60 protein-coding genes, 1 other RNA gene and 1 pseudogene (2 of these 62 cut by a window edge) are annotated in these 54,252 nt (G+C 63.8%); 37 read left to right on the top strand and 25 right to left on the bottom strand.

Features of this window, described 5'->3' with window-relative positions; translation table 11 throughout:
- The 6 genes from IHE39_RS21785 to IHE39_RS30750 form a co-directional block, all read left to right on the top strand.
- Positions 1 to 252: the end of an outer membrane protein assembly factor BamD gene (locus tag IHE39_RS21785; RefSeq protein WP_184767145.1), read on the top strand. Its footprint begins 618 nt before the window's first position; the window shows 252 of its 870 coding nt (coding positions 619-870); its start codon lies off the left edge, out of view; its stop codon occupies positions 250 to 252.
- 10 nt (positions 253 to 262) lie between these two features.
- The gene (gene recN, locus IHE39_RS21780) at positions 263 to 1,939 is read left to right on the top strand and encodes a DNA repair protein RecN (RefSeq protein WP_192567934.1); all 1,677 of its coding nucleotides are present in this window, start codon (positions 263 to 265) and stop codon (positions 1,937 to 1,939) included.
- A 129-nt stretch (positions 1,940 to 2,068) separates the two neighbouring features.
- Positions 2,069 to 4,225, top strand: coding sequence for an NAD-dependent DNA ligase LigA (gene ligA / locus IHE39_RS21775; protein WP_192567933.1), 2,157 nt, complete (start codon positions 2,069 to 2,071; stop codon positions 4,223 to 4,225).
- 8 nt (positions 4,226 to 4,233) lie between these two features.
- The gene (locus tag IHE39_RS21770; RefSeq protein ID WP_184767148.1) at positions 4,234 to 4,842 is read left to right on the top strand and encodes a 3'-5' exonuclease; all 609 of its coding nucleotides are present in this window, start codon (positions 4,234 to 4,236) and stop codon (positions 4,840 to 4,842) included.
- 180 nt (positions 4,843 to 5,022) lie between these two features.
- Entirely contained in the window at positions 5,023 to 5,751 is a 729-nt protein-coding gene (locus IHE39_RS21765) for an AzlC family ABC transporter permease (protein ID WP_246470509.1), read from the top strand.
- Entirely contained in the window at positions 5,748 to 6,044 is a 297-nt protein-coding gene (locus tag IHE39_RS30750) for an AzlD family protein (RefSeq protein ID WP_184767150.1), read from the top strand. The genes IHE39_RS21765 and IHE39_RS30750 overlap by 4 nt, the downstream gene beginning before the upstream one ends.
- 45 nt (positions 6,045 to 6,089) lie before the next feature.
- Here IHE39_RS30750 and IHE39_RS21755 read toward each other — a convergent pair whose 3' ends face one another.
- The 4 genes from IHE39_RS21755 to IHE39_RS21740 form a co-directional block, all read right to left on the bottom strand.
- The gene (locus IHE39_RS21755; protein ID WP_192567932.1) at positions 6,090 to 7,919 is read right to left on the bottom strand and encodes an aminopeptidase P family protein; all 1,830 of its coding nucleotides are present in this window, start codon (positions 7,917 to 7,919) and stop codon (positions 6,090 to 6,092) included.
- Positions 7,920 to 8,001: 82 nt separating this feature from the next.
- Positions 8,002 to 8,874, bottom strand: a complete 873-nt coding sequence (locus IHE39_RS21750) for a 50S ribosomal protein L11 methyltransferase (RefSeq protein ID WP_192567931.1) — start codon at positions 8,872 to 8,874, stop codon at positions 8,002 to 8,004.
- 21 nt (positions 8,875 to 8,895) lie between these two features.
- The gene (locus IHE39_RS21745; protein WP_184767153.1) at positions 8,896 to 9,474 is read right to left on the bottom strand and encodes an SCO family protein; all 579 of its coding nucleotides are present in this window, start codon (positions 9,472 to 9,474) and stop codon (positions 8,896 to 8,898) included.
- 34 nt (positions 9,475 to 9,508) lie between these two features.
- Entirely contained in the window at positions 9,509 to 9,712 is a 204-nt protein-coding gene (locus tag IHE39_RS21740; RefSeq protein ID WP_184767903.1) for a hypothetical protein, read from the bottom strand.
- A gap of 118 nt (positions 9,713 to 9,830) precedes the next feature.
- On the opposite strand from IHE39_RS21740, the gene IHE39_RS21735 reads away from it, so the two are divergent.
- The 4 genes from IHE39_RS21735 (at position 9,831) to IHE39_RS21720 (ending at position 11,872) form a co-directional block, all read left to right on the top strand.
- On the top strand, positions 9,831 to 10,319 hold the full coding sequence (locus IHE39_RS21735) for a CreA family protein (RefSeq protein ID WP_184767154.1): 489 nt from the start codon (positions 9,831 to 9,833) through the stop codon (positions 10,317 to 10,319).
- A gap of 36 nt (positions 10,320 to 10,355) precedes the next feature.
- A complete protein-coding gene (locus IHE39_RS21730; RefSeq protein WP_192567930.1) occupies positions 10,356 to 10,997 on the top strand; it encodes a DapH/DapD/GlmU-related protein in 642 nt (213 codons plus the stop codon).
- A gap of 75 nt (positions 10,998 to 11,072) precedes the next feature.
- Positions 11,073 to 11,447: a low affinity iron permease family protein gene (locus IHE39_RS21725; RefSeq protein ID WP_192567929.1), complete on the top strand. Its 375-nt coding sequence runs from the start codon at positions 11,073 to 11,075 to the stop codon at positions 11,445 to 11,447.
- Between the two features lie 119 nt (positions 11,448 to 11,566).
- Complete coding sequence (locus tag IHE39_RS21720; RefSeq protein ID WP_184767157.1) at positions 11,567 to 11,872, top strand: hypothetical protein; 306 nt, start codon at positions 11,567 to 11,569, stop codon at positions 11,870 to 11,872.
- Between the two features lie 161 nt (positions 11,873 to 12,033).
- Here the strand turns inward: IHE39_RS21720 and IHE39_RS21715 are convergent, their stop codons facing one another.
- Both IHE39_RS21715 and IHE39_RS21710 read right to left on the bottom strand, forming a co-directional pair.
- Complete coding sequence (locus tag IHE39_RS21715) at positions 12,034 to 12,225, bottom strand: DUF1059 domain-containing protein (protein WP_184767158.1); 192 nt, start codon at positions 12,223 to 12,225, stop codon at positions 12,034 to 12,036.
- Between the two features lie 334 nt (positions 12,226 to 12,559).
- Positions 12,560 to 15,058 (bottom strand): ATP-dependent helicase, encoded by a 2,499-nt coding sequence (locus IHE39_RS21710; RefSeq protein WP_192567928.1) that lies wholly within the window; start codon positions 15,056 to 15,058, stop codon positions 12,560 to 12,562.
- A gap of 83 nt (positions 15,059 to 15,141) precedes the next feature.
- On the opposite strand from IHE39_RS21710, the gene IHE39_RS21705 reads away from it, so the two are divergent.
- The 3 genes from IHE39_RS21705 to IHE39_RS21695 all read left to right on the top strand — a co-directional run bounded on the left by IHE39_RS21705 (position 15,142) and on the right by IHE39_RS21695 (position 17,185).
- Positions 15,142 to 15,408: a TonB-dependent receptor gene (locus IHE39_RS21705; RefSeq protein ID WP_210327656.1), complete on the top strand. Its 267-nt coding sequence runs from the start codon at positions 15,142 to 15,144 to the stop codon at positions 15,406 to 15,408.
- 221 nt (positions 15,409 to 15,629) lie between these two features.
- The gene (locus IHE39_RS21700) at positions 15,630 to 16,172 is read left to right on the top strand and encodes a glyoxalase superfamily protein (protein ID WP_192567926.1); all 543 of its coding nucleotides are present in this window, start codon (positions 15,630 to 15,632) and stop codon (positions 16,170 to 16,172) included.
- A 131-nt stretch (positions 16,173 to 16,303) separates the two neighbouring features.
- Positions 16,304 to 17,185, top strand: coding sequence for a dienelactone hydrolase family protein (locus IHE39_RS21695; protein WP_246485594.1), 882 nt, complete (start codon positions 16,304 to 16,306; stop codon positions 17,183 to 17,185).
- A gap of 45 nt (positions 17,186 to 17,230) precedes the next feature.
- Here IHE39_RS21695 and IHE39_RS21690 read toward each other — a convergent pair whose 3' ends face one another.
- Together IHE39_RS21690 and IHE39_RS21685 are read right to left on the bottom strand one after the other, a co-directional pair.
- Positions 17,231 to 17,428 (bottom strand): hypothetical protein, encoded by a 198-nt coding sequence (locus IHE39_RS21690; protein WP_184767161.1) that lies wholly within the window; start codon positions 17,426 to 17,428, stop codon positions 17,231 to 17,233.
- 181 nt (positions 17,429 to 17,609) lie between these two features.
- Complete coding sequence (locus IHE39_RS21685) at positions 17,610 to 18,086, bottom strand: thioesterase family protein (RefSeq protein WP_246470511.1); 477 nt, start codon at positions 18,084 to 18,086, stop codon at positions 17,610 to 17,612.
- Positions 18,087 to 18,292: 206 nt separating this feature from the next.
- Between IHE39_RS21685 and IHE39_RS21680 the strand changes: the two genes are divergently transcribed.
- The 4 genes from IHE39_RS21680 to IHE39_RS21665 all read left to right on the top strand — a co-directional run bounded on the left by IHE39_RS21680 (position 18,293) and on the right by IHE39_RS21665 (position 25,269).
- A complete protein-coding gene (locus IHE39_RS21680; RefSeq protein WP_192567925.1) occupies positions 18,293 to 19,708 on the top strand; it encodes an FAD-binding oxidoreductase in 1,416 nt (471 codons plus the stop codon).
- A gap of 275 nt (positions 19,709 to 19,983) precedes the next feature.
- Complete coding sequence (locus IHE39_RS21675) at positions 19,984 to 20,436, top strand: GNAT family N-acetyltransferase (protein WP_192567924.1); 453 nt, start codon at positions 19,984 to 19,986, stop codon at positions 20,434 to 20,436.
- Between the two features lie 87 nt (positions 20,437 to 20,523).
- Positions 20,524 to 21,048, top strand: a complete 525-nt coding sequence (locus tag IHE39_RS21670; RefSeq protein WP_184767164.1) for a hypothetical protein — start codon at positions 20,524 to 20,526, stop codon at positions 21,046 to 21,048.
- 285 nt (positions 21,049 to 21,333) lie between these two features.
- Positions 21,334 to 25,269 carry an AsmA family protein gene (locus IHE39_RS21665; RefSeq protein ID WP_192567923.1) on the top strand — a complete coding sequence of 1,312 codons (3,936 nt, stop codon included), beginning with the start codon at positions 21,334 to 21,336 and terminating at the stop codon, positions 25,267 to 25,269.
- A gap of 57 nt (positions 25,270 to 25,326) precedes the next feature.
- On the opposite strand, the gene IHE39_RS21660 is transcribed toward IHE39_RS21665, so the two are convergent.
- From IHE39_RS21660 to IHE39_RS21640, 6 genes and pseudogenes are all read right to left on the bottom strand, one after another.
- Positions 25,327 to 25,425 (bottom strand): BrnA antitoxin family protein, encoded by a 99-nt coding sequence (locus tag IHE39_RS21660; RefSeq protein ID WP_434781330.1) that lies wholly within the window; start codon positions 25,423 to 25,425, stop codon positions 25,327 to 25,329.
- A gap of 23 nt (positions 25,426 to 25,448) precedes the next feature.
- Positions 25,449 to 25,532 (bottom strand): annotated as a pseudogene (locus IHE39_RS31275) (BrnT family toxin); the annotation flags it as partial.
- A gap of 32 nt (positions 25,533 to 25,564) precedes the next feature.
- Positions 25,565 to 25,798: a ribbon-helix-helix domain-containing protein gene (locus IHE39_RS21655; RefSeq protein WP_184767166.1), complete on the bottom strand. Its 234-nt coding sequence runs from the start codon at positions 25,796 to 25,798 to the stop codon at positions 25,565 to 25,567.
- Positions 25,795 to 25,992, bottom strand: a complete 198-nt coding sequence (locus IHE39_RS21650) for a DUF4169 family protein (protein WP_184767167.1) — start codon at positions 25,990 to 25,992, stop codon at positions 25,795 to 25,797. Before IHE39_RS21650 ends, IHE39_RS21655 begins: the two co-directional genes overlap by 4 nt.
- Positions 25,993 to 26,008: 16 nt before the next feature.
- The gene (locus tag IHE39_RS21645; protein WP_192567922.1) at positions 26,009 to 26,548 is read right to left on the bottom strand and encodes an SspB family protein; all 540 of its coding nucleotides are present in this window, start codon (positions 26,546 to 26,548) and stop codon (positions 26,009 to 26,011) included.
- Between the two features lie 152 nt (positions 26,549 to 26,700).
- A complete protein-coding gene (locus IHE39_RS21640; protein ID WP_192567921.1) occupies positions 26,701 to 27,354 on the bottom strand; it encodes a TetR/AcrR family transcriptional regulator in 654 nt (217 codons plus the stop codon).
- Positions 27,355 to 27,524: 170 nt separating this feature from the next.
- Here IHE39_RS21640 and IHE39_RS21635 point away from each other — a divergent pair, with 170 nt between their 5' ends.
- Together IHE39_RS21635 and IHE39_RS21630 are read left to right on the top strand one after the other, a co-directional pair.
- On the top strand, positions 27,525 to 28,733 hold the full coding sequence (locus tag IHE39_RS21635; protein ID WP_192567920.1) for a multidrug effflux MFS transporter: 1,209 nt from the start codon (positions 27,525 to 27,527) through the stop codon (positions 28,731 to 28,733).
- 186 nt (positions 28,734 to 28,919) lie between these two features.
- Positions 28,920 to 30,065: a GGDEF domain-containing protein gene (locus tag IHE39_RS21630; RefSeq protein ID WP_192567919.1), complete on the top strand. Its 1,146-nt coding sequence runs from the start codon at positions 28,920 to 28,922 to the stop codon at positions 30,063 to 30,065.
- 9 nt (positions 30,066 to 30,074) lie between these two features.
- Here the strand turns inward: IHE39_RS21630 and IHE39_RS21625 are convergent, their stop codons facing one another.
- Both IHE39_RS21625 and ssrA read right to left on the bottom strand, forming a co-directional pair.
- Entirely contained in the window at positions 30,075 to 30,626 is a 552-nt protein-coding gene (locus tag IHE39_RS21625; RefSeq protein WP_192567918.1) for an AAA family ATPase, read from the bottom strand.
- Between the two features lie 201 nt (positions 30,627 to 30,827).
- Positions 30,828 to 31,188, bottom strand: a transfer-messenger RNA (tmRNA) gene (gene ssrA / locus IHE39_RS21620).
- Positions 31,189 to 31,370: 182 nt separating this feature from the next.
- On the opposite strand from ssrA, the gene IHE39_RS21615 reads away from it, so the two are divergent.
- The 7 genes from IHE39_RS21615 (at position 31,371) to IHE39_RS21585 (ending at position 37,273) form a co-directional block, all read left to right on the top strand.
- Positions 31,371 to 31,682 (top strand): DUF2853 family protein, encoded by a 312-nt coding sequence (locus IHE39_RS21615; protein ID WP_192567917.1) that lies wholly within the window; start codon positions 31,371 to 31,373, stop codon positions 31,680 to 31,682.
- A gap of 159 nt (positions 31,683 to 31,841) precedes the next feature.
- Positions 31,842 to 32,636: a thymidylate synthase gene (locus IHE39_RS21610; RefSeq protein ID WP_192567916.1), complete on the top strand. Its 795-nt coding sequence runs from the start codon at positions 31,842 to 31,844 to the stop codon at positions 32,634 to 32,636.
- A 100-nt stretch (positions 32,637 to 32,736) separates the two neighbouring features.
- Positions 32,737 to 33,258, top strand: a complete 522-nt coding sequence (locus IHE39_RS21605) for a dihydrofolate reductase (RefSeq protein WP_192567915.1) — start codon at positions 32,737 to 32,739, stop codon at positions 33,256 to 33,258.
- Between the two features lie 149 nt (positions 33,259 to 33,407).
- Positions 33,408 to 34,511: an FtsH protease activity modulator HflK gene (gene hflK, locus IHE39_RS21600; protein ID WP_184767175.1), complete on the top strand. Its 1,104-nt coding sequence runs from the start codon at positions 33,408 to 33,410 to the stop codon at positions 34,509 to 34,511.
- Entirely contained in the window at positions 34,511 to 35,443 is a 933-nt protein-coding gene (gene hflC, locus IHE39_RS21595; RefSeq protein WP_192567914.1) for a protease modulator HflC, read from the top strand. Before hflK ends, hflC begins: the two co-directional genes overlap by 1 nt.
- Before the next feature lie 3 nt (positions 35,444 to 35,446).
- Positions 35,447 to 35,632, top strand: coding sequence for a DUF2065 family protein (locus tag IHE39_RS21590; protein ID WP_192567913.1), 186 nt, complete (start codon positions 35,447 to 35,449; stop codon positions 35,630 to 35,632).
- Positions 35,633 to 35,755: 123 nt separating this feature from the next.
- A complete protein-coding gene (locus IHE39_RS21585; protein WP_192567912.1) occupies positions 35,756 to 37,273 on the top strand; it encodes a DegQ family serine endoprotease in 1,518 nt (505 codons plus the stop codon).
- 44 nt (positions 37,274 to 37,317) lie between these two features.
- On the opposite strand, the gene IHE39_RS21580 is transcribed toward IHE39_RS21585, so the two are convergent.
- Both IHE39_RS21580 and serB read right to left on the bottom strand, forming a co-directional pair.
- Positions 37,318 to 37,887, bottom strand: a complete 570-nt coding sequence (locus IHE39_RS21580; RefSeq protein WP_192567911.1) for a GNAT family N-acetyltransferase — start codon at positions 37,885 to 37,887, stop codon at positions 37,318 to 37,320.
- The gene (gene serB, locus IHE39_RS21575) at positions 37,884 to 38,771 is read right to left on the bottom strand and encodes a phosphoserine phosphatase SerB (protein WP_192567910.1); all 888 of its coding nucleotides are present in this window, start codon (positions 38,769 to 38,771) and stop codon (positions 37,884 to 37,886) included. The genes IHE39_RS21580 and serB overlap by 4 nt, the downstream gene beginning before the upstream one ends.
- Between serB and miaA the strand changes: the two genes are divergently transcribed.
- On the top strand, positions 38,761 to 39,708 hold the full coding sequence (miaA, locus tag IHE39_RS21570; protein WP_192567980.1) for a tRNA (adenosine(37)-N6)-dimethylallyltransferase MiaA: 948 nt from the start codon (positions 38,761 to 38,763) through the stop codon (positions 39,706 to 39,708). The genes serB and miaA overlap by 11 nt on opposite strands.
- Positions 39,709 to 39,784: 76 nt before the next feature.
- Positions 39,785 to 40,576 carry a GGDEF domain-containing protein gene (locus tag IHE39_RS21565; protein ID WP_192567909.1) on the top strand — a complete coding sequence of 264 codons (792 nt, stop codon included), beginning with the start codon at positions 39,785 to 39,787 and terminating at the stop codon, positions 40,574 to 40,576.
- A 13-nt stretch (positions 40,577 to 40,589) separates the two neighbouring features.
- On the opposite strand, the gene IHE39_RS21560 is transcribed toward IHE39_RS21565, so the two are convergent.
- On the bottom strand, positions 40,590 to 41,405 hold the full coding sequence (locus IHE39_RS21560; protein ID WP_192567908.1) for an alpha/beta fold hydrolase: 816 nt from the start codon (positions 41,403 to 41,405) through the stop codon (positions 40,590 to 40,592).
- A 218-nt stretch (positions 41,406 to 41,623) separates the two neighbouring features.
- On the opposite strand from IHE39_RS21560, the gene IHE39_RS21555 reads away from it, so the two are divergent.
- Complete coding sequence (locus tag IHE39_RS21555; protein WP_184767183.1) at positions 41,624 to 41,935, top strand: hypothetical protein; 312 nt, start codon at positions 41,624 to 41,626, stop codon at positions 41,933 to 41,935.
- Positions 41,936 to 41,999: 64 nt separating this feature from the next.
- On the opposite strand, the gene IHE39_RS21550 is transcribed toward IHE39_RS21555, so the two are convergent.
- Complete coding sequence (locus tag IHE39_RS21550) at positions 42,000 to 43,832, bottom strand: ATP-binding protein (protein ID WP_184767184.1); 1,833 nt, start codon at positions 43,830 to 43,832, stop codon at positions 42,000 to 42,002.
- Positions 43,833 to 44,198: 366 nt separating this feature from the next.
- Between IHE39_RS21550 and IHE39_RS21545 the strand changes: the two genes are divergently transcribed.
- From IHE39_RS21545 to IHE39_RS21530, 4 genes are all read left to right on the top strand, one after another.
- Positions 44,199 to 45,983 carry an acetolactate synthase 3 large subunit gene (locus IHE39_RS21545; RefSeq protein WP_281397455.1) on the top strand — a complete coding sequence of 595 codons (1,785 nt, stop codon included), beginning with the start codon at positions 44,199 to 44,201 and terminating at the stop codon, positions 45,981 to 45,983.
- Between the two features lie 76 nt (positions 45,984 to 46,059).
- Positions 46,060 to 46,632 carry an acetolactate synthase small subunit gene (gene ilvN / locus IHE39_RS21540; protein ID WP_184767185.1) on the top strand — a complete coding sequence of 191 codons (573 nt, stop codon included), beginning with the start codon at positions 46,060 to 46,062 and terminating at the stop codon, positions 46,630 to 46,632.
- 137 nt (positions 46,633 to 46,769) lie between these two features.
- A complete protein-coding gene (locus IHE39_RS21535; protein ID WP_192567907.1) occupies positions 46,770 to 47,123 on the top strand; it encodes a glycine-rich domain-containing protein in 354 nt (117 codons plus the stop codon).
- 68 nt (positions 47,124 to 47,191) lie between these two features.
- Positions 47,192 to 47,788 carry a LysE family transporter gene (locus tag IHE39_RS21530; RefSeq protein ID WP_192567906.1) on the top strand — a complete coding sequence of 199 codons (597 nt, stop codon included), beginning with the start codon at positions 47,192 to 47,194 and terminating at the stop codon, positions 47,786 to 47,788.
- Here the strand turns inward: IHE39_RS21530 and IHE39_RS21525 are convergent, their stop codons facing one another.
- Both IHE39_RS21525 and IHE39_RS21520 read right to left on the bottom strand, forming a co-directional pair.
- Positions 47,789 to 48,262: a DUF2269 family protein gene (locus tag IHE39_RS21525; RefSeq protein WP_192567905.1), complete on the bottom strand. Its 474-nt coding sequence runs from the start codon at positions 48,260 to 48,262 to the stop codon at positions 47,789 to 47,791.
- 3 nt (positions 48,263 to 48,265) lie between these two features.
- On the bottom strand, positions 48,266 to 49,540 hold the full coding sequence (locus IHE39_RS21520; RefSeq protein WP_192567904.1) for an SDR family oxidoreductase: 1,275 nt from the start codon (positions 49,538 to 49,540) through the stop codon (positions 48,266 to 48,268).
- A gap of 99 nt (positions 49,541 to 49,639) precedes the next feature.
- On the opposite strand from IHE39_RS21520, the gene nthA reads away from it, so the two are divergent.
- Genes nthA through IHE39_RS21505 form a run of 3 tightly spaced genes read left to right on the top strand, consistent with a single transcriptional unit; the run spans position 49,640 to position 51,256 of the window.
- Complete coding sequence (gene nthA, locus IHE39_RS21515) at positions 49,640 to 50,254, top strand: nitrile hydratase subunit alpha (protein WP_192567903.1); 615 nt, start codon at positions 49,640 to 49,642, stop codon at positions 50,252 to 50,254.
- The gene (nthB, locus tag IHE39_RS21510; RefSeq protein WP_192567902.1) at positions 50,251 to 50,910 is read left to right on the top strand and encodes a nitrile hydratase subunit beta; all 660 of its coding nucleotides are present in this window, start codon (positions 50,251 to 50,253) and stop codon (positions 50,908 to 50,910) included. Before nthA ends, nthB begins: the two co-directional genes overlap by 4 nt.
- Entirely contained in the window at positions 50,897 to 51,256 is a 360-nt protein-coding gene (locus IHE39_RS21505; protein WP_192567901.1) for a nitrile hydratase accessory protein, read from the top strand. Before nthB ends, IHE39_RS21505 begins: the two co-directional genes overlap by 14 nt.
- 15 nt (positions 51,257 to 51,271) lie before the next feature.
- Here IHE39_RS21505 and IHE39_RS21500 read toward each other — a convergent pair whose 3' ends face one another.
- Both IHE39_RS21500 and IHE39_RS21495 read right to left on the bottom strand, forming a co-directional pair.
- Positions 51,272 to 51,775 (bottom strand): GNAT family N-acetyltransferase, encoded by a 504-nt coding sequence (locus IHE39_RS21500; RefSeq protein ID WP_192567900.1) that lies wholly within the window; start codon positions 51,773 to 51,775, stop codon positions 51,272 to 51,274.
- 198 nt (positions 51,776 to 51,973) lie between these two features.
- Positions 51,974 to 52,609 (bottom strand): ankyrin repeat domain-containing protein, encoded by a 636-nt coding sequence (locus tag IHE39_RS21495; protein WP_192567899.1) that lies wholly within the window; start codon positions 52,607 to 52,609, stop codon positions 51,974 to 51,976.
- Between the two features lie 187 nt (positions 52,610 to 52,796).
- Here IHE39_RS21495 and IHE39_RS21490 point away from each other — a divergent pair, with 187 nt between their 5' ends.
- Positions 52,797 to 53,924 (top strand): ATP-dependent DNA helicase, encoded by a 1,128-nt coding sequence (locus IHE39_RS21490; RefSeq protein ID WP_184767195.1) that lies wholly within the window; start codon positions 52,797 to 52,799, stop codon positions 53,922 to 53,924.
- A gap of 127 nt (positions 53,925 to 54,051) precedes the next feature.
- Here the strand turns inward: IHE39_RS21490 and IHE39_RS21485 are convergent, their stop codons facing one another.
- Positions 54,052 to 54,252, bottom strand: the final stretch of a protein-coding gene (locus IHE39_RS21485) for a protein phosphatase 2C domain-containing protein (protein WP_192567898.1). 672 nt of this gene lie beyond the right edge of the window; 201 of the gene's 873 nt are visible here — the last part of the coding sequence; its start codon lies off the right edge, out of view; the stop codon is at positions 54,052 to 54,054.

Below are 54,252 nucleotides of genomic sequence, written 5' to 3'. Positions count from 1 at the left end.
TTCCGCAACGTGGTCGAGAATTATTCGAACACGCGCCACATCGAAGAAGCGCTCGCGCGCCTGACCGAGACCTACTATGCGATGGGCCTGACCTCGGAAGCCCAGACGGCAGCTGCGGTACTTGGCCAGAACTATCCTGACAGCCAATGGTACAAGGATTCGTACAAGCTGCTGCAGTCCGGCGGCCTTGAGCCTCGCGAAAATGCCGGCTCCTGGATTTCCAAGGCCGGGAAGATGTTCTCCGGCGCCTGACCAAAAATAGATGCTCTCGCGCCTGTCGATCCGCGATATCGTCCTGATCGAACGGCTGGACATTGATTTCACGCCCGGTCTTTCCGTGCTGACTGGCGAAACCGGCGCGGGCAAATCCATCCTTCTCGACGCATTGTCGCTCGCGCTCGGCGCGCGCGGCGATGCGTCGCTCGTCCGCCACGGTGCGACGCAAGGGCAGGTGAGCGCCGTCTTCGACGTGCCGCGCAACCATCCGGCGCGTACGCTGCTCGCCGACAATGCCATCGACGACGATGGCGACATCATCCTGAAGCGCATCCAGACTGCCGACGGCCGCACCCGCGTCTTTGTCAACGACCAGCCGTCCAGTGTGACGCTGATGCGCGACATCGGCCGGGCCCTGGTCGAGATCCATGGCCAGCATGACGAACGCGCGCTTGTCGATGCGGGCGCGCATCGCGATGTGCTCGATTCGTTTGGCGGCCATGTCGGCGAAGCCAAAGCGACCGCCGACGCCTGGAAGATCTGGCGTGGCGCCGAGCAGGAACTGTCGCGCCACCGCGCTCGCGTCGATGCGGCCGCGCGCGAGGCCGAATATCTGCGTGCTTCGGTGACCGAACTGACCAAGCTCGACCCCCAGCCGGGCGAGGAGAGCGAACTGGCCGAGTTGCGCGCTGCAATGATGCGCGTCGAAAAGATCGCTTCCGAAATCCAGGATGCGCAGGACGTGCTGTCCGGCTCGTCGTCGCCGTTGCCACAGCTTGCCAGCCTGTTGCGCCGGCTGCAGCGCAAGGCGGCCGAGGTCCCTGGACTGCTCGACGACGTGGTCAAGTCGCTCGACGAGGCGATGATTTCACTCGATGCGGCGCAATCGGGTGTCGATGCAGCGCTTCGCACCACCGAATACGATCCGCAGCGGCTGGAAAAGGCCGAGGAGCGGTTGTTTGCCCTGCGCGCCGCAGCGCGCAAGCACAATATCGCCGTCGACGACCTGGCCAAGCTGCGCGACACGATGGTCGCCGATCTCGCCGACCTCGATGCCGGCGAAGAGCGGTTGCAGACGCTGGAACAGCAGGCGCGCAGTACGCGGGATACTTACGACCGGATCGCTGCGAGCCTGTCGGAGCTGCGCAAGACGGCGGCCGAAAGCCTGCGCAAGACGGTCATGGCCGAACTGCCGGAACTCAAGCTCGAACGCGCCGAATTCCTGGTCGAGATGTCGAGCGAAGCCGACAACCGCATGCTCGAGGGCATCGACCAGGTCGAATTCTGGGTGCGCACCAATCCCGGCACGCGGCCCGGTCCGATGATGAAGGTCGCCTCGGGTGGTGAGCTGTCGCGCTTCCTCCTGGCGCTCAAGGTCGCGCTTGCCGATCGTGGTTCGGCCCCGACGCTCGTCTTCGATGAAATCGACACTGGCGTGGGCGGTGCCGTTGCCGACGCTATCGGCCAGCGTCTGGCGCGGCTTTCCAGCCGTGTGCAGGTGCTGTCGGTGACGCATGCGCCGCAAGTCGCCGCGCGCGCCGCGACACATTTCCTGATCTCCAAGAAGGGCAACACCGACAAGGTGGCCACTGGCATCCACGAGATGGACCGTCCGGCGCGCCAGGAAGAGATCGCGCGCATGCTCTCGGGCGCGACCATCACCGAGGAGGCACGCGCCGCCGCCGAACGGCTGCTGCGCGAGAATGTTGCCGCCGCTTCCTAAGCGGCAACTGTGGTGCCGATGTCAGGAGCTTACGCGATCCTGCTGATTTGACGTGGAATTCGGTCTGGGCGGCTCCCGCTCGGCAGCGTCCTGATTTATGGTGGCCGCGTTTTCAGCCGGAGCCGCACCATGTCCGACAAGCCAGTCGATTCGCTGAGCGAGACTGAAGCCGCGGCGGAGCTTGCGCGGCTGGCCGAAGAGATCGCCGGCCATGATCTGCGCTATCATGCCGACGATGCGCCGATGATCTCGGACGCCGACTATGACGCGCTGCGCCGCCGCAATCTCGCGATCGAACAGCGCTTTCCGCAGCTGGTGCGCGAGGATTCGCCGTCGAAGTCGGTGGGTGCCGCCGTCTCGGAAAAATTCGGCAAGGTCACGCATGTCGTGCCGATGCTGTCGCTCGACAACGCCTTTGCCGACGAGGACGTCAGCGAGTTCGTCGGGCGGATCAGGCGCTTCCTCCGCCTCGGGGCGGACGAGCCGGTGACGATATCGGCCGAGCCCAAGATCGATGGCCTATCGCTGTCGATTCGCTACGAGAACGGGCGGTTGGTGACGGCTGCGACGCGCGGCGACGGTCAGGTTGGCGAAAACGTCACGGCGAACGCCCGCACCATCGCCGATATTCCGAATGTGCTGTCAGGCGACTTCCCTGAAGTGCTCGAGGTGCGCGGCGAGGTCTATATGAGCCACGCCGACTTTGCCGAGCTCAACCGGCGCAATGCGGAGGCCGGCAAGCCGATCTTCGCCAATCCGCGCAATGCGGCTGCCGGTTCGCTGCGCCAGCTCGACACCTCGATCACCGCCAGCCGACCGCTGCGCTTTTTCGCCTATGCATGGGGCGAGGTCAGCCGGATGCCTGCCGACAGCCAGATGGGGATGGTCGCCGCCTTCGGCCGCTACGGCTTCAAGACCAATCCGCTGATGAAGGTGTTCGACAGCGTCGAAGGCCTGTTGTCGCAGTATCGGATGATCGAGGCAAATCGCGCCACGCTCGGCTACGACATTGACGGCGTCGTCTACAAGGTCGACCGGCTCGACCTGCAGCAGCGGCTTGGCTTCGTCTCGCGTTCGCCGCGCTGGGCCATCGCCCACAAGTTCCCGGCCGAAAAGGCGACGACGACGCTTCTCGGTATCGACATCCAGGTCGGGCGCACCGGTTCGCTGACGCCGGTGGCGCGGCTGCAGCCGGTGACGGTGGGTGGCGTCGTGGTGACCAACGCCACGCTGCACAATGAGGACTATATCAAAGGTATCGGCAATAGCGGCCAGGCCATTCGTGACGAGGGCCATGACATCCGGGTCGGTGACACCGTCATCGTGCAGCGGGCCGGCGACGTCATCCCGCAGATCCTCGACGTCGTCATGGAGAAGCGTTCTGCGGACGCACAAGCCTACCAGTTCCCAACACGCTGCCCGGCCTGCGACAGCCACGCGGTGCGCGAGGAGGGCGAGGTGGTGCGCCGCTGTACCGGCGGCCTGATCTGCCCGGCACAGGCGGTGGAACGGCTTCGCCATTTCGTCTCGCGCAATGCCTTCGACATCGAGGGGTTGGGCGAAAAGCAGATCGAGTTCTTCTTCCAGTCACAGGATCCCGCATTGCATGTGGGCTCGCCCGCCGACATCTTCACGCTCAAGCGGCGCCAGGAGGGATCGCTCACCAAGCTCGAGAACATAGATGGCTTCGGCGCAACCTCTGTGAGCAAGCTGTTCGCGGCGATCGACGATCGCCGCCAGGTCGAGTTCTCGCGCTTCCTGTTTGCGCTCGGCATCCGCCACGTCGGCGAGACCAATGCCAAGCGTCTCGCCCGCCATTACATCAACTTCGATGGCTTCCGAGCTGCCGGCACGGCCGCGTTGATGCCTGAAGGCAAGGGCGACAAGGGCAATGCCGCCTGGCAGGAGCTGACAGGCGTCAACGGCATCGGCACGATCGTTGCCGAGGCGGTGGTCGAATTCTTCGCCGAGGCGCACAACAGGCAGGTGCTCGACGCATTGCTCGCCGAGGTGACGCCACTCGACGAGGAGCGCATTGGCGATGTGTCCTCGCCGGTGTCGGGCAAGACGGTGGTCTTCACCGGATCGCTGGAAAAGATGTCGCGCGACGAGGCCAAGGCGATGGCCGAAAAGCTCGGCGCCAAGGTGGCAGGTTCGGTTTCGAAGAAAACCGACCTGGTGGTGGCAGGGCCCGGAGCCGGGTCGAAACTCAAGGCCGCGACCGACCTGGGCATCGAGGTCATCACCGAGGACCAGTGGTTCGAGCGCGTCGGGCAGGCGGGCTGACAGATTTCATGCGTGCACTTGCCATCGATTTCGAAACTGCCAACGAGCAGCGCAGCAGCCCGTGCTCCGTGGGCCTCGCCTGGATTGAGGACGGCGCGGTCATCCGTGTCGAGGAGCGGCTGATCAGACCGAAGGACATGCGCTTTTCGCGCTTCAACATCGCCGTTCACGGTATCCGGCCGGAACATGTCGAGGACGCGGCCGAATTTCCCGAGGTAATGGAGGAGTTCGAGGACGATCTCGGCGACACATTGGTGATCGCCCACAACGCGTCCTTCGACATGAGCGTGCTCAGGGCGAGCTATCAGCTGTACGGCACGGCTTGTCCTGACATCGACTACATCTGCACACTCAAGCTGGCGAAAAAGGTGTGGCAGGAACTCGCCTCACATCGGCTCAACGAGGTGTCGCGCCATATCGACTTCTCGTTCAAGCACCACAATGCCGCCGAAGACGCGCATGCCTGCGGCGAAGTGGCGCTGGCGGCGGCACGCAAGCTGAACGTCTCGGCGCTGCGTGACCTGCCGATCAAGCTCGACATGACGATGGGCAGGCTGCATGCGGGCGGCAATTCGCCATGCTCGGTGAAGCAACCGCCGAAAGCCAAAAAACGCTGATCGTTGGCTCAATCGAATTGATGTGACACGCCAAGCCGGCTGACCTATTCAGACCTCCGCGCAGGCTACGGAGCCTTGGTCGAGCTGCCCTGCGTTTCGATTTCGACCTGCATCGTGCATTCAAACAATCAAGATCGATCTGGCAAAGCTCGATCTGAGCCGATGCGACACGGAGGCCAAATGTCTGATCGTCGAGGTGAATTCTGGCAAGGCGTGCGCCTGAGCGTGCCGGTGGTGGTCGCTTCGGCGCCCTTTGCCATCCTGTTCGGGGCGCTTGCCGTCGACAACGGTTTTTCCGTCGCCGAGGCGACACTGATGAGCGCCAGCATTTATGGCGGCGCCAGCCAGCTGGTCGGCATCGAGCTGTTCGGCCAGCATGTCGCGCCGTGGCTGGTGGTGCTGTCGATCTTCGCCGTCAACTTCCGCCACGTGCTCTATTCGGCGGCTGTCGGCAAGCGCATCGATCACTGGCCATTCCTGAAGCAGGCGATCGGCTACTTCTTCCTCGTCGACCCGCAATATGCCGAGGCCGAGCGCAAGGGCGAGAATGGCGAGGAGGTGACCTTTGCCTGGTATATGGGCATGGCGCTGCCGATCTATGTGTTCTGGGTCGCCGAGAGCGCACTGGGTGCCCTGTTCGGGCGGCTGATCCCCAATCCGCATGCCATCGGCCTCGATTTCTTGCTGCCGATCTATTTCCTCGGGCTGGTGATGAGCTTTCGCAAGCGCCCGCGTTGGCTGCCGATCGTCGTTGCCAGCGCCGTCGCCTCGATGATCGCCTACAAGACCGTCGGCTCGCCCTGGCACGTATCGATCGGAGCGCTTGCCGGCGTGCTGTTTGCCGCCGCTATGCCGATCCGTCCCGAAGAGCCGGTCACATCGGACGAGACGGCGGAGGTGGTATCGTGAGCACGACGCTTTGGATCATCATCGCCGGTGCGGTCGCCACCTATCTGACGCGTATCGGCGGACATCTGGTGATCTCGCGCTTCGAGCGCATCCATCCGCGCGTCGAGGCGGGGCTGAACGCCGTGCCGGCGGCGGTCCTGACGACGCTTGTGGCACCCGCCGCGATGTCGGCCGGTCCGGCTGAACTGGCGGCGCTGGGGGTTGCCGCCGTCGTTTCGCTGCGCAGCGGCCTGATGACGATGTTTCTTGCCGGTGCCGCCGTGCTGATCGCGCTCAGGCATTTCATCGGCTGAGGCAATCCCGCCGCCAAGCGCGGCGGGTCATCCACCAACGGCCGTTCAGGCGATCTGCGCGGTCGCGTTTTCCAGCCAGGCCAGCGTTTCGCCATCAAGCATCGGACCGATCTCGGCCAGCACGCGGGCATGATAGACGTTGAGCCAGTCGAGCTCCTCGCGTGTCAGCAGGTCGGCGCGCAGCAGACGCTGGTCGAAGGGCGCCAGCGTCAGCGTTTCGAAGCCATGCATGGCGATGTCGCCGCCGGACAGTTCGCCAGCCGGCGTCACCAGAATCAGGTTTTCCAGCCGGATGCCGTAGTGGCCTTCCTTGTAGTAGCCGGGCTCGTTGGACAGGATCATGCCGGCGAGCAGCTTTTCCATGCCCGTCTTGGCGATGCGCTGCGGGCCCTCATGCACGGCGAGGTACGAGCCGACGCCGTGGCCGGTGCCATGGGCGTAGTCGAGGCCACACTTCCACAAGGCGATGCGGGCAAGCGCATCGATATCGGCGCCGCGCGTGCCTTTCGGGAAGCGCGCGAGCGAGATCGCGATCATTCCCTTGAGCACCAGCGTGAAGCGCTCGCGCATTTCTTCGGTCGGTTTGCCCACAGGCATCGTGCGGGTGATGTCGGTGGTGCCGTCCTGATATTGCGCGCCCGAATCGAGCAGGAACAGCTCGCCCTCGGCGAGCACGCGGCTCGTCGCCTTGGATACGCGGTAGTGCATGATCGCGCCGTTGGGGCCTGCGCCAGAGATGGTGTCGAACGACACATCGCGCAGCGGCATCTGGGTTTCCTCGCCGGTGGTGCGGCGGCATTCTTCCAGCTTGGTGACCACTGCGATCTCGTCGAGCTTGCCCGGCTCTTGGCGGTCGAGCCAGCACAGCAGCTTGGCGACGGCTGCACCGTCACGGCGATGGGCGGCGCGTGAGCCAGATATCTCTGCGGCATTCTTGGTCGCGCGCGGCAGGCGCGCCGGGTCCGGCACTTGCACCACCGTGCCGCCATTGTCTTCGATCAGGGCGCGCAGCCGGTCGGCGGCAAGCACGGGGTCGAGGGCGATTTTGGCGCCTGACTTGGCGAGGGCTGTGACCGCGTCGTCGAGCTTGCTTGGCGCCTTGATGTCGGCCAACTGGGTGAGATAGGCCTCTTCGGTGCGGCCAAGCTTGCGTTTGTCCATGAACACCGCATGCGAACCGTCGGCGGCGAGGATGGCGAAGCCAAGCGCAAGCGGCGTGTGGGGCACGTCGCCGCCACGGATGTTGAAGGCCCAGGCGAGCGATGACGGGTCGGTCAGGATCGCATGGGTGGCGCCGTCGTTTTCGATCGCCGCAGTCAGCCGCTTGAGCTTGTCCTTGGCGAGTTCACCGGCAAAGGCCTCGGGGTGGATCTCGACCGGGGCCAGTGGCGCGTCGGGCTGGTCTTCCCAGATCGCGTCGATGGCGTTGCGGGCGAGGGGGACCAGCACGGCGCCGACCTTTTCAGCCGCTGCGGTGAGCGCCTTGACCTCGCCCATCGTATGCAACCAGGGGTCGAAACCGAGCCGCGTGCCCTTGGGCAGGCTCTCCCTGATCCACAGCGACGGCGGGTTGTCGATCAGGCTTTCGACAGTGAAAATGTCGAGATCGACCTCGTCGCGCACCTGCAGCGTGTAGCGGCCGTCGACGAAGATGTATGCGCTCCTGACAAGCACGATGGCGACGCCAGCCGAGCCGCTGAAGCCGGTCAGCCAGCGCAGGCGATTCGAGCGTGGAGCGACGTATTCGCCCTGATGCTCGTCGGCGCGCGGCACGATGAAGCCGTCGAGGGCGTTCTCCTTCAGCCACTGCCGCAGGAGTGCCACGCGCGGCTTGCCGACGGAGGGATCGCCAGCGGAATCGAAGGACTGGAACATGGTGGTTTCCCGGAAACTGATTTCCGGCGAACCTATCGTCGCGCGCCCCCGCTGGCAACGCTACCGGCTTGTGCCAGGGCGGTCAGTTCTTGAGGTGGATCGTCACCCAGCCTTCCCTGTGGAAGGTTTCGATATGGCGGAATTTGGCCGCGACATAGGCTTCGACCACGGCGTCGTGCTGGCGGTCGAGGATACCCGAGAGCACCAGCGAGCCATCTGCAGCCAGATGCGCGGCCATTTCAGGGGCGAGCTGCATCAGCGGCTGGGCCAGGATGTTGGCGACGATCAGGTCGAACGGGCCGCGCGCGGCGAAGATCGGGTCGTCGAAGCCTTCCGCCGTTGCCGTCTCGACATGGTCGGCAGCGCCGTTGAGGCGGACATTGGCGGCGGCGACTTCGGTCGCCACCGGGTCGATGTCGGTGGCCAGCACCGGGATAGGTGCCAGCTTGGCAACCGCGATGGCAAGCACGGCACTGCCGGTGCCGAGGTCGAGCGCATTGGTAGGCTTTTCCTCTGCAATGACCTTTTCGATCATCTCGAGGCAGCCTGATGTCGTGCCGTGATGGCCGGTGCCGAAGGCGAGGCCGGCCTCGATCTCGATGGCGATCTGGTCGGCGCGCACGTCCTTGCGGTCATGGCTGCCGTGGACGATGAAGCGGCCGGCTTCGACCGGCTTCAGGCCTTCGAGCGACTTCGCCACCCAGTCGACATCGGGCAGCACTTCGCGTTCGATGCCGCCGGCATGACCTTCCGAAGACAGGACTTCGGCCATGCGGCGTTCGATGTCGACGACCTCACCATCGGCATAAAGCGACACTTCGTGGATGTCGCGGTCCTCGTCGATCTCGATCATGGCGATCGGCCAGCCGTCGCTCTCGAAGGCGGCTTCGAGTGCGGCAAAGATGCGATTGGCAACTTCGCGGCCGGTGGTGATGTGCAGCCGTGTCTGGGTCATGTCAGGTCCGGTGGAGAAGGGTCAGCCTTCGTTTGCAAGCCGCTTCAGCTTGGCAAGCGCGGTCTCAGGGTTCTCCTCATAGGCGATCGTGCCGAAGAAATCACCCTTGCTGTCGAGCAGCAGCACCGACGCCGTGTGGTCCATGGTGTAGTCGCCACCTTCGGTTGGAACCTTCTTGGAATAGATGCCGAAGGCCTTGGCCATGGCCGCGATCTTGGCCGGGTCGCCGGTGATGCCGGTGATGCGGTCGGAGACGTTGCTGACGTAGCTGTTCATGACCTCGGGCGTGTCGCGCTCGGGATCGACCGAAACGAAATAGGCGCGCAGGTTCTTGCCTTCGTCGCCCATCTGCTTGAGCAGGCCGTCGAGCTCGAACAGCGTCGTCGGGCAGACCTCGGGGCAATGGGTGAAGCCGAAGAAGACTGCGCTCGGCTGGCCGCGGAAGGCGGCTTCGGTGATCTCGGCACCCTTCTGGTCGACGAGCACGAAAGGCGCGCCGAAGGCCTGGGCGCTGGTCTTGCTGCTGTACCAGTCGAAGGTCAGCCAGCCGACGCCGGCAGCCATCAGGATCAGAATGCCGGCAAGAATGGTGCGCATCATCGATTGTGATTCCATCATGAGATTGTTGACCGGCTCAGAAGCACCAGGACATGCCCGCTTCGACCAGCGACATGAAGATGCCGGCGTCCTTGTCCAGCCAGGAGGCGAAGGCAAGGCCGCTGGATGCCGCAAACGCCGCCAGGCCGAGCGCGATCCACGCGACCGTCCTGAGCGATGTGGGCAAAGCCTGTTTCATCAACCCTACATAGCGCGGCGCGTGATTTGCCAAAAGGGACATGTTGACGCTCTCATTCGTCCACGAAACACCATTTCGCGAGCGCCATGCCGGCTGTTGCCTTGCATCGGGCGATCGGCTGACCCAAGTGTGGACGACTTCACCATTCCAGGAGGCTTTCATGCGGCGTGCCCTTTCCATCCTTGCCACGACAGTTGCGCTGGGTGCCGTTTCGCCCGCCATGGCCCAGCAGGTCGGCGAGGTCGGCGTCGACTGGCTCGGTAACGACATCATCGTCGAGGCGATCAAGGACCCGAAGGTCGAAGGCGTCACCTGCCACGTCTCCTATTTCGACCGCGGCGTGATCGACCGGCTGCAGAAGGGCAACTGGTTCGAGAACCCGTCCGATTCAGCCATTTCCTGCCAGCAAACCGGGCCGATCAGCATTGGCGAGATCGACCTGAGCCAGGAGGGGGAGGAAGTGTTCAAGCAGGGGATTAGCCTGATCTGGAAAGAGCAGGTGGTGAACCGCATCTATGACAAGCAGAACGAGACGCTGATCTACCTCGCCCATTCGCGCCAGGTGCAGGACGGCTCGGCCAAGATGTCGATGACGACGGTGCCGCTTTACGGCCAGAACGTGATCTGGACCAAGGGTAAGCCGCAATAGCTTGCGAGGTCGATGGCGCGGGCGTAAATCCCGCAGATGGACACTCCCGCCGACCTTCGCTTCAAGGATGACGAGCCGCGCATCCACCCGACTTCCGAGCTGAAAGGCTGCCGGCTTGGCCGCCACGTGACAGTTGGCGAGCGCGTCGTGCTGCGCGAGGTCGTCGTCGGCGACTATTCCTATTTCGAGCGCCATGCCGAGGCGATCTACACCACCATCGGCAAGTTCTGCTCGATCGCCGCCAACACGCGCATCAATGCGCTCGACCATCCGATGGAGCGGCTGACCACGCACAAGGTGAGCTACCGGCCCAACGAATATTTCCGCTATCTCGGCGTCGACGGCGATTTCCGCGAGCGCCGCAGGGCCAAGCTGGTGGCGATCGGGCATGACGTCTGGATCGGCCACGGCGCGGTCATCATGCCCGGCGTGACCATTGGCAATGGCGCGGTGGTTGGGGCGAATGCCGTGGTGACACGCGATGTCGGGCCGTTCGAGATCTTCGCCGGCGTGCCGGCCAAGCGCTTGAAGCTGCGCTTTCCGCCTGAAATTTCAGCGCGTATCGAAGCACTTGCCTGGTGGGACTGGCCGCCCGAACGGCTGTTCGAGGCCATCCCCGACATGCAGAGCCAGCCGATCGAGGCGTTCCTCGACCGCTGGGAGGGGCGCGACGGCTAGCCACGCCGCTGCCCGTCCTGCGGAACCCGACGCGGGCACCGATTGTTTCCTTTCGTCAGCCGAAGGGAAGTTCCGATGTTCGAGAGGGTTTTCACCAGGATTGCTAACAAGGTGGCTTATGCCGCAGGTCTGCCGCTGACCTTCCTCGGGTGCTGTCTGATCGTTCTGGTCTGGGCGGCCTCGGGCCCGGTCTTCGGCTTTTCCGATACCTGGCAGCTGGTGATCAACACCGGCACGACCATCATCACCTTTCTGATGGTGTTCCTGATCCAGAACACCCAGAACCGCGATGGCGCTGCGATTCAGGCCAAGCTCGACGAGTTGATCCGCGTCGGCAAGGCGCAGAACCACTTCATCGGCATCGAGCATTTGACCGAAACCGAGGTCGAAGACATCCGGCGCAAATGCGAGGAGGCGGCAAGAAAGCACGAGGCCAAGGCTAAGGCGTGAGCGCTGGGCTCCTGCCTCAGGTGTGGATGCACGTTCCACGCAGAGCTTTCGGCTGCCTTGGGCGGTTGACGATTTCCCCGGTCGGGGACAAGATTGTGGCGGGTAGGGTATGGCGTAGCGTGACTGATTGGCTGGACATCCTCAGAGAGCAGGCCGAGACCGGCGCCGAGATGGCGCGTGAGGTTCCAGCGACGCTCGCCAATCCCGATATCAGCCGCGACCAGGTCAAGAAGCTGTTTGCCGCGCTCGAGCAGCAGGCAGAATTCGTCGAGAAATTGCGGCGGGTACTTGAGGCCAATGATTTCGAGCCCGAGGTGCTGGTCGCTGCCGAAGCGCTGGAAGACCGCTATGCCGAACTGGCCGCATCTGCGGCCGAACGGTTGAAGGCGATGCGCAGCGGCGAAAGCCGGGCGCAACGGCAATAGGGGCTCAGGCCTTGCCAACTTACGTGCGACAATCAGAAAAAGCGTAAGCTTCGCATGCCGCTAGCGGCAGAAGCGTGAGCGGCAAAAGCGCTTGGCATACTGGGCCACCAGGATCCGCAGTGAACTGTCCGCCAAATCAGGGCCTGCAGCGATCTGATCAATCAGGCCGGCGGCGAGCCGACGTGAATGGCTTTCCTGACCTCGGAGCGGAAATCGGGCGTGTCGTGCTCGCCATGCACCGCGACCGCGTGCTGGACGGCGGCGTTGACCAGTTCGTCCTCGCTGTCGGCCACGATCGCGACCGTGCATTTCATTTCGCTCGGGAATTCACGGCAATCGATATATCTGCGCATCGTCTCACCTCCCTGTGCCATGTGAATTAGCGTAACCTAATGTTATTCCTACGCATGCGAGGCAGCAACCGGTAAGTGGGGTCGGCGCCGGCACTCCCTCCGGACTTGCGATGGGCAACAACCGGCTGAGATTGCTCGGCTTGCGTGACCATCGCAACTGGCGGGGCGTGCGGGACGTGGCGGTCGATGTCGTTTGCATGCGACATCTGTGGCCCGCAATCGCGCACGCGCTGCGGCCGCTACGAGGAGATTTTCAGGAGTTTATTGCAGATATTGTGCAGAGGCCGAGTTGGCCCGGGGACCTACGGTTCGCCCGGTTCGGAAACGGTGAGGCTCACACCGCGTTGACAAACCCGTCCAGCACCTTCTTCTGACCGGCCTTGTCGAAGTCGATGGTCAGTTTGTTGCCGTCGATGGCCGAGATGTTGCCGTTGCCGAATTTCTGGTGGAAGACGCGGTCGCCGACACTGAAGCGTGAAGGCTCCGAGGCGACCGACTTGGCGATCAGTTCGCCATCGATGGTGCGGCCCTTGACCGAGCCGCGGCCGGCGCCGAAGCCGGAATCGGTTTCGCCATAGCCAATGCGTTCGACCGAATGGCCGGAGCGCGAGCCCCAGTTGCGATCGGTGGCTTCGGTGCGGTTTGCCTGCGCGCGCTGCCAGCCCGGCGTTGCATAGGTGTTGGAGAAGGACTTTTCGCCGACGCTGTCGAAGCGCGAGGCGCCATAGGGGTTCTGGCGGCCGCCGCCGTAACCGCCATAAGAATTGCCGGCATCTGCGACCTCGACATGTGCCTCGGGCAGCTCGTCGAGGAAGCGCGAGGGGATCGTCGACTGCCACAGGCCGTGGATGCGGCGATTGGAGACGAACCACAGATGCAGGTTCTTCTTGGCGCGAGTGAGGCCGACATAAGCGAGGCGGCGCTCTTCCTCGAGGCCCGAGCGGCCGCCTTCGTCAAGCGCGCGCTGGTGCGGGAACAGGCCTTCCTCCCAGCCGGGCAGGAAGACGGTCTCGAATTCGAGGCCCTTGGCCGAGTGCAGCGTCATGATGTTGACGGCGTCGAGGTCCTCGTTCTTGTCGGCGTCCATAACGAGGGCGACATGTTCGAGGAACGAGCGCAACGACTCGTATTCCTCCATCGAGCGGATCAGCTCTTTCAGGTTCTCGAGCCGGCCGGGCGCTTCGGCCGAGCGGTCGTTCTTCCACATGTCGGTGTAGCCGCTCTCTTCGAGAATGGTCTCGGCGAGTTCGTTGTGCGGCGTGTTGTCGAGCGCCTTTTGCCAGCGCTCGAAATTGGCTGCGACTTCGCGGAGCGCGGCACGCGGCTTGGGCTTGAGTTCGTCGCTTTCGGCGAGGTTGCGGGCGGCTTCGAGCATCGGCACGCCAAGGGCGCGCGCAGTGTCGTGGACCTGGCGGATGGCGGCTTCGCCAAGGCCACGCTTGGGAATGTTGACGATGCGCTCGAAGGCGAGGTCGTCGGCACCCTGGGCGACGACGCGGAAATAGGCCATGGCATCGCGGATTTCCTGGCGCTCGTAGAAGCGCGGGCCGCCAACGACGCGGTAGTTGACGCCTAGTGTGACGAAACGGTCTTCGAACTCGCGCATCTGGAACGAGGCGCGGACGAGGATCGCCATGTCGTTGAGGTTGTGCTTCTGGCGCTGCAGCTGTTCGATGGTCTCGCCGACGGCGCGGGCTTCTTCCTCGGAGTCCCAGGCGGCGTGGACGTTGACCTTGCCATCTTCGGGGTCGTTGCGATCGGTGAACAGCGTCTTGCCGAAGCGGCCCTCATTATGGGCGATGAGATGGGAAGCGGCACCGAGGATGTGGGCGGTGGAGCGGTAGTTGCGCTCAAGCCGAATGACGACCGCGCCCGGAAAGTCCTTGTCGAAGCGCAGGATGTTGTCGACCTCGGCACCGCGCCAGCCATAGATCGACTGGTCGTCGTCGCCGACGCAGCAGACGTTCTTCTGGCCCGGCGCGCCGGTTTCCTGGGCGAGCAGGCGCAACCACATGTACTGGGCGGTGTTGGTGTCCTGGTACTCGTCGACGAGGATGTATTTGAAGCGCTTGTGGTACTCTTTCAGCACATCAGGATAGGCGCGGAAGATGCGGATCGGGTGGCACAGAAGATCGCCGAAATCGCAGGCGTTCAGCGTCTGCAGGCGGTCCTGATAGGCCTTGTAGAGCTCGCGGCCCTTGCCGTTGGCGAAGGCGCGCGCATCGCCCTCGGGGATCTCGGCGGGACCCAGGCCCTTGTTCTTCCAGCCGTCGATCATCATTGCGAACTGGCGCGCCGGCCAGCGCTTGTCGTCGAGGCCTTCGGCCTGGATCAGCTGCTTGATCAGGCGGATGACGTCGTCGGTGTCCAAAATGGTGAAGTCGGAGCGCAGGCCTGCCAGCTCAGCATTGCGGCGCAGCATCTTGACGCCGATGGAGTGGAAGGTGCCGAGCCAGGGCATGCCTTCGACGGCTTCGCCGACAAGATGGCCGATGCGCTGCTTCATCTCGCGCGCCGCCTTGTTAGTGAAGGTGACGGCGAGGATCTGGCTGGGGTAGGCGCGGCCCTGGCTCAGGATATGAGCGATGCGGGTGGTGAGCACGCGGGTCTTGCCGGTGCCGGCACCCGCAAGCACCAGGACTGGGCCTTCGGTGGTCTCGACGGCGAGGCGCTGCTCGGGGTTCAGGCCCGTGAGGTAGTCGGGCGCGGCAGGCGCCTGGCGCGCGGCCATGGCACGCGCGGCGATACCGCTGGGCGCGGGCGTGCTGGCGGGCCGGGGCGGCATTGCGCCGGGCTCGTCGAAGAAGGGCATGTCGTCCGGAAAGTCTGACATTTGCCCCGAATGTAGTGATTCGGGGCGGAAAGGCCAGAAGCGTCTCTGTTTTGTTCTGGTTTGTGCCGGGGAAAGAGGCGGTTTTGCAGGGGAGGCAGGCGCTGCGGCGCTGCCATCGGCCGATCGACAAGCTCGACAAGCCCTGGCAGAAGAATGTCAGGGCAGTGCAGCTGTTCTACCGTCCGGTGACGGTTGTCGATGCCGTCGCCAGCTACAAGCTGCGCGACGACGCGGTGGTCAATGTTTCGGTCGAGAACCTGACCAACCGCTACTATCTCGATCCGCTCGCCCAGAGCTTCATGCCGGCTCCGGGCCGGACCTTCAGGGCGCGCCTGGCGATGAAGTTCTGAAGGTTTTTGGGTCGCTGCCTTGGAAGGGGGGCAGCCTTGACCCCTGGGCTGCGACAGGGTTAGCGTGGCTGACGGCTTGATGTGGCCGGCAGTCCGCGCCCTGCAAAGGGGTTTGGCGAACACATCGGACGCTTCCGTCACCTGATCCCGAGGGATGGTGAGAGCATCGGCAATGCGGGCACTGATGGGAATTCTCGCCACAACCAAAGGGTCGGAAAATCATGCGAACCTATCGTGACGCCAAGGTGATGGCGAAAGCCATGCGCGAGGCACTTGCCCAAAAGAGCCTCGACGTCAGCCACAGCGAGGCACTGGAGATCGTCGCCCGACAATTCGGCGTCGAGACCTGGAACATCCTGTCGAGCAAGCTGGATAAGGCCAAAGAGCCCGCGGCGGGTGCGGTGAGCTTCACCCAGCCGGTGCCGATCTTCCGCATTTTCGACGAGGACAAGGCGAGGGGCTTCTATCAGGGCTTCCTCGACTGCACCATCGACTGGGAGCACCGCTTCCACCCCGGCGCGCCGCTCTACTGCCAGGTGTCGCGCGGCGGCCTGAAGCTGCATCTGTCGGAGCATTCCGGCGACGCTAGTCCGGGCGCGACCGCCGTCTGCTACATGAAGGGCGTCGAAGCATTCCAGAAGGGGCTGATCGGCAAGGACTACAAATACAACCGGCCCGGCCTGGAGCAGCAGGACTGGGGGCTGGAATGCCAGGTGATCGACCCGTTCGGCAACCGCATCCGCTTCATGGAAAGCCAGGACTGAGAGGTGTTCGATGCGCCCGCGCAATGGTCGCGCGGGCGCTTTTCGCGATCGTACCGATCACGTAACAGTGAAACCAACTACATTTGCATACGCTAAACTCGCCGCCTGCCGAACCAGACAGGGAGCGAGAGATGACACGACCTGCCATCACCCAGGCGATGATCGATGCCTATGACGAATACACCCACCTGACCCTCGACCGACGCGGCTTCATGGAGAAGCTGACCAAGCTCGCCGGCTCGGGCGCGGCCGCAGCAGCCATCGCACCGCTGCTTTCGGCCAGCCAGGCGCAGGCTGCGATCATCGCGGAAGATGACAAAAGGCTGAAATCCGAAGACATCACCTATCCCGGCGGTGGCGCGGGCGAGATGAGGGGCTATCTCGCGCGGCCTGCCGACGCCACAGGCAAGCTGCCGACCGTCATAGTCATCCACGAAAACCGCGGCCTCAATCCGCATATCCGCGACGTGGCGCGTCGCGTCGCGCTCGAAGGCTTCGTTGCGCTGGCACCCGACTATCTATCGCCGCTCGGTGGCACCCCCGCCGACGAGGAGAAGGCGCGCGAGATGTTCGGCCAGCTCGACGCGGCGCAAACGGTGGCCAATGGCGTAGCGACGGTGGCGTTCCTGAAAGGCCATGAAGCCGGCAATGGCAAGGTCGGCGCCATGGGCTTCTGCTGGGGCGGTGGCACGGTCAACGCGCTCGCCGTCAACGCGCCCGACCTCGCCGCCGGGGTCGCCTATTATGGCTCCCAGCCGAAGGACGAGGCTGAGATCGCCAACATCAAGGCGGCGCTGATGCTGCATTATGCCGGCAAGGACGACCGCATCAACGCCGGCATCGACGCCTACAAGGCGGCGTTGGAGAAGGCTGGTAAGGAGTTCCAGGTCTTCGTCTATGACGGCGCCCAGCACGCCTTCAACAACGACACCTCGGAGGCGCGCTACAACAAGGAAGCGGCGGAACTGGCCTGGGGGCGGACGGTCGCCTTCTTCAAGGAAAAGCTTGCCTGATCAGGCAAGCGGCAAACGCGCGTCCGGCGCGCCTTTCGGCCGGCTTCAGGCCACGCCGCGCTTGGAGCGGGCCTGGCGCAGGATGACGCGCCAGCGCAGCATCTCGATCGGGATCGGCTTGTTGTTGTTGGCGATCTCGAACAGCTCGTTGTTGATGTTGCGAAGCGAACGCCAGAAATCATAGTCGCTGATGCGAGGGTCGCAGGCGAGCTTGTTGGCCGTTGCTTCGATGTCTGTGTGCATGCCTTGCCTCAAGCCGTCCGGTGCCCGCCGCCGCGACTCAACTTCGCTTGCGTGGATTGTCGGAGGGCAGCGAGGGGCGATCAACGAACCTCAGGCTGTGGCGTGGGTTATGAACAGGTAAGGTTAATCGCCTGTGGCCTTGAAGCCACTATGCGGGCTTGCCCCCGTCCGGGGGCCAGTATCAGCCCTTGCGCCTGATGCCGATCGAGCGGCCGGCGCGCTCGGGCATCGGCAATGCGGCATGCTCCGCCCGCATGGCATCAAGCGTGGCCATGATGTCTTGTGGGAAGGGAGCGACCTTCGGGCCGTTCATGTCGACATGGAGCGACAAGGTCTCTGACGTCGCCGACAACCAGCCGTCGATATGATGCAGTTCCTGGTAGACCCGGAAGCGTTTCTCGTCGTGGTCGAGCAGGTGGAAGGTCGCGGTGACCTTGTCGCCGAGGTGCAGCTCCCTGACGTAGCAGACGTGGATCTCGGCGGTGTAGGTGGTGAGCTTGCGGTCGCGGGCATAAGCGGCACCCAGCCCAAGCAGGTCGAGTGCCTCCTCGCCGCCGCGGTCGAACAGCACGTTGTAATAGGCCATGTTCATATGGCCGTTGTAGTCGAGCCAGGCTTTCTCGACGTCCATGACGCTGGAGACGAACGGTGCTGGCATGGACGATCCTCTTTGACTTGGCAGCGCCGCGCGTCCGGCAGAACGCGCAAAGGACGCTGTCACATTTAAGTTTGTGCATGATCCTTTTCCGAAAATCCGATTCCGGGGTCATGCACGGTGGCGCTGGACAAACTGTCAGGGCTGGCAGATTACCGCAGCATAAGGTGCCGGCAAGGCGGCAGGCTGTTCCAAACGCGGAGGAAAACATGGCTCTGAGCGACCTGAAGGCGATGGCGCGGAACGAGGAGGGGATCGCGGCTGCGCTGGGCATCCTCAAGCAGCAGTTCGGCGAGCGCTTCCAGACCGGCCAGGCGATCCGCGAGCAGCACGGCCACACGACGACTTACCTGCCCAACCAGGCGCCTGATGGCGTGGTGTTCGCCGAAAGCACTGTTGACGTGCAGGACGTGGTGCGGGTCTGCACTGAGCATCGCGTGCCGGTCATCGCTTTCGGCACCGGCACCTCACTGGAAGGTCATGTGAATGCGCCGGCGGGCGGCATTTCGGTCGATACCTCGCGCATGGACAAGGTGATTTCGGTCAATGCCGACGACCTCGACTGCACGGTTCAGGCGGGCGTGACGCGCGAGGCACTGAACAGCTATCTGCGCGACACCGGACTGTTCTTCCCGATCGATCCCGGGGCGAATGCCAGCCTGGGTGGCATGGCGGCGACACGCGCTTCCGGCACCAATGCGGTGCGCTACGGCACGATGCGCGAGAACGTGCTGTCGCTTCGCGCCGTGATGGCCGACGGCAGCGAGGTCGTAACCTCGCACCGGGCGCGCAAAAGTTCGGCCGGCTACGATTTGACCAGGCTTTTGGTCGGCTCTGAGGGCACGCTCGGCATCATCACCGAAGTGACGCTCAAGCTGCAGGGCATCCCGCAGGCGATTTCGGGCGGGGTCTGCCCGTTCCCGAGCGTCGAGGCGGCCTGCCAGGCGGTCATCACGACGATCCAGATGGGCATTCCAGTGGCGCGGATCGAGCTGGTCAACGCGCTGCAGATGCGGGCGATGAAGATCTATTCCAAGCTCGACTACCCCGAAAGCCCATGCCTGTTTCTCGAATTTCATGGTTCGGACGCCAGCGTCGCCGAGCAGGCCGAGAGTTTCGGCGAGATCGCGGCCGAATATGGCGGCGGGCCGTTCCTGTGGACCAAGGTGGCGGAGGAGCGAGCCAAGCTGTGGAAGGCGCGGCACGATGCCTATTGGGCGTCGCAGACGCTCAGGCCGGGCGCACGGGCTCTGTCGACCGACGCCTGCGTGCCGATCTCCAGGCTTGCCGAGTGCATCGCCGAGACTGAGGCCGACATTGAGCGGCTGGGGCTGATCGCACCGATCGTCGGCCATGTCGGGGATGGCAATTTCCACACGCTGGTGCTGATGGATCCGAACGATCCCGCCGACATCGGTCGTGCCGAGGAATTCGTCAAAAGGCTGGCGGAGCGGGCGATCGCCATGGACGGTACCTCGACCGGCGAGCACGGCATCGGCCAGGGCAAGATGGGTCTGATGGAGCGCGAGCACGGCCATGGCGTTGCGGTGATGAGGGCGATCAAGACCGCGCTCGACCCGCACAATATCCTCAACCCGGGCAAGATCCTGCCACTGGCAGAGTAGCCTTGTGGCGTTGACGACCGGGGGCGGTGCTGATAGTTCGGCGCCGTCCAACAAGGGATTTTATGCGCAGAGACTTCCGTCGCTGAAGCGTCGGCCCCGAGCCGACGACAGCCGAAAGGCAATGCATCGGCCCGAAAATCGGAACCGATTTTTGGAAAGCGCGATGCATCGATTTTGGCTGCAGAGCGTCCTTTGCGCGTCCGTTCGGACACGCGGCGCTCCGAGCGGGCGCTTGCGCGCCTTTCTCTGATACGCACATTCCCAGGATAAATTCCATGACACACATTCACGGCGCGGCCATCCGCGCCTATTGCGCCGCCGATCGCGATCGGCTCGCACAGGTCTGGCTCGAGGCTTCGCGCATCGGCCATCCCTTCATGTCGGAAGCCGAGTTGCTCGACCAGCAGGCCAGGGTTCGCGACATCTACCTGCCGCAGGCGGAAAACTGGGTGGTCGAGCTCGACGGCGAGCCGGCCGGCTTCATCGGCCTGATCGACGACTTCATCGGCGGCCTGTTCGTTGACCCGGCAGCACATGGTCAGGGCTTCGGCAAGGCGCTGGTGCTGCATGCCTTGGCGCTGAAGGGCGTCCTCGAACTCGACGTCTATGCCGAGAACGAACTGGCAGTCGGCTTCTACCGGCGGCTGGGGTTCATCGAAACGCTCAGGCGCGACGAGGATGACGAGGGCCGGCGCCAGGAAGTGATCCGGATGCGGTATCAGGCATAAGCTCGGCTTGACCCCACCCTAGTTCGGGCGGACAGTCCGGTTGCCCAGGTTTTGGGCAACCGGACTGTGACAGGCGAGGACCAGAAAATGGCGGTTTCCAGGAAGCAGGAAGAACGAGCCCTCAACGAAGACGAGTGGAAGCTGGTGCAGAATTCGCACCATCCGGTGGTGCAGGAGCTTTCAGATGTCGAACTGCGCGACCTGTTGAAGGCGGTGCGCGAACGGCGCGATCGCGCGCAAGGCGAAGCCAATCGCAAGCGCCGCGAGATGCGCGGCAAGGCAGCCGCCAAGGGCGCGCAGCCGGCGACCAAGGATCACGGCACCAAGGCAAAACTCGGCGTGCTGGCGATGAGCATGCGCAGGCTGAACGGAGAGCACGAGCGGCGACGCCAACTGGCGGCGCGCATCGACCTTGTCGAGAACGCGCGCCACGCCTTGGCGCTGAGCAAGGAAAAGAAGCCGGCGCGCGGCGCCGATTTCAACACGCGGCAGGCGCATCTCGGCATGCGCGCGATGGAGAACGCCAAGGCCAGGAGCCTGGTCAGGCCGATGGAGCGCGGGCGCCTGCGCAAGGCGGCGGCCGTATCCCAAGCCAAGCGCGACGCAAGATAGAGACTGTTGCTAACTCTACCCTGCCGGCCATCTGACGCGGTTTTCTCCGCTTCCGGTGCTCACGGACTAGAATGTCCGCTCCGCTCCGGTTCTCGAAAACCACGCCATATGACTTGGCAGGGCGAGTTATCAAGCAGTCTCTGGTCAACGCCACTGCTAGGCGCTTTTCACGGGATAGGGTCCGTGCGGCGTTGACGTGCTGCAGCGCACAGCCCAACATGCCACCAAATGACCACGCTCCTGCGCTTAGTCGCTTGGGACGCATGAAAGATTTGCCCGGAGGCAATGCTCGCTCGCCTGTTTGTCATATTCGGTGGACTGTTGGTACTGGCGCTGTGTGCGGCGCTGGTGGGGCCGTATTTTGTCGACTGGTCCGGTTACAAGGCCGAGTTCGAGCGCGAGGCAAGCGCCATACTTGGCCGCAAGGTGGTGGTGCAGGGCGAGGTGGTCGCGCGCATCCTGCCGTTTCCGTCGGTGACCTTCTCGGACGTGACCGTCGGCGGTGGAGCCGGCGGCAACGATGCGATGACCGTCGAGACGTTTTCGATGGACGCCGAACTGGCGCCGCTGCTGAGCGGCGAGTTCCTGATCTATGACATGCGGCTGGTGCGACCGAAGGCGATCATCGACGTCGCTGCCGACGGCGTTGTCGACTGGGCGATCCGCCCGTCGGCACCGTTCGACGCCAAGCAGATCTCGATTGAAAAGCTGACCATCACCGAAGGACAGGTGCGGCTTCGCCGCGCGGCGAGCGGGCGTGACCATCTGCTCTCGGAGATCAACACCTCCATCTCGGCCAAATCGCTCGCCGGTCCGTGGCGCGTCGACGGCTCGCTGCGTATCGACGGCCTGAAGACCCAGCTGTCGGTGGCGACCGGGTCCGTCGATCCGGCCGGCCAGATGCGGCTCAGGGTGCGCGCCACGCCCGATCGCTACGGCGTCGTCATTGAAGGTGACGGCAATGCCTCAATGGACAAGGGCAGGGCGCTCTATTCGGGCGGCTTCAGCGTCATCGAGGCGCAGGCTGAGCCGGTGGCTACAGCCGACGGCGACAACACCAAGGCGCCGGCCAAACCCGTCGAACCCGGCTTCCGGGTGAAAGGCAAGTTCGCGCTCGACCATGCCAGGCTGGGCGTCGAGGAATTCCGCTTCGAAAGCGGGCCGCTCGAGGATCCCTATACCGCCGAAGGTACGGCGGAGGTCAATCTCGGCGCCGACCCACATTTCGCCGTCACGGCCAATGGCGCCCAGGTGCGTTTCGACGAGGCGGTGGGCGGTGATCAGGCGGGCATCGGCTTTTCGGTTTCCGAGCGCCTGACGGCGCTTGAAAAGGTGCTCGTCGACCTGCCGCGGCCGACGATCCCCGGCACCGTCGATGTCGACCTGCCGGCCGTCGTTGCCGGCGACACCACGGTGCGCGACGTCAAGATGTCGGCCGAGCCCGGTGAGGGGGGATGGAAGCTCAAGTCGCTGGCAGCGACCTTGCCAGGCCGCACGCGGCTTGAGGCCGACGGGTTCCTGCGCACCGAAGGCACACTCGGCTTCGACGGGCAGATGCTGCTGGCGGTGGGCCAGCCGTCTGGTTTCGCCGCCTGGGTGGCCAAGGATGTCGACGAGGCGGTGCGCAAGCTGCCGGCGGCGGGGTTCAAGGCCAAGGTGGCGCTGACGCGCGAACAGCAGACATTCGACGACGTCGAACTTATCCTTGGCAAGGCGAGGTTCACCGGCGGACTGGACAGCATGCTGCCCGATGACGCCAGGTCATCGATGACGATGAAGCTCGATGGCGGTGAACTCGACCTCGACGGGTTGCGCGCCTTTGCCTCGCTGTTCGTCACCGACCAGGGTGCCAACCGGTTCAGCGATGCCGACCTCGACCTTGCGGTGAAGGCCGGACCGGTGAATTTTGCCGGTCTCAGCGCCGAAACCGTCGACACCGCGCTCAGGCTGCGCGATGGCGTTCTGGAGATCGACAAACTGTCGGTTGGCGGACTGGCCGGCGCGTCGCTGAGCGCCATCGGGCGGATCAAAGATTTTCCCAAGGCGCCCACCGGCAATCTCGACGCCTCGGTGGTGGCGGTCGACCTCGCGCCGCTGGTCGCGCTGGCGGCCAAGCAGGCGCCTGAAAACAAGTTGCTGGGCGGCTTGGCTGCACGCGCCGCAGCCTATCCCGGACTGTTGGCCGATGCGCGGATCGACTTCGTCGCCAGTGCCGTCGACAATGGCGACAAGACGACGGGAATAGCGCTTAGCGGGCAGGGCGAAGCCGGCGGGTCCGATCTGCTGGCGACGCTGTCGGCGCAAGTAATGCCAAGCGCGCTTGCAAGCTCACAGATGAAGCTCGAATTTTCCGCCCGCAACGAGGATGCAACCAGCCTGCTGGCACTGGCCGGCCTGCCGGTGCTGCCGCTTGGCATGACCGGGCCGGGCGAACTGGCGCTGACGGCCAAAGGTGCCGTGCAGAATGGCCTCGACGTGACCGCGAGCCTCAAGGGCGACGACGCCTCGGCCGGGTTTACCGGCATGGCGGCCGTGCGCGACGGCATTGCCAACCTGAAGGGCCGGGCGACGCTGCAGGCGACCGACCTCGAACCGTGGCTGATGACCTCGGGCGTGACCTTGCCGGGCATGGGAACCGGCACGCAAGTGGAGCTCGCCGCCGATGCCAGCCTGGGAGGCGGCATCCTGATGCTCGACAGGCTCGACGGCACCGTCAACCAAGGCGCGGTGGTCGGCAACCTCAAGGCCGAGCTCAACGAGGGGATGCCGCATCTCAGCGGTTCGCTGACGCTCGACGAGCTGGACCTCAGGCCGTTTGCGGAAATGACCCTCGGTGCGGCGGCCCTGGAAAGTGAAAACGGGGCATGGCCGACGTCGGCCTTTGCGCCGAAGCCGGTGGCGCCGTTCAGCGCCGACCTCGAAATCATCACCGGCACGCTTTTGGCCGAACCGCTGGCAACCGCCCATGACGCGGTGCTGGCGTTGCAGGTCGACAGCCAGGCGCTCAGGCTTTCCAACATCAGGGCCAAGCTGTTCGGTGGCGACCTTGGCGGCCTCATCGAACTCAAGAACAATGATGGCACGGCCTTCATTTCAGGCCAGCTGAAACTCGACGGTGCCGATGTGGCAGCAATTCCGGCGGGGGGCGAGATCGGCGGCAAGGGCAATTTCTCCGCGACCTTGTCGGGCAGCGGCAAATCGGTCGAGGGGCTCGTCGCCTCGCTGTCCGGTTCCGGCACGGCCGATATCGACGGGCTTGTCTTGTCCGGTTTCAATCCCGACGCCTTTGCGCCGCTGATCGCCAAGGCCGACGCGCTCGGCCGCGACATCAACGCGGCGCGCGTCGCCGAATTCGCGCCCGCTCTTGCCGGCGAAGGCAGCTTCACCGCCGGGAAGGCGGACATCGCCTTCACCCTTGCCGGAGGCATCCTGCGGGCGCCGCCGCTGACGCTCAAGAACCCGGCGGCGATGCTGAATGCCGATCTGCGCGCCGACCTCAATGACGGTGTCGTCTCGGCCCATGGTTCAATCACCTATGCGCCCGGCAAGGAAGAACTTGTCGGCTCGGAGCCGGCGATGAACTTCCAGATCGATGGCGAGCCGGGGGCGACGGTCAAGCTGTTCGACAGCGCGCCGATGGCGCAGTTCCTGACCCAGCGCGCGCTGGAAAAGGAACAGGCGCGCGTCGAGGCGATGCAGGCTGTCCTGCTGGAAAAGCAGCGTCTGCGCCGCGAGGCGCGCTATTTCGCGGCAGTTCAGGCTGAGCGCGAGCGCATCGCCGAGGAGGCACGGATAAGGGCCGAGGAAGAGGCCAAGGCGAAAGCCGAGGCAGAGCGGCTGAAGGCCGAGGAGGAGCGGCGCGCCGCCGAGGCCGCGGCAAAAGCCCAGGCCGACGCGGCCAGGGAACTTGCGCTTCGGGAGGCCGAGAAGGCCCGGCAAGCGGAAGAAAAGGCACGGCTTGAAGCCGAACAGAATGCTACGCTCGACGCGGAGAAGGCGCGGCTGGCCGCTGCCGAAAAGGCGCGACGCGAAGCAGAAGCGGCAAAGCCCGCACCGGTGTCCGAGATCGAACGCGCACCGTTGCCAGATGCCCGGCCGATGGCCGTGCCGGGTCAGGCGAGCCCGGCTGATCCGGATCCGGTTACCCCGGAAACGCCGGTGAAAAAGAAGATCGAGCCGCTCAGCCTCGACGATTTCTTCAAGTCGCTGCAGAGCCAGTAGGTGAAGATTCTCAGGCCGCGACGCTTGCCGCGCAGTCTCAGCCGAGCTTGGCCTTCTTCAAAATGTTATTGATGCGGCCCTGCCAGCCTTGCCGGTGGCCTTGAATTTGGCGATCACGTCGGGATCGAGGCGGATGGAGACGACCTGCTTGGGCACGGATTTCGCCGGGTACTGCCTCAAAAGTCATCATCAAGCGAGGCAAAGTCGAAGCCGTGCTTTGCAAGGTTGGCCAGCCGCTTTGGTTCGTCCCAGACGATCTTCATTAGTGCATTACGGCAACGGGTGCGGGGCGGCTTCAGAGAGGGTTGACTGAGGCCGCGAGCTTGGCCTGCTCCAGCACGAATAGCCGGAGTGCCGAGGACAGGTTGGCCTCGCGCGGACGCTGGGCGTCGACTTCGGCGACGAGGGCAGCCAGCGTCATGTCGCGCGCCGCCGATATGGCGACGAGGTCGTCGTAAAACGGTTTTTCGAGCGAATAGCTGGTGCGGTGGCCGCGGATCGTCACCGAGCGCTTTTCGACGAGGCTCACCGGTCGGATTTCTCGGGGTCACGCTCGCGGCGGTGGCCGTCGACGAATTTGTCGGCGCGCTCGGAGGTCAGCTGGTCGCGCTGCTTCTCTGCCTTGGTGCGGCCGTGCAAGGTGCGATTCTGCTCGGCAAGCGTTTCGCGCTCGGTCCGCGCCTTTAGCTTCTTGAACTGGCGGAGATTGACGATGTCGGCCATGCGACCTCGCCCGGGGCTACTTCTTGCGGAAGGCGTCGAGCGAGACGACGTCGGCGCCCTTGCCGTGGGCCGGCTCTTCGACGGCTTCCTTTTCGGCAGTGCCGGCCTTCTTCTTCGGTGCGGGCTTGCGCTCGGCCGGCTTGACCACAGCGATCGGCTCAGGCTTGGCAGCCACCTCTTCGGGGGCCGTGGCAGCCTCGGCCTTGACCTCGAATTCGAGTTCGAAGTTGACCGAAGGATCGTAGAAGCCGCGCACGGCGGAGAAGGGGATTTCGAGCTTTTCCGGAACGTCGGAGAAGGACAGGCCAACTTCGAAGCCGGTATCGGTGACCTTGAGGTCCCAATACTGGAACTGGATGACGATCGTCATCTGCTCGGGGTAGCGCTCATGCAGACGCGAGGAGATGCGCACGCCCGGCGCGCCGGTCATGAAGGTGATGAAGAAATGGTGGTTGCCCGGCAGGCCTGTGCGCGCGACTTCCGCCAGGACCTTGCGCATGACGCCACGCAGTGCCTCCTGGGCGAGAATGTCGTAGCGGATCTGGTCTTCGGCCATATGTAGATGCGGGTCCGATTGAATCGTCCCCTACCTGTAATCAAGCTTGAGGCCGGCGTAAACCGGATATAACGCCGTATTTGAGGATTGGGATTCCAACCGGCACGCGGCTGAAAGATGACGGCCGAAACCGACATCCATCCAGTCTTAAATCAGACTGGGCGTGGCTTGCCGTAGGCGCGCAGAAAGCAGCGCACGGCGTTGGTTGTCGCGGTGCGCAGCTGCTCTTCTGAGACGGTGTCGCCGAAGATCAGCGCCATCTGCAGATCGGCATTGACCAGGGCCAGGAACTGGCGCGCGGCGACGTCGGGATCGTCGAGGTCGAGCCAGCCGGAAAGGGCGAGGCGGGCGAATCGCGCGGCAAGGGCTGCCCAGGTCTTGGCCGGGCCATGTTCGCGCCAGCCGGCAAACAGATCGGGATAGCGCTCGCCTTCGGTCTGCAACAGCTTGCGCAGGAACTTGCCGTCGCGGTTGCACATGCAGTTCTGGTTGAGCCGCACGGCAAATTCGATCAGTTCCAACTCGAGGTCGACCGGCTTGTCGGGGAAGGTGGCCAGCGTTTCAAACACGCCTGCGTTGATGCGTTCGGTGATTTCCCGGACTACCGCGACCAGCAGGTTCTCCTTATCGCCATGGTGATTGTAGACGGTCTGACGCGACACGCCGGCCTCGGCGGCGATGAGGTCGATGTTGGCACCGGTGAAGCCTTCGCGACAGAAGACGCGGGCCGCGGCATCGAGGACCGAGAGGCGCTTGGCGGTGTGGCTGCGGGCAACCGCAATGTCAGGAGCGATGGCAGGTGTCATGGAATTTTTATATACAGGTGATTGACGATTTGGACAAGTCTGTCTAAAAATATTGACGCAACATTGAGGTGCTGGTTCGGGAGGAGTCGGAATCTCGGGTTGCCAAACGTCCTTGGATTACACGTCGCCGTGTTTTCATGGCGGAAACCAGATCCGAAAGAATCAAAGCCATGACACCCCAATTCTTCCGCGTAGCGGTCGTGCTCGGCCTTTTGTCGGCCATCGGTCCGTTTGCCATCGACATGTATCTTCCCGCGCTGCCGACGATCGGCGCCGACCTTAATGCCGGCACCGCTGCCGTGCAGATGAGCCTGCTCGTCTTCTTCCTGGCGATGGGACTTGCGCAGATCGTCGTCGGCCCGATCTCCGACATGATCGGCCGCAAGGCGCCGCTCTATATCGGCCTGGTGCTGTTTGCCATCGGCGGCGTGGGTGCTGCCCTTGCGCCCAACATCGAATGGCTGATCTTCTTCCGCGTCGTGCAGGGCCTCGGTGCCTCGGCCGGCATGGTGGTGCCGCGCGCCATCGTGCGCGACCTGCATACCGGTACCGAAGCAGCGCGGTTGATGTCGCTCCTGATGCTGGTGTTTTCGGTGTCGCCGATCCTTGCACCGCTGACCGGTTCGCTTGTCATCGAAGGCTTTGGCTGGCGCGCCGTGTTCTGGGTCGTCACCGCAGCCGCAGTGCTTGCCATCGTGCTGTTGTCGACGTCGCTCAAGGAGACACGGCCGCTGGAACATCGCGCCGAAAGTTCGGTGGGCAGCGCGCTCAGCGGCTACCGCTTCCTGCTCGGCGACCGCAATTTCCTCGGCCTGACCTTCATCGGCGGCTTCGGCATTGCCAGCTTCTTCGTCTATCTCGCCAACTCGTCGTTCATCCTGATCGACCACTACGGCCTGTCGCCGTCGGTCTACAGCGTGTTCTTCTCGATCAATGCGGTCGCCTTCATCGGCATGTCGCAGCTGACCGGATTGCTGACCGAGCGCTTCGGGCTCCAGCGCGTGGTGCGGGTGGCGGTGGTCGGTTACGCCACGATGATGGTCATACTGCTTGCCGTGTTCGCCTCCGGCGTCGACCGCCTCGACGTGCTCGCCGTGCTGCTGTTCATCGGCTACGGTTTCCTCGGCCTGGTCATCCCCACGACCTCGGTGCTGGCGATGGAAGAGCATGGCGAAATTGCCGGCACGGCATCTGCGCTGATGGGCACGCTGCACTTTGCCACCGGCGCTGTCGCCATGGCCGTGGCCGGCCTGTTCTTCGACGGAACGCCGCTGCCGATGGTCTTCGGCATCACCATCTCCGCCGTCATCGCCTTCGTGTTGGCGCAGGTAACGCTCGGCCGCAAGCGTGAAGTGGCCGTCGAAGCGCCCGCGGAATGAAATCGGGCGGGGCCGGGCATCTGTCCGGCTCCGATTCATTGCGTGTTCACGCCATCGTGAGTACCCCGCGCGCAATGCTTCGCCTGCTTGGCGTTGTCTTGATATCGGCTTGTTTACCTATGGGCCGGTAAGTCTCCCCCAAGACCACCTGAAGTAGAGCGGCGACGCCCGAGGCCAGCGAATAGATTGCAGTTCATCCCTTCCGCCTTGCTGCTGCTTTTTGCAGTGACGTTTTTCTGCATCTGGCTGATCGAACGCCAGCGCCGGCAGTTACTGCTCTTTGCGCTGTCGTTCCTGGCCTTTGGCGTTGCCACCTTCATGCAGTTCGCACTGTGGCCGTCTGACATCGGCTACAACACCATCATGACCTCGACGCTTTATTCCGCCGGGCCGCTGCTGCTGGTCGAGGGCGTGCTTGCGCGCTCCGGCAGATCAATGCCGCGTGGCGAGCACGCGGCATGGTTCGCGGCCATCGTCGGCACCTTGCTGTGTTTCTACTATGTCGAGAACGACCTGCAGGTGCGGGTCTATGTGCTCAATCTCGGCATGGCCTTCATCTTCTTGAGCGGGGTGTGGAAGATCAGGCAGCAGATGCGTGGCGGTGTCCTCGACCGGGCGGTGCTTTGGCTGCTGTTTGGCCTGGCTGCGACGTTCATCGCGCGCACGCTTTTGACCGGCAGCTCGGTTCCGAAGGACAACATTCCGGAGTTCTTCCAGTCGGACTTCTGGATCTGGGCACAGCTCACCATGTCGGTGCTTGGCGTCGCGATGGGGCTCGGCCTGCTGGTCGTCGCCAGTGCCGATGTCATTTTGGCGCTGAAGGCCGAGCGCGACAGCGACCCATTGACCGGGCTGCTCAATCGCCGTGGCCTGCAGGGCAGGGCGCCACGGCTGCTGGCGCTCGGTCGCCGCCGGCCGCTCAGCATCGTTGCCTGCGACATCGACAGCTTCAAGAGCATCAATGACCGCTTCGGCCACGCCGCCGGCGATGCCGTGCTGCAGACCTTTGCCCGGATCGTCAAGGCACAGATGCGGGCCGGCGATGTCGCGGCGCGTACTGGCGGCGAGGAATTCGTCATCGTGATGAAGGACGCGCCGGTGGGCGACGCGTTCACGCTGGCCGAACGGCTGCGCCGGATGATTGCCGACACGCGCTTTGCCGGCCTGCCGGCGGACTTCGCCGTCACCTGCAGCTTCGGCATTGCCGAGTTCCACGGCGGCGAAGGGCTCTGGGACGCCATCGGCCGCGCCGACAAGATCCTCTACGCAGCCAAGCGGGCCGGCCGCAACCGCACCTTCGCCGAAGGGCTGCAACTGCCGAACGCCGCCTGATTCGCCGGCTCAGGTCGTGGTGGCGGTGTCGAGCAGGAAGGCGAGGCGCTCGGCGACAGATGTCTTGGGCACCTCGACGAGATCGTAGCCACAGGCGGCGTAGGTTTCGGCCATGCTGGCGTAGGTGCGCCGCGCCTCGTCTTCGTCCTGCTTGCGCTCGCTGTCCTGGGTGAAAATCTCGGGCCAGTGCGGCAGTATGAACACCTTGCGGTTGTAGCGAAATTCTTCGGCCGCCTTCTCGACATGCGCCGGCACCGGCAGGCTGACCAGCCTGAGATAGCCGATGACGTCGGGGACGCCCCGGTCGAAGAAGACGGGGCCGGATGTCGTTGCGGCGATGGCGTGCGAGCGTATCGCCCACGACAGCATGAGTTCGGCAAACAGCGCGCGGTCGTGCCAGGGCAGGGCGGTGCCCGATATCGCCATCTGATCCCTGATGATGCCGCGGCCGGCTTCGACCGAGGTGGCAAAGCCATCGGCCGCGAGGCTTTCGATCAATGTTGTCTTGCCCGAGCCGGGGCCGCCGGTGAGCACGAAGAAGCGGTTGGAATCATGAGGCACGTAAGGTCTCCTGACGAAACGGAGCCGGCCATGGGTAGACCGTCGATGCCCAGGTGCAATGATCTGGGCGCCGAGTCGGTTAGGACGTACGACATTCCAGGCAAAAGCCGGGGCAACGGCAAACCGGCGTGACAAGGCGAGGCCGGCGGCGACAATGTGGGAGGGGGAAATGTGGGAAGGGGAAATGTGGGAAGGGGAAGAAGTGGAGGTTTCTGTTGCCAGGTACCTCCGAACCCCGCCTAGAAGTGCGAACCTCTAGGGCTTAATTTGAAGCTATCGCACAGCTTACGCTGCGAGACGTGCTTCCGCATAGTTGTCGTTTGCAACTACAAGTTTAGCCCGATAACGGTGGTACTATGCCGGGCAAAAGTCCGATCTTTACACCCTCGTCGATCCTATTTCGCCCCCAGCAAAAACCGTCGCTCACTTGCACGGCAGCTTTTGGTGGAGGCGCCGGGTACCGCCCCCGGGTCCGAATGGCTTATTTCATCGGCAGTTTATCGCCATAGTCAGTCAAGCTGACGTCCCGAATATAGGGAGGCCGGGCGAAAAAGGAAAGGCAGGAACAGCAAGTCATAACAGCCATTCGCAACAGATTTGTGAGGCCACGCGAATAGGCAGGGTTGACTCGCGCGATGCGCGAACCGAAGCTCCGGCCGCTGGGGATGTCCGTGATGCACCTGAACCGGTCAACGCCGGTCCCCTGCGGGAGATGAGATCAATTCGTCGACGAGGGGAATTCACATGACCGACTATCTTGCAGACGTGAAGAAGTACGATGCGGGCGCCAAGGAAGAGGTGGTGACCAAGATCGTCAAGCACCTGGGCATCGCGCTCAGGAACCGCGATTCTTCGCTTGTCTCGTGCACCGACCCCAAGGAACTCGATCGCGTAAAAGCCGGCTGGATTGCCAAGAAGCTCGGCGTCGAGGATGAAAAGAAGGCGGACGGCGCACTGGAGAAGGTCTGCAAGGCAATGTCGGCCGACAACACCAAGAACCGCGTTACCTTCTATTACCTGGTCGCCAAGGACCTGGGCAAACTCGGCTCGCTCTGAGCTACTCCTGAAACCTCGACCATTTCGACGCCGGGCGGATGCCCGGCGTTGGTATTTCAGGCATTAGCTGTGCGATGACGGGCTGTGCCGCGGTGCTTTCGTTGCCTGGGATGGCTTTGGTCCGCTATGATCAAAAGCCCTCCGAATCGAGCCCGACCGATGCGCCAGTATCTCGACCTTCTCAGCCATGTCCTTGAAAACGGCAGTGACCGCGGCGACCGCACCGGTACCGGTACGCGCTCGGTGTTCGGCCATCAGCTGCGTTTCGAACTGGCGCACGGCTTTCCTGTCGTCACCACCAAGAAGCTGCACCTGAAGTCGATCATCCACGAACTGCTGTGGTTCCTCGCCGGCGACACCAACATCAAATACCTCAACGACAACGGCGTTTCGATCTGGGACGAATGGGCGGACGAGAACGGCGACCTCGGCCCGGTCTATGGCAAGCAGTGGCGTTCGTGGCCGACGCGCGACGGCGGCGAGATCGACCAGATCGCGCTGCTGCTCAACCAGATTCGCAACAACCCCAATTCGCGCCGGCTGATCGTCTCGGCATGGAACCCAGAAGAAGTCGATGCCATGGCTTTGCCGCCATGCCACTGCCTGTTCCAGTTCTATGTCTCGGACGGCAAGCTGTCGTGCCAGCTCTACCAGCGCTCCGCCGACATCTTTCTCGGCGTGCCGTTCAACATCGCATCCTATGCGCTTTTGACGATGATGGTGGCGCAGGTAACGGGGCTGAAGCCTGGCGATTTCGTTCACACGCTCGGCGATGCGCACATCTACCACAACCATTTCGACCAGGCGCGCGAGCAGCTGACGCGCACGCCCAAGACGTTGCCGACGATGTGGATCAATCCCGAGGTGAAGGACCTGTTTGCCTTTCGCTTCGAGGATTTCAGGCTCGAGAACTACGTCGCCGACGCCACGATCCGCGCGCCGATCGCGGTGTGAGGCTGCGCTGCGGCCTGCTATTCGTGGACAGGATTGATATGGGCCGGGGCGAGATTGAGCGTGCCCCGTCGAAGGTCGAGTGAGAAGGAAGCGGCGGCAGATGGATTTGGCGATCTACGTGGCGATAGCCGAGAACGGCGTCATCGGGCGCGACAACGGCTTGCCGTGGAAGCTGTCGACGGACATGCAGCGCTTCAAGGCCGACACGATGGGCAAGCCGATCATCATGGGGCGCAAGACCTGGGAGAGCTTTCCCAGGCGTCCGCTGCCGGGGCGGCTGAACATTGTCGTCACCCGCGACGAAAATTTTCGCGCCGAAGGCGCCGAGGTCGTGCATTCGCTCGATGACGCCATCACGCTTGCCACCGCCAAAGGCCGCTGCATGCCCGGCGTCGGTGAAATCTGCGTGATCGGCGGCGGCGAGATCTACCGCCAGGCACTGCCGCTGGCTGACCGCCTGCATGTCACCCATGTCATGACATCGCCCGACGGCGACACGCGCTTTCCCGCGATCGATCCGGATATCTGGGCGGTCGCGCGCGCCGAAGATTTCCCTGCCGGCGAAAAAGACAGCCATGCGACACGCTATGCGGTTTACGAGAAGCGCCACAGCGTGCATTGAGGGCTTGGTTTCATACATATGTAGTGAAATCCGCGGCACTTAAGGGCCATCGCGTTGAAAGCGCTTGCCCGCATCCCTATAGATGGTGTCAGTAATTGCGCGGCCGTCTCAGGCGCGGCTGTCATGGTTTCGTAGTCGAAAGGACATTCATGCCCTGGAACAATCAAAGTGGAGGCGGCGGCGGTGGCCCTTGGGGTGGCGGCGGCGGCAATAATGGAGGCGGCGGTCCCTGGGGGCAGGGACCACGTCCAAGCGGACCGCAGGGTTCGCCTCCCGATCTCGAGGACATCATTCGCCGCGGCCAGGACAAGCTGAAGCGGGCGCTGCCGGGTGGCGGCGGTTCGACCGGCCTGCTGTTCGGCCTCATCGGTGCTGGCCTGCTCGCCTTCTGGGCGTTCCAGTCGGTCTATACGGTTCAGCCTGACGAGTTGGCTGTCGAACTGCGTTTCGGCAAGCCGAAGCAGGAACTGTCGCAGCCAGGCCTGCACTTCCATTGGTGGCCGATCGAGACGGTCGAAAAGGTCAACACGGCTGAAAAGCTCGTCGATATCGGCGAAGTCCGTGGCAGCACGTCTTCGGGCCTGATGCTTTCGGGCGACCAGAACATCGTCGACGTCAAGTTCTCCGTCGCCTACCAGGTCTCCAACCCACAGGCCTATCTGTTCAACGTCTCCGAACCCGACATCATGGTTCGCCAGATCGCCGAAAGCGCGATGCGTGAAGTTGTCGGCCGCCGTCCGGCGCAGGACATCTTCCGCGATGACCGCCAGGGCATTGCCGGCGGCGTGCGCGACATCATCCAGGCGACGCTCGACGATTACGGCGCGGGCCTTTCGGTCAACGCGATCTCGATCGAGGATGCCGCACCGCCGCGTGAAGTGGCCGATGCGTTCGACGAAGTGCAGCGCGCCGAGCAGGACGAAGACCGCTTCGTCGAGGAATCCAACCAGTATTCCAACCAGAAGCTCGGCCAGGCGCGCGGTGAAGCAGCGCAGGTCCGCGAAGATGCGGCTGCCTACAAGAACCGCGTCGTCCAGGAAGCCCAAGGTGAGGCGCAGCGCTTCATCTCGGTCTATGACGAATATGCCAAGGCGCCCGACGTGACCCGCAAGCGCCTCTATCTTGAAACGATGGAAAAGGTGCTTCAGGGCTCCGGCAAGGTGATCGTCGAGCAAGGTAGCGGCCAGGGCGTGGTGCCTTATCTGCCGCTGCCTGAACTGCAGAAGCGCGCTCCGGCGGCGGGAGGCAACTGATGTCCAATCGTCTTCCCCTCATCGGCGTTCTCGCCGCTATCATCCTGTTCCTGGTCTGGTCGTCGATCTTCGTCGTCAACGAGCGCCAGCAGGCCATCGTGCTGCGCTTCGGCGAGATCGTCGACGTCAAGACCGACCCCGGTATCTACTTCAAGGCGCCGTTCTCGATGTTCGAGGCCGACAACGTGCAGGTCATCGAGGACCGCGTGATGCGCCTCGACCTCGACGACATCCGCGTCCAGGTTTCGGGCGGCAAGTTCTACGACGTCGACGCCTTCATCGCCTACCGCATCAACGATGCGCGCAAGTTCCGCTCGACGGTGTCGGGTAGCGTGGAGTTGGCCGAACAGCGCCTGCGCACCCGTTTCGATGCGGCCCTGCGCCGGGTCTACGGTGTGCGTGGCTTCGAATCCGCACTCTCGGAAGAGCGCACGGCAATGATGCGCGAGGTTCGCGACCAGCTGCAGCCTGACGCGACGTCGCTTGGCCTCGAGATCCAGGACGTCCGCATCCGCCGCACCGACCTGACCCAGGAAGTGTCGCAGCAGACCTTCGACCGCATGAAGGCCGAGCGTCTGGCCGAAGCCGAAAGGCTGAGGGCACGCGGTCGTGAAGCGGCACAGCGTATTCGCGCCCGTGCCGACCGCGAAGTGGTCGAGATCGTCGCCGAAGCGCAGAAGGAATCGGAAATCCTGCGCGGTGAAGGCGAAGCCCAGCGCTCCGCCGTGTTCGCCGATGCGTTCAACCGCGATCCGGAGTTCTTCGACTTCTACCGTTCGATGAGCGCCTACGGCACCGCGCTGAATGCCGACGGCACCACGATGGTGCTGTCGCCGGAATCGGAGTTCTTCCGCTACTTCCGCAACCCCGACGCCAACAAGGCAACGCCGGCGCCAGCCGCCGGCGCTGCCGCTCCTGCCGCCAGCAACTAAGCAGTGCGGGACTTTATCGTCGCCATGGGCCTGGTCCTCGTCATCGAGGGCCTAGTCTATGGCGGCTTTCCTTCCGCGGCCAAGAAGATGGCCGCGCAGGCGGCCGAAATGCCCGAGGCGGTGCTGCGGACAGTCGGTCTTGCCGCGATCGTTATCGGTGTCGGTGTCGTCTGGCTCGTCAGGGGATAACGGACGATTTATCCGGTGCCGGTAGCAATGGCCGCAAACAGGCCTTATTTGTTTCCATCATGACGCTTCGCGCTCGGACGGCCCGACGCGACCAATGCCATGACAGCCCGGGAGGCTTCCCTGATGATTTCCACGCCCCTTTTGCGCGCCATGCGAAAGGCCTCTCTGGCCGCCACCACCGCGCTGATGATCGGCGCCGCGGTCGCACCATCCTTCGTCACAGCTGCATCGGCGCAGGGACCGGAATCGGTCGCCAACCTTGCCGAAGGCCTGCTGGGTGCGGTCGTCAACATCTCGACATCGCAGACCGTCAAGGGCTCTGAGGGCGGGGATGACGAGAACGCGGTCCCGATGCCGCAGCTTCCGGAGGGTTCGCCGTTCCAGGACTTCTTCGACGAGTTCTTCAAGAACCGCGAAGGCCAGAATAATGGCGGCTCGCAGAAGGTGCAGTCGCTCGGTTCCGGCTTCGTCATCGATGCAGAAAAGGGCATTGTCGTCACCAACAACCACGTCATCGCCGATGCCGACGAGATCGAGGTCAACTTCTCCGACGGCTCGAAGCTGAAGGCCGAGCTGGTCGGTACCGATACCAAGACTGACATTGCGGTGCTGAAGGTCGACCCCAAGCTTAAAAAGCTGACGGCGGTGAAGTTCGGCGATTCCGACAAGATGCGCATCGGCGACTGGGTGATGGCGATCGGCAACCCGTTCGGCCTCGGCGGCACGGTGACCGTCGGCATCATCTCGGCGCGCAACCGCGACATCAATTCCGGCCCCTATGACGACTTCATCCAGACCGATGCCGCGATCAACCGCGGCAATTCGGGCGGACCGTTGTTCAACATGCAAGGCGAGGTCATCGGCATCAATACCGCGATCATCTCGCCGTCGGGCGGCTCGATCGGCATCGGCTTCTCGATCCCGGCCGAGATTGCGGTTGGCGTGGTCAACCAGTTGGCTGAGTTCGGCGAGACCCGCCGCGGCTGGCTCGGCGTGCGCATCCAGCCTGTGACCGACGACATCGCCGAGAGCCTCGGCATGGCGACTGCCAAGGGCGCGTTGATTGCCGGCATCATCAAGGGCGGGCCGGTCGACAAGGGCCAGATCCTGCCCGGCGACGTGGTCATCAAGTTCGACGGCAAGGATGTTGTCGAGATGCGCGACCTGCCGCGTGTCGTTGCCGAAAGCCCGGTGGGCAAGGCCGTCGACGTGGTGATCGTGCGCAAGGGCGTCGAGCAGACCGTCAAGGTCACGCTCGGCCGGCTCGAAGATGGCGAGAAGCTGGCCGAAGGCGAGGCCGCCAAGCCCGAAGAAGGTGCCGATCAGGGTGCCGAGGTTGCCGCGGCAAGCGTGCTCGGCATGACCATCGGCGAACTCAACAGCGATGCCCGCGCCAAGTTCGGCATCGCCGCCGAGGTATCAGGGGCGGTGGTGACTGCCGTTGCCAAGGATTCGGCGGCAGCCGAGCGTGGCATCGTCGCCGGCGAGGTGATCACCGAGATCGCCCAGGAATCGGTGTCGACGCCGAAAGAGGTGATGGACCGTATCGCTGCGCTCAAGGAACAGGGCCGCAAGAACGCGCTCTTGATGCTGGCGTCGAAGACGGGCGAACTGCGGTTCGTGACGATCCGCATGGACTGAGTCCGGAAATCCGGGCAAGTTCCTGAAAGACAAGAAAAAGGCGGCTAGTTGGCCGCCTTTTTTTGTTGCCATTCGGCTTGCGATAGCCGGTAGAACACGTGGCGCCTGAGCGCCGGATGCGTGTCGGGTACGCGTGGGTGGTCGAAGTCACGGGATGGAACCGCCTGCATGCCGAGGCGCCGCATGACTGCCGTCGAGCGGTTGTTGTTCCACACGGCGAAGGACACGACTTGGTCGTCGCCGATCACCTCGAAGGCATAAGCGAGCCAGGCGTCTGCTGCTTCGGTGACGTAACCCTTGCCCCAGAACTCGGGCGCAAGACGCCAGCCGATCTCCAGCGTGCCCTTGGCAATGAATGGCTCTAGGTCCGTGCGCAGCAGACCGACGAAGCCGATGCATTCGCCTGACGTGGCGATCTCTGCGGCAGCGAAGCCGAAGCCGTCGCGCTCGACGCCGGTGGCCAGGCGATCGAACAGTTCGTCGCTCTCGGCGCGGCTGCGCCGCATGCCGAAGAACTCCATCACCTGGTCGTCCGAATTGATGCGGTGGAAGAGGTCGCGGTCGCGTTCTTGCCAGTTGCGCAGGATCAGGCGTTCGGTGCGGATCGGTTTCATCTGGTAAAATCGGTGCGGCTGTAGCCCTGGAGGTAGAGCAGGGCGGTGAGGTCGGAATTGTCGATGCGGAGCTTGGCCTGGGCAGCCACCGACGGCTTGGCGTGAAGGGCGACTCCCGAGCCGGCAAGGTGGATCATGTCGAGGTCGTTGGCACCGTCGCCGACGGCGATGGCGTCGGTCGGGGTCAGGCCGAGGCGCGCGGAAATTTCGTTCAGCGCATCCGCCTTGGCGGCGCGGCCGAGGATCGGCTCGGAAACCTTGCCGGTGAGGCGGCCATCGGCCTCGATCAGGTGGTTGGCGCGGTTTTCGTCAAAGCCGAACTTGGCGGCGATGCGCGAGGTGAAGACGTCGAAGCCACCAGAGACGAGTGCCGTGTAAGCACCGTGCGCCTTCATGGTGGCGACCAGCGTCAGGCCGCCCGAGGCCAGCGTCAGCCTGGTTTCGATGATGCGGTCGATGACCGAGGCGTCGAGGCCGGCAAGCAGGGCGACGCGCTCGCGCAGCGCCGGCTCGAAGGCGATCTCGCCATTCATCGAGCGCGCGGTGATGTCGGCGACACGGTCCTTGACGCCAATCTCGTCGGCGAGCTCGTCGATGCATTCCTGGTCGATCATCGTCGAATCCATGTCGGCGATGAGGATCTTTTTCCTACGTGTCGCGTTGTCCTGGACGGCGAAATCGATGGCTTCGTCAGAGAGGACGGCGGCGAGCGCCGTATGCGCGTCGTCGGCCGAAAGTCCCTGTGGTAGGGCGATGTCGCAGGCGACAGCCTCGGCCAGCCACACAATGGCGCTTGCGCCGAGGGCGCGAGAGGCCTTATCGGCAAGGGACGGAGCCAGCAGGGCGCGGTCCGGATGGGAAATCAGCGTGGCGATCAGCGGCATCGAACATTCCGGAACTAGCGAGGGGCGCATCAAGAACGCGACCCTGATAGCCGGGCCGACCGCCAGCGGCAAGTCAGCGCTGGCGCTTCAGCTTGCCGAGCGCGACGGCGGTGTCATCGTCAACGCCGATTCGATGCAGGTTTATGGCGTGCTCGACGTGCTGACGGCGCGGCCAGCCGCTGGCGACCTAGAGCGCGCGCGCCATTTTCTCTACGGCCATGTCTCGCCGGCGACCGCCTACTCGACCGGCAGCTGGCTGCGCGACGTCGCTGTCGTGGCCGACAGCGGGCTGTTTGCCGAAAAGCCGCCGATCTTTGTCGGCGGCACCGGGCTCTATTTCCGGGCGCTGGCCGAAGGTATGTCCGATATGCCCGACATTCCTGCCGAAATCCGCGAGCGCTGGCGCTGGCGCCTCAACGAGGAAGGTGCGCCCAGGCTGCACCGCGTGCTGATGAGCGTCGACAGCGCGGTTGCGATGCGGCTCAAGGCCAGCGACGGCCAGCGCATCGTGCGGGCGCTGGAGGTGCTGGAGGCGTCGGGCCGCTCGATCCTGAAATGGCAGGCCGACAAGGGGCATCCGATGATCGACCTGGCCACGGCGCGCTTCATTGTCATCGAGCCGGAGCGCGAACTGCTGATCAAGCGCATTGACCAGCGTTTCGACAGGATGATCGAGGCCGGCGCGCTGGACGAGGTCAAGGAGATCAGCGCGATGCGGCTTGCGCCCGAGTTGCCGGCGATGAAGGCGATCGGCGTGCGCGAACTGGCGGCGGCAATGGCCGGTGAGATGTGCTTCGAGGAGGCGATCGAGCGCGCCAAGATCGCGACACGGCAATATTCCAAGCGGCAATCGACGTGGTTCCGCAACCAGTTCGGGCCGGAATGGCAAAGGATCGGCGGCGAGGCCGGCCGCCAGCCGGGCGCGACCGATGCATAGGAAGTGCCGTTAAGGATTAACCCTCCGTAAGGCGCGGCATGGCATAAGTGCGATTGGGGGTTCCACTAGGATTGCCATGCGCTTTCACCGGGCTGAAGCGGCGTTTTTCATCTTCAGTGCGCTGATCTTGTCGGCGGCGCTGGGCATCTTCTATGCCTGGGGCCAGATTCAGGGATCGGCCGAGGCACTTTACACGCCAGGCTGGGTCCAGAGCGTCGAGGCAGTGGAGCGGCTGCTGTTCATGATCGCGCTGCTTTTGAGCGGCACGCTCGTCTACGGCGTGTTCTTCATATTTCCGCAGATCCGCACCCAGGTGAAGGAAGGCGGCGAACTGCGCGAGATGACAGCGTCGTTGAGTGAGCGTTCGCGCACCCTCGAGCAGGCAGCACTTACCGACGGGCTGACCGGAATGCAGAACCGGCGCTATTTCGACGATGCGCTGAGGGAGTATCTCGGCGAGTTCCGCCGCATCGATAGGCCTGTCGGGCTGATGATCCTCGATCTCGATCATTTCAAGCAGGTCAACGACACCTACGGCCACGACGCGGGCGACGAGGTTCTGCGCTCGGTCGCCAAGTGCCTCAAGAGCATGACCCGCTATCACGACGTGGTGGCGCGCCTCGGCGGCGAGGAATTCGCTATCGTTGCGCCCAACATGGACATCGAGCTTCTGCAGCGCTTTGCCGAGCGCATGCGCAAGGCGATCGCCGGCATGGCGATTGAGACGGGTGGTGCCCAGCTCAACGTGACGTCCAGCTTCGGCCTCGCCTTGTGGGACCGCGAAGAAACCGCCGAAGAGTTCTATCGCCGCGCCGACAAGCAACTCTATGAAGCCAAGCGCCAGGGGCGCAACCGCGTCTGCGCGTGAGGCGTGCCCACCTTTAGATGAAATCGTCCACGCTGGACAGGAACTGTTCCGGGGCCTCCAACTGCGGCATGTGGCCGACCCCCGGGATCGTCTCAAAGGCGGCCCGAGGCATCAGCGCGTGAAGGGCTCTCGCTCGCGCGAGCGGGATCCACGGGTCGGCTTCACCCCAGACGATCTTCACCGGACAGCGGACCTCGCCAAACATCGGTTCAATCTCGGCCGTGTAATGCTCGTCGGCCTGGGCGAACTGCCGGTAGAAGCTCGCCGCGCCGTCTTCTGTCAGCCATGGAGCGACCAACCCGTCGATATCATCATCCGCAATCGCGCCAATAAGGGCGCCCTTGATGTAGGCCTCGACCAGTGCGCGGTGGATATGGGCTGGCAAGCCCTGAAACGCCTCCACATGCTTGCCCATGTGATCGAAGAACTCGGAACCCCACGGACGCATCGCCACGATGTTCATCAGGACATAGCGTTCGTAGTTGCACCCATGGAGAAGGTGCGCACGCAACGTTGCCGCGCCGCCGAAATCGTGGGCTATGACGGACGGGCGCACAAGGTGCCAGTGCGCGAGCATTTCTGCGAATATCTTGCCTTGGACGTCGAGCGAAGTCTGCTGCGCGGCCGCCTTGTCCGATTGGCCGTAGCCCGGCATGTCGTACCAGTGAACCCGATACCGGCGCGCCAGTTCAGGAATGACCCTGTGCCAGGAGAAGGACGACCACGGCCAGCCATGCGCGAGCACAAGGTCCGGACCGTCGCCAGTGCGGCCGGCCCGGACAAGGCCAGCGCTGGTTGAAACCGTTTCGTTGAGCGACCAGTTGCCCATCGCCGATTCTCCGCTGTTGGTCGGACCGCTCCATGGTTGGCGTTGGTGAGCGTTGTGTCATGGATCAGTGCAAACTGCTGACTGCGCCAGCCGCCTCATCCATCGTAAGCGTGTTTCTGCGCAACTTGCCGCTAGACGTCTTTCGTCAACGCGGCAACACTGCTCCCATGCGCCGCGAGACGCGGCGGCGAAGACAGTGCAGAGGAGGAGGACGACGAATGGACGATGCAGATCGGTGGCGAAACATGGCAAGTGCGCCAAGGGACGGAAGCCGGATCTTGGTCACCGTGCGGCCGTCCGAACAGGGCCCGGCTGAGGTTGACGTTGCCTATTGGGCCCGGCCCGACGCGTTCGGCATCGAAGGCTGGCGCGCCGGGGATTCCTATCCGGGTTGCATCATCGGTTATGCCGATCCGGAGCTGAAGTGCTGGATGCCGCTGCCGAAAGCCAATCTGAGCAAGAACTCACCCGAGATGCCAACGCCCTGGGAAGGCGAGGACGAGGAACAGCTGGACGGATCCGGTATTTGAGGACGCGCAGCCGGCGTGCCGTAGCGTATTCATGCCGGACTGTCGCTTGCACCTGTGAGCCCGTTCAGCCTTGCGGCGGGCGGCCGCCAAAGGTCGAGGGACGCAGGCCGAAGCGGGTGTCGAAATCGTCGTCCGGCTGCGGCCGAGGAGTTGCTGCCGGTTTGCGGTAGTCGCTGTCGCCGGCTTGGCGCTGGACATCGACGACCTCGGCAAAGCCGAGTGCCGCGGCCTGGGGTTTCGGAACGTTGCGCAGGCGCTCGACGATGGTAGCCAGGTCGACGTCGTCGCCGCTGCCGGTCGGCGCTTCGGCGGCCCGCTTGCCGGTGCCGGGGATGAGTTCGTCCGCGAGCTTCTCGAACTTCAGCCGCATGGTGGTGGCGACACCCTCGCCGAAGGCGATGGCTTCGCGCTGGCCCATCGAGGACAGGAAAGAAAGCGTCGAGGCCGAGGAATCGGCGATTGCCGAGCGGATGATTGCCTGGTCCTGCTCGTTGGCGAGGCGCATTGCGAAGACCGTCGAGCATTGCGACAGGATCGTCGGGTCGAGCTCGCCCGGGCGCTGGGTGACGACGCCGAGGTAGCAGCCGTATTTGCGGCCTTCCTTGGCGATGCGCGACAGCGCGTGGCGGGTCGGCGCGAAGCCGAGGCGGTGGTCGGCGGGCATGTAGCGGTGGGCTTCCTCGCACAGCAGAAGCAGCTTGAGGCGGCCTTCGCTCCACAGCGCCAGGTCGAAGGCGAGGCGGGCGAGCACCGAACAGACCGAATTGACGACTTCGGAGGGCATGCCGGCCATTTCGAAGCAGGTGACCGGGCGGCCATGCGTCGGGACGCGGAAGATGTTGCCGATGGTCTCGTGGATGGTGTCTTCGATCAGGCGCGAATGGAACATGAAGCGGTAGCGCGGGTCGGCCAGCGCGGACTCGATGCGGGTGCGCAGCGACTTCAGGATCGGGCGTTCGTTCTTCGATTCGAGCAGGCCCATGCGTTCGTCGATCTGCTTGATCAGGTCGGCGATGCGGTAGGGTACGGGCGTGTCGGCGGTCAGTGCGTCGACGCCGCGGCGCAGGAAGGCGCCGCCTTGCGGGCTGCGGTAGAGGTTCTTGGCGACCGGGATGAGGTCACGCAGCACGTCGATCTCGTCGGCATCGGTTTCACGGCCGCGAAACAGCACTTCGGAGAATTCCTCGAGGCGGAACAGCCAGAACGGCAGGTCGAGCGAATTGGAATCGACCTTGACGCAATGTTCCGGCAGCGATGCTGCGAATTCGTTGTGCGGATCCATGATCAGCACGCGCAGGTCGGGCCGCGCGGCGATCGCCTTGCGCAGCAGAAGCGAGACGGCGGTCGACTTGCCGACGCCTGTCGTGCCGACGACGGCGAAGTGGCGGGCAAGGGTTTCGTCGATGGCGATGCAGGCGTCGATGGTGTCGTCCTGCGACAGCTGGCCGATGGTGACGGTGCGGCGGCCGGCAAGGTCGTAGACCGCCTGGAGGTCGCGGCTGCGGATGCGGTGGGCGATGGCGCCGATATAGGGATAGACGGTGATGCCGCGGTCGAACACCGGGTGCTTGTCGGTGCCGACGTCACGGACTTCGCCGATCAGCTCGACATTGACCTCGATGGGGTTGTCGCCTTCGCTGCTCCACGAACGGTCCGACTTGGCGATGGAATAAACGAGGCCGATGGTGCGGGTTTCACCGAGATTGATGCAGATCATGCGGCCGACGGTCCACAGACCTATGGTGTCTGCGCCGCCTGCTTCAGCGTAGGCGCTGATGACTGCGCGCGCACCGTCGCACTGCACGACATGGCCAAGGATACGGGCATCGTCCTGTTTCGGATCGCGCCGCTCCTGCGAGGTGGTTTCTCCGCCCTCGGCCTGACGTTCGAAGTACATCGCAGTAAATCCCCCAGTTCTGACCAGAGAATAGCGCAATGCCGTTAAGGTCGCGTGATGGTGGATGGTGTAGCGCCGGTTAAGGGCAACGATCGAATTGGAGCTTTTCGACCCTGCGCCTGACGTTGCGGAAAATTTGTGGCGGCCCGGTTGACAGCGCGCCGTCTCGCGCACTAACGTCCGCGCCCATGAACAAGACACTCATTCTCGTAGTAGGATTGCGCGTGGGCAAGGCGGTGTGACCGCCGGGCGAAATCCCCCCATGCGCAAATGTGAAGGCTCCCTCGGGGGCCTTTTTTATTGCCCGAAACAGGACTAAACGAGCAGCAACCGCCGAAAACGGCGAAGGAAAGACGGGACGGACCGATGAGCGGACATAGTGATAGCGGACGACGCGAAATGACCGGCGCCGAGATGGTGGTGCAGGCGCTGAAGGACAATGGCGTCAAGCACCTCTTCGGCTATCCCGGCGGCGCCGTTCTTCCGATCTATGACGAGCTGTTCCAGCAGGACGACGTCCAGCACATTCTGGTGCGCCACGAGCAGGGTGCCGGCCATGCCGCGGAAGGTTATGCGCGTTCGACCGGCAAGGCCGGCGTGATGCTGGTGACGTCGGGCCCGGGCGCCACCAATGCGGTGACGCCGCTGCAGGACGCGCTGATGGATTCGATCCCGCTGGTGTGCATCACCGGCCAGGTGCCGACCTCGCTGATCGGCTCCGACGCCTTCCAGGAGTGCGACACCATCGGCATCACCAGGCCGTGCACCAAGCACAACTGGCTGGTGAAGGACGTCAACGACCTGGCCGCGATCCTGCACGAGGCCTTCCATGTCGCAACGACGGGCCGTCCCGGTCCGGTGGTTGTCGACATCCCCAAGGACGTGCAGTTTGCCAAGGGCATCTACACGCCGCCGCAGACCGCGCCGCGCACCTCCTACCAGCCAAAGATCCAGGGCGACCTGGAGAAGATCAAGGAAGCGGTGGCGCTGATGGCAGGCGCCAAGCGCCCGGTCATCTATTCCGGCGGTGGCGTTGTCAATTCCGGCCCGGAAGCAAGCCAGTTGCTGCGCGAACTCGTCGACCTGACCGGTTTCCCGATCACCTCGACGCTGATGGGCCTTGGTGCCTATCCGAAATCGGGCAAGAACTGGCTCGGCATGTTGGGCATGCACGGTAGCTACGAAGCCAACATGGCGATGCATGACTGCGACGTCATGGTCTGTATCGGCGCGCGCTTCGACGACCGCATCACCGGCCGCCTCAATGCCTTCTCGCCGAACTCCAAGAAGATCCACATCGACATCGATCCGTCGTCGATCAACAAGAACGTGCGCGCCGACGTGCCGATTCTGGGCGATGTCGGCCGCGTGCTCGAAGACATGGTGCGGCTGTGGCGGGCGACCGCCAAGGCGGACAAGAAGACGCTGTATCCGTGGTGGGAGCAGATCGCCAAGTGGCGCGCGCGCGACAGCTACGCCTACAAGCACAACAACGACGTGATCATGCCGCAATACGCGATCCAGCGGCTGTATGAGCTGACCAAGCACCTCGACACCTACATCACGACCGAAGTCGGCCAGCACCAGATGTGGGCCGCCCAGCATTACGGCTTCGAAAAGCCGAACCGCTGGATGACCTCGGGCGGCTTGGGCACGATGGGCTACGGCCTGCCGGCGGCACTGGGCGTGCAGATCGCGCATCCCGAGTCGCTGGTCATCGACATTGCCGGCGATGCCTCGGTGCAGATGTGCATCCAGGAGATGAGTGCTGCACTTCAGTACAATGCGCCGATCAAGGTGTTTATCCTCAACAACTCCTACATGGGCATGGTGCGCCAGTGGCAGCAGCTGCTGCACGGCAACCGGTTGTCGCATTCCTACACCGAGGCGATGCCCGACTTCGTCAAGCTGGCCGAGGCCTATGGCGGCCACGGCATCCGCTGCGACAAGCCGGACGAGCTGGACGATGCGATCAAGGAGATGATCTCGGTGAAGAAGGCGGTGATCTTCGACTGCCGCGTGGCCACGCTCGCCAACTGCTTCCCGATGATCCCGTCGGGCAAGGCGCATAACGAGATGCTGCTGCCCGACGAGGCGACCGACGAGGCGGTGGCCAACGCCATCGACGCCAAGGGCCGCGAGCTGGTGTGACGAACCGCGTGCGGCCTTCGGGGAAGGCCGCACAATCAACGAGTTGGCGCAATCGCCTGAGATCGAGATTCATCTTATGAACGCACAGCTACAGCCCACCGGTTCGGCCTACTTCATCGCCAAGGAAACCGAGAAGCCGGAAATCCACACCCTATCGGTGCTGGTCGACAATGAACCGGGCGTGCTCGCCCGCGTCATCGGCCTGTTTTCCGGCCGCGGCTACAACATCGAAAGCCTGACCGTCTCTGAGACGGAGCATGAAAAGCACCTGTCGCGCATCACCATCGTGACGCGCGGCACCCCGCATGTGCTCGAGCAGATCAAGCACCAGCTCGAACGCATCGTGCCGGTGCACCGCGTCGTCGACTTGACCGTCATGGCACAGGAACTGGGCACCGGCGGTGCGCTGGAACGCGAGCTGGCTCTGGTCAAGGTTTCGGGCACCGGCGACGCCCGCGTCGAGGCACTGCGCCTGGCCGACGCCTTCCGCGCCAAGGTGATAGACGCCAACACCGAACATTTCATCTTCGAGCTGACCGGGAAGGTGTCGAAGATCGAGCAATTCATCGCCATCATGAAGCCGCTCGGCCTCGTCGAGGTCTGCCGTACTGGCGTAGCGGCGATGAACCGCGGCCCGCAGGGGATGTGAGGGCAGGGCACGGTTCCTCGACCTCGCCACATTGTGGCGGGGCAGTCGCCAGCAGCCTGAGGTTGTCCGGAGGTGATTGCAGGAACATCCGGGCGGTGTAGTTTCCGGGCGTGCAAACTCAACTCCGCGGCCGCAAGATGAATGACCTGACCGACCCGGACCTGTGGAACAAGATCGCCAGTTACGACTTCGACGATCCGCAAGCCGAAGCTCCGTTCTCAGTGCGACTGGCCCGGGAGAATGGCTGGGCGCCGGTACGTGCAAAGGCGGCGATCGATCAATACAGGCGCTTCATCTACCTCGTCTGTATTTCGGATGGCATGCTCAGCCCGTCGCCCGACGTCGACAGGGTCTGGTACCTGCACCTGACCTACACCAAGGACTACTGGAATCGCTTCTGCGACGAGACGTTGGGGCAGGAGGTCCATCACTATCCCAGCCGTGGGGCGAGCGAGAGCCAGGGCGCTTCGCTGGCCCAGCGGCCCGGGTAAAGTGGAGGTTGCCGGGATGGCGGCATAAGGTCAGTATTGTTGACATAATAAGGTTCGGAGGGCGGAAAGTGAGCTACGACGCATTCCTTGCATTGCTTGTCTATGCGTTCGTGACCTCGATCACGCCGGGCCCGAACAATTTCATGCTGCTGGCCTCGGGGGTGAATTTCGGCTTCGTGCGTACGATCCCGCACATGCTGGGCATCGGCTTCGGCTTCCTGTCGCTGCTGCTCGGCGTCGGCTTTGGGCTGGGCGCGGTGCTGACGGCATTTCCGGCGCTGCATTTGGTGCTCAAGATCGCTGGCGGGGCTTACCTGCTCTATCTCGCCTGGCGCATCGCCATGTCGCGCTCGCTCGGCAAGGACGGCGAGAGCAAGGGCCAGCCGATGACGTTTCTCGAAGCGTCGGCGTTCCAGTGGATCAACCCGAAGGCCTGGGTGATGGCAGTCACCGCCATGGCGCTCTACACCAGCACTGAAGCGCCGTTTTTGTCGGTGCTGATCATCGCGGGCGCGTTTGCACTAGTGAACGTGCCGAGCGTGTCGTGCTGGGCCGGTTTTGGCATGGCGCTGCGCGGCTTTCTCGCCGATCCGGTGCGGCTGAAATGGTTCAATATCGCCATGGGCGTGCTTTTGGCGGCGACGCTATGGCCGATGCTGAAATAGTCAGAACAGCTCGATCGTTGGCCGGGTCAGCATCAGCCAGAAGATGGCGACGACGCTGAAGAAGGCCGGGAAACCGCAGAAAAACCAGATGCGGTAGAGCTTGAAGTAGCGTGCCGGCAAAGCCTTGCCGGTGGTGGCGGCGGAACGGGCGAGATTGCGCAGCTCGATCTGGATGAACACCACCGGCAACCAGAACAGGCCCGTCAGCACGTAGAGCGCGAGCGAGAGCACGATCCAGCGCTCGGTGAGCGGCCAGCCAACTTCGTAGGCCAGCCAGGCGCCCGTGATGGGCTGCAGGATGACCGCAGTGGCGGTGAAGACCATGTCGGCGATCACCACCGTGCCGGCGACATGGGCAATTGTCGCGGGATCGCGGGTGCGGTGGGCCATGACCATGAAGAAGGCGATGCCGGCGCCGGTGCCGAACAACACCGCGGCGCCAAGAACATGGGCGAGGCGAAGAAGCTCTTCCATGGCTCAGCGCTCGTCCAGTATGGCAAGCGCCACCAGCGCCAGCACGATCGATGGCAGCACCTTGACCAGTGGTCCGAGCGTATCGACCCAGAGGCCAGGCGCGAGCACGGTCGCCGATGCGAGATAGGCCACAGACAGCGCGATCATGCCGCCCAGCGCCGGTCTGGCGTAACGGCGGGCCGCCACGCCGATGCCGAGCGCGATGTCGGCGAGGCTGGTGACGAGGGTGATGGCATGCGCGAGTGCGGTGGGCGCGCCGGCGGCGGTAAGATGCGTCGACGAGGCGTCGAAGCGCAGCAGCGCGATGATACCGGACAAAAGCCAGAACAGGCAAAGCGTGCCCAGCACCAGCGGCTTGAGCAGGTAGAGCCGGGCAAACCACAATTCCTGGACGCCGGCGGGGTTTGCGGCAAGCGTCTGGTCGAGGGAGCGAACGGCCCTGTCAGACCCGGTCGCATGGCCAGCGACACCGCCGGCGGCGACCTCGAGCGCGGTCGAGCGCAAAGGCGAGCGCCAGCCGAGCCGGCCAAGCAGATCGGCAGCACCGGAGGCGATGCTGGCGAAGAAAACGGGGAGGGCAAGCGCGCGTGCCGGCGGCAGGCCGAGCCATTGGCGGTGGCGGGCGACAGCTTGCGCCAGCGTCATCACCTGCGGCGCGGCCAGGTCGATGTCGCTGCCGGCTGGGATGTCGCCTGACAAGGCGTCCGACACGGCGGCGGCGACATCATCCAGCGCAACGAACTGCATGCGGCTGTCGCCAAAAACCAGCGGCGTGACGAGTGGAAAGGCGGAAAGCGCCCGCAGCAATGCCGAGCCGCCATGGGCGGCGCGCCCGATGACGATGGCGGGGCGCAGGATGACGAAAGCGAGGCCCGAGGCACGAAGTGCCGCATCGGCCTGGCGCTTGGTGGCGAAGAAGGGGGTGTTCGCCGCCACATCGTCGGTGCGCGCCGATATCTGGACGAAGATACGCGGCGACGCGACCTTGTAGAGAGCGTTCATGGCGGCGAACTGCACGGCAGCGACATCGTCACGCGGACCATCCTGCAGCGCACCGGCGCAGTTGACTACGGCATCGATGCCGGCAAGCAGGGCAAGCCAGTCGTCGGGCCGTGACAACTGCGCAATGTCGGCCTCGACCCAGTCGATGCCGGGATAGCGGCGGGCGGCCATCGCCGTGTCGCGCGCCAGCGCCACGACCGACAGCCCGCGCGCGGCAAGCGACCTTGCCACTGCCGCCCCGATGAAGCCGTTGCCGCCGAGAATCAGAACCCGCATGGCGCAAACGATAGCGAGCTTGGGGGCGGCTCCGCAAACGTCTGCTGGCCCAAGGCGAGCATGCTTGCGTGGCGCCGTGTGTGCGCATAGCCTCCTGATATGTCACACGATCATGACCACCACCATCACGACAACGAGCTCGAGCCGATGGCCGCGCGCGTGCGTGCGCTGGAGACCATCCTGACCAGGAAGGGCCTGATCGACCCGGCGGCTATCGATGTCATCGTCGACACCTACGAGACCAAGGTCGGCCCGCGCAACGGCGCGCGCGTCGTGGCGAAGGCGTGGAGCGATCGCGAATACGCTGACTGGCTGAAGCGCGACGCCACCGCGGCGATCGCCTCGCTCGGCTACACCGGGCGGCAGGGCGAGCACATGCAGGCGGTGTTCAACACCGACGAGACGCATAACCTCGTCGTTTGCACTCTGTGCTCGTGCTACCCATGGTCGGTGCTGGGGCTGCCGCCGGTCTGGTACAAGGCGCCGCCCTATCGCAGCAGGGCGGTGATCGACCCGCGCGGCGTGCTGGAAGAATTCGGGCTTTCGCTGCCGAAGGACAAGAACATCCGGGTCTGGGATTCGACCGCCGAACTGCGCTATCTCGTGGTGCCGCAGCGCCCCAGTGGCAGCGATGGCTGGAGCGAGGACAAGCTCGCCGATCTGGTGACGCGCGACTCGATGATCGGCACAGGCCTGGCGCGGGAGGCCGCATGAACGGGCCGCATGATCTCGGCGGGCAGATGGGTTTTGGGCCGGTGGCGCCCGAAAAGGACGAGCCCTATTTCCACGCCGCATGGGAAAAGCGCGCGCTTGGCGTGACGTTGACGGCAGGCGCCATGGGCGCCTGGAACATCGACGAGAGCCGGCACGCGCGCGAATGCCTGCATCCGGCCGACTATTATGCGTCGAGCTATTACGAGATCTGGATCAAGGCGCTGGAGACGCTGCTCAAGCGGCACAATTTCGTGACAGCAAATGATCTGGCGGCGGGCGATGCCGTCGATCTGGCGGCGACGCCCAAGCGGGTGCTGAAAGCGGAAAATGTGCCGGCGGTCCTTGCCAAGGGCGGGCCTTGCGACCGGCCGATGGATGAACCGGCGGTGTTTGCGGTCGGCCAACGCGTGCGGACCAAGAATTTTCACCCGATCGGCCACACCCGGCTGCCGCGTTATGCCAGGGGCAAGGAGGGCGTGATCGACGCGGTGCGCGACGGTTTCGTCTTCCCCGACAGCAATGCGCCTGGCCAAGGCGAAAACCCGCAACGGGTCTATACTGTCGTGTTTACTGCCGCGGAATTGTGGGGCGAGGGCGCGGACCCGGCGCTCACCGTCAGCATCGACGCCTGGGAGAGCTACCTTGAGCCGGCATGAGGCACGAATTCCGGTAGCCACGCTCGATGCGCCTGTCTTCGCCGAGCCGTGGCAGGCCGAGGCCTTTGCCATGGTGGTGGCACTGCACGAGCGCGGACTGTTCAGCTGGGCAGAATGGGCCGAGCGGCTGTCGACGGAAGTGAAGCGTCCGGAGGCAGCAACCGACGGCAGCGATTATTATGAACGCTGGCTCGCCGCGCTTGAGCGATTGCTGGCGGAAAAGGGGCTTGCCGGCCACGAAGAGGTCGATGCCGTTGCCGCAGCCTGGGAGCGGGCGGCACACGCCACGCCGCACGGGCAGCCGATCGTGCTGGAGAACGATCCGGGGCGATCCTCCGGCTTATAGCGACCGCGGTCGGCCCTAGAGCGACCGCCACATGCGGTGCGCGACATGGGTTTTCGGGCCGATCTTGAAATCGGGGAAGCTTTGCAGCAGGCGAAAGCCCTCGCGCTCCCAGAAGGCGCGGCCACGCGCGTTTTCGTCCAGCACCGCGATCAGGAGCCGTCTGGCGTTGCCAGCCCGTGCGATGCCCGTCAGGTGGTCGAGGAAAGTGCGGCCGAGGCCCATTCCCCGGCAGCTCTCGTCAAGCAGCAGCAGCCCGACATAGGCATCGTCAGCCTCAGGATAGCCGAAGGCAAGGTCGGCAATCGCAACGAGTTGGCCACTTGGTCGGAACATGCCAAGTTTTTGCGATGTCGCGAAATCCACGCCTGGCGGGCCATCGGTGAAGAACTGTTCCACCATCGCATCCGACGGTTCCGTGCCGGATTCCAGCATGACGAAATCGGCGGCGCGATCGTACAGGTCGCGCACGGCCGCATTGTCGCTGCCCGGGACGAGCAACCGGATTTCAGGGGCTGTCATCAAGGCATGTGCTTTCGTTGGTCTGCGCGGCGTACATGACGGTTCGCCGAATGGAAGTTCAATCGCAATGGGACGCAAACTGACAGCAGGCGAGTTCCCTACCTGATAACGCTCAGGAGCAATCTCCCTATTGGTGAGCATGGGCGGCGGTTGACGCAATCAAGCGGGCGGAGGTTCGAGAAGCCGATCAATCTTCGCCTAATTGCCGTCGAAGAAGTTATGAATCGCTGCTTCCAGCTTTTGCATGAACTGGTGATTTTGGCTGCTGCCTGCCCAGATCAGGGCGTTCAGCCTGACGTCCTTGTGGAGAAAATTCAGTTTCCCTGAACCCAGCAGATACTCCGCGATCTCGTAGTGGCGGCCTTTGATGGCCTCGATGAGCGCGTTGTTTCTTCCGCTTTTGTCGGTGGAGTTGACGTCCGCACCGCTATCCACGAGCAGCCTGGCGACATTCATATGTCCGTTCTTTGCCGCTTCGATCAGGGCTGTCCTGCCGTAGTATTCCGCCCTTGCATCGATGTCTGTTCGCGGGTGCCCCACGATGGCCAGAACACACTCGAGGTGGCCTTTGGCGGATGCCAGGATCAGAGGCGTACTCTTCCATCTGTTTCGGGAATCTGGATCGATTTCTGGGTGCCTGAGCAATGTTTCGACGACCGAGGTATGGGCATTGAGGGCTGAAAGGTGAAGTGCTGACCAGCCGTCGTCGTCCGACTGATTGACATCTGCGCCGGCCGCAAGCTCCGCATTGGCCGCGTTCACGTCGCCGCTCTCCGCCGCCATCAGCAGGGCGGGCCAGCTCCTGGCTTCGTCGTCTTGCAGGCTTCTGGTCAATGCGGTCGCCTTCCCAGATATGCTCTCGCTAAAATACCATACTTTGGCTGGTTCCTTGCAGTCGGCTGATGAACAAGGGCCTCCTTTTCCGAGGAAGACGGCGCCTGATTGGGCCAGCTTGTCAGCTTATGTGGGCTTCGATGCTCAATCCCTTGCCCTTCAACGCCGAATCCTGTCAGTCAAAACAATGGATTTTTCACCTCAGCAGGATGACGCGCTGCAGGCCGTGGCGCGCTGGCTCAAGACCGGAAGGCCGCAGATATTCCGGTTGTTCGGTTATGCCGGCACCGGCAAGACGACGCTTGCGCGCTATTTCGCCGAACATGTCGACGGCCAGGTGCAGTTCGCTGCCTTCACTGGCAAGGCAGCGCAGGTGCTGCGCTCGAAGGGCGCCACCAACGCGCGCACCATCCACTCGCTGATCTACCGGCCGAAGGGCGAGGAGGCGATCGCCGATGAGCAGACCGGCAAGACCTCGATGTCGCCGACGTTTTCGCTCAACCGCCAGAGCCCCATTTCCAAGGCAAAACTCGTCGTCATCGACGAATGCTCGATGGTCGACGAGCAACTCGGTCGCGACCTTCTGACCTTCGGCACGCCGGTGCTGGTGCTGGGTGACCCGGCGCAGCTGCCGCCGATCTCGGGCGGCGGTTTCTTCACCGAACATGAGCCCGATTTCCTGCTGACGGAGATCCATCGCCAGGCGCGCGACAACCCGATCCTGCGGCTGGCGCTCGACGTGCGCGAGGGCCGCGAGTTCATGCGCGGCGACTATGGCACAGCACAGGTGATCGGCAAGGAAGACGTCACCCAGGACCTGGTGCTCGACGCCGACCAGGTGCTTGTCGGCACCAACCGGACGCGCAAGCGCTACAATCAGCGGCTGCGCGAGCTCAAAGGTTTCACCGCCGGTTATCCGCAGGCCGGCGACAAGCTGGTGTGCCTGCGCAACGACCCGGCCAAAGGGCTGCTCAACGGCTCTTTGTGGAAGGTAATGACCTCGTCGCGAGAGACGGTGAAGCCGGGCATCAACTTGCTGGTCGCACCCGAAGAGGACGATCCCGACCGCGGCGTCGCCAAGATCAAGCTGTTGAAGCAGGTGTTCGAGAGCCCCGACGAAGAAATCCCGTGGGGCACCAAGAAGCGCTACGACGATTTCGACTATGGCTACGCGCTGACCGTGCACAAGGCGCAGGGTTCGCAGTGGAACAATGTCGTGCTGTTCGACGAGAGCTGGGCCTTCAAGGAGACGCGCCAGCGCTGGCTCTATACGGCGATCACGCGTGCTGCCGAGCGCCTGACCATCGTTCGCTAGAGCTTCAGCTAGGGCTGGCAGACGGCCAATGCGGGTGCTGCTGAGGCCGGCCTACCTAAACATGCGATCCGTTTCGATCTCGAAATCCGTCAGTTTCCGACCATCTGAAGCCGTGGCCGGCCTAATCTCAGGCAACGACCTCGAACAACACAGCCGTTGCGTCATCCGAAACCTTGAATCGGGGGAACTTCTGGCCGTCGGGGTCTTCGACCTGCTCGATGTGGCGAAGCTCCTGCAAAAGCTGGGCAAGGCCGATGTCTGCGGCAGCGCGAACAAGCTCCGCAGCGCTGTAGCGGCCGTACTGGTCGGCAAGGGCGGCGAAGCCGTC

This window comes from Aminobacter carboxidus (genome assembly GCF_014863355.1).
Lineage (GTDB): Bacteria > Pseudomonadota > Alphaproteobacteria > Rhizobiales > Rhizobiaceae > Aminobacter > Aminobacter carboxidus.
Note: the sequence above shows the minus strand (reverse complement) of the source record. Positions and strands in the feature narration are given on the sequence as shown.

Bases quoted from the DNA above. Each gene is read 5' to 3' on its own strand.
- IHE39_RS21725 (WP_192567929.1), top strand. From the start codon at position 11,073: ATGTTCGAGAGGGTTTTCACCAGGATTGCTAACAAGGTGGCTTATGCC.
- IHE39_RS21750 (WP_192567931.1), bottom strand. From the start codon at position 8,874: ATGACCCAGACACGGCTGCACATCACCACCGGCCGCGAAGTTGCCAAT.
- IHE39_RS21560 (WP_192567908.1), bottom strand. From the start codon at position 41,405: ATGGGCAACTGGTCGCTCAACGAAACGGTTTCAACCAGCGCTGGCCTT.
- IHE39_RS21545 (WP_281397455.1), top strand. From the start codon at position 44,199: ATGAGCGGACATAGTGATAGCGGACGACGCGAAATGACCGGCGCCGAG.
- IHE39_RS21645 (WP_192567922.1), bottom strand. From the start codon at position 26,548: ATGGCCGAAGACCAGATCCGCTACGACATTCTCGCCCAGGAGGCACTG.
- IHE39_RS21535 (WP_192567907.1), top strand. From the start codon at position 46,770: ATGAATGACCTGACCGACCCGGACCTGTGGAACAAGATCGCCAGTTAC.
- IHE39_RS21755 (WP_192567932.1), bottom strand. From the start codon at position 7,919: ATGTTCCAGTCCTTCGATTCCGCTGGCGATCCCTCCGTCGGCAAGCCG.
- IHE39_RS21685 (WP_246470511.1), bottom strand. From the start codon at position 18,086: ATGCCAGCACCGTTCGTCTCCAGCGTCATGGACGTCGAGAAAGCCTGG.
- ligA (WP_192567933.1), top strand. From the start codon at position 2,069: ATGTCCGACAAGCCAGTCGATTCGCTGAGCGAGACTGAAGCCGCGGCG.
- IHE39_RS21695 (WP_246485594.1), top strand. From the start codon at position 16,304: ATGACACGACCTGCCATCACCCAGGCGATGATCGATGCCTATGACGAA.
- IHE39_RS21700 (WP_192567926.1), top strand. From the start codon at position 15,630: ATGCGAACCTATCGTGACGCCAAGGTGATGGCGAAAGCCATGCGCGAG.
- IHE39_RS21670 (WP_184767164.1), top strand. From the start codon at position 20,524: ATGGCGGTTTCCAGGAAGCAGGAAGAACGAGCCCTCAACGAAGACGAG.
- IHE39_RS21765 (WP_246470509.1), top strand. From the start codon at position 5,023: ATGTCTGATCGTCGAGGTGAATTCTGGCAAGGCGTGCGCCTGAGCGTG.
- ilvN (WP_184767185.1), top strand. From the start codon at position 46,060: ATGAACGCACAGCTACAGCCCACCGGTTCGGCCTACTTCATCGCCAAG.
- IHE39_RS21605 (WP_192567915.1), top strand. From the start codon at position 32,737: ATGGATTTGGCGATCTACGTGGCGATAGCCGAGAACGGCGTCATCGGG.
- IHE39_RS21650 (WP_184767167.1), bottom strand. From the start codon at position 25,992: ATGGCCGACATCGTCAATCTCCGCCAGTTCAAGAAGCTAAAGGCGCGG.
- serB (WP_192567910.1), bottom strand. From the start codon at position 38,771: ATGCCGCTGATCGCCACGCTGATTTCCCATCCGGACCGCGCCCTGCTG.
- IHE39_RS21640 (WP_192567921.1), bottom strand. From the start codon at position 27,354: ATGACACCTGCCATCGCTCCTGACATTGCGGTTGCCCGCAGCCACACC.
- IHE39_RS21610 (WP_192567916.1), top strand. From the start codon at position 31,842: ATGCGCCAGTATCTCGACCTTCTCAGCCATGTCCTTGAAAACGGCAGT.
- nthB (WP_192567902.1), top strand. From the start codon at position 50,251: ATGAACGGGCCGCATGATCTCGGCGGGCAGATGGGTTTTGGGCCGGTG.
- IHE39_RS21615 (WP_192567917.1), top strand. From the start codon at position 31,371: ATGACCGACTATCTTGCAGACGTGAAGAAGTACGATGCGGGCGCCAAG.
- IHE39_RS21735 (WP_184767154.1), top strand. From the start codon at position 9,831: ATGCGGCGTGCCCTTTCCATCCTTGCCACGACAGTTGCGCTGGGTGCC.
- IHE39_RS21740 (WP_184767903.1), bottom strand. From the start codon at position 9,712: ATGTCCCTTTTGGCAAATCACGCGCCGCGCTATGTAGGGTTGATGAAA.
- nthA (WP_192567903.1), top strand. From the start codon at position 49,640: ATGTCACACGATCATGACCACCACCATCACGACAACGAGCTCGAGCCG.
- IHE39_RS21585 (WP_192567912.1), top strand. From the start codon at position 35,756: ATGATTTCCACGCCCCTTTTGCGCGCCATGCGAAAGGCCTCTCTGGCC.
- recN (WP_192567934.1), top strand. From the start codon at position 263: ATGCTCTCGCGCCTGTCGATCCGCGATATCGTCCTGATCGAACGGCTG.
- hflC (WP_192567914.1), top strand. From the start codon at position 34,511: ATGTCCAATCGTCTTCCCCTCATCGGCGTTCTCGCCGCTATCATCCTG.
- IHE39_RS21500 (WP_192567900.1), bottom strand. From the start codon at position 51,775: ATGACAGCCCCTGAAATCCGGTTGCTCGTCCCGGGCAGCGACAATGCG.
- IHE39_RS21690 (WP_184767161.1), bottom strand. From the start codon at position 17,428: ATGCACACAGACATCGAAGCAACGGCCAACAAGCTCGCCTGCGACCCT.
- IHE39_RS21745 (WP_184767153.1), bottom strand. From the start codon at position 9,474: ATGATGCGCACCATTCTTGCCGGCATTCTGATCCTGATGGCTGCCGGC.
- IHE39_RS21715 (WP_184767158.1), bottom strand. From the start codon at position 12,225: ATGCGCAGATATATCGATTGCCGTGAATTCCCGAGCGAAATGAAATGC.
- IHE39_RS21580 (WP_192567911.1), bottom strand. From the start codon at position 37,887: ATGAAACCGATCCGCACCGAACGCCTGATCCTGCGCAACTGGCAAGAA.
- IHE39_RS21520 (WP_192567904.1), bottom strand. From the start codon at position 49,540: ATGCGGGTTCTGATTCTCGGCGGCAACGGCTTCATCGGGGCGGCAGTG.
- IHE39_RS21770 (WP_184767148.1), top strand. From the start codon at position 4,234: ATGCGTGCACTTGCCATCGATTTCGAAACTGCCAACGAGCAGCGCAGC.
- IHE39_RS21730 (WP_192567930.1), top strand. From the start codon at position 10,356: ATGGACACTCCCGCCGACCTTCGCTTCAAGGATGACGAGCCGCGCATC.
- hflK (WP_184767175.1), top strand. From the start codon at position 33,408: ATGCCCTGGAACAATCAAAGTGGAGGCGGCGGCGGTGGCCCTTGGGGT.
- IHE39_RS21565 (WP_192567909.1), top strand. From the start codon at position 39,785: ATGCGCTTTCACCGGGCTGAAGCGGCGTTTTTCATCTTCAGTGCGCTG.
- IHE39_RS21680 (WP_192567925.1), top strand. From the start codon at position 18,293: ATGGCTCTGAGCGACCTGAAGGCGATGGCGCGGAACGAGGAGGGGATC.
- IHE39_RS21710 (WP_192567928.1), bottom strand. From the start codon at position 15,058: ATGTCAGACTTTCCGGACGACATGCCCTTCTTCGACGAGCCCGGCGCA.
- IHE39_RS21490 (WP_184767195.1), top strand. From the start codon at position 52,797: ATGGATTTTTCACCTCAGCAGGATGACGCGCTGCAGGCCGTGGCGCGC.
- IHE39_RS21525 (WP_192567905.1), bottom strand. From the start codon at position 48,262: ATGGAAGAGCTTCTTCGCCTCGCCCATGTTCTTGGCGCCGCGGTGTTG.
- IHE39_RS21665 (WP_192567923.1), top strand. From the start codon at position 21,334: ATGCTCGCTCGCCTGTTTGTCATATTCGGTGGACTGTTGGTACTGGCG.
- IHE39_RS21675 (WP_192567924.1), top strand. From the start codon at position 19,984: ATGACACACATTCACGGCGCGGCCATCCGCGCCTATTGCGCCGCCGAT.
- IHE39_RS21550 (WP_184767184.1), bottom strand. From the start codon at position 43,832: ATGTACTTCGAACGTCAGGCCGAGGGCGGAGAAACCACCTCGCAGGAG.
- IHE39_RS21635 (WP_192567920.1), top strand. From the start codon at position 27,525: ATGACACCCCAATTCTTCCGCGTAGCGGTCGTGCTCGGCCTTTTGTCG.
- IHE39_RS21555 (WP_184767183.1), top strand. From the start codon at position 41,624: ATGGACGATGCAGATCGGTGGCGAAACATGGCAAGTGCGCCAAGGGAC.